Origin of the sequence: Hallella faecis (genome assembly GCF_018789675.1) — a bacterium.
In the GTDB taxonomy this organism is placed as follows: Bacteria; Bacteroidota; Bacteroidia; order Bacteroidales; family Bacteroidaceae; genus Prevotella; species Prevotella faecis.
Genome location: NZ_JAHKBE010000026.1, coordinates 1 through 40,812, shown reverse-complemented (window position 1 = coordinate 40,812; position 40,812 = coordinate 1). Strand labels below are relative to the sequence as shown.

Here is a 40,812-nt window from a genome sequence, read left to right as displayed (position 1 = left end):
GGAGGTATCGAGCCACCGTTAGCCATCTATCGCAATGCGAAAGATGCCTTTTCGTGGCGTGGAGTGGGGAGGGCGAGGTGAAGAATAAGGCCTTCGGGTTGTAACGGCTTTATTATTAGACGATTATAAAAAACCACGAGAATGGCGTATTTGCGTGCGAACCTCCACTCGCCGCCGAATAAATGTTAAAAACGGGAGATACCTGTAGCCTATTTTCAGCAGCATACTGTCTTGTTGTGGGATGCACCATAGCCAAGCTCATTGACGGCCAACAATTGCTCTTCTTGCGACGCCCTGGGCTATGCGCTACTTGGGCTTTCAGCCCGCTTCGTTCAACTTTGGCACCCCTGAGGAGATCATTGGCTTTTTCAGCCCTCTTGGTTACCTTTGTCACACCGCTGTCATGTTTGAGACTAAATTATCTATTCGTTGTGAAAGCCGGATGAGGCTAATGTTATAAGAAGTGATACGCATTTCAAATCACTCCACATGCCGGATGAGCCAAATTTGTGTGGCGCAATGTCCCGAAGTCAAAAAAAATGGCCGATTCTTGAAATCAGAGCTTATGGCCCCCGTTGGATGCAAGCGGGGTTAAACCAAAATCGGTAGGAGGGGCTTTGCGAGCCGTTGAGCGAATGTTGTAACGCTATTTTTGTAATCGATTGATAGTTGATTTCTGCAAGTTTGTTTGTAACTTTGCATCCTGTAATCGAAGCATAGCCATGTCGCCGCAACATGCCTTTGCTCAAAACGAATTTGCGGTAACGAAAAAGGAAGTTATAGAAATAAGAATTTCATTATAATACATTGTTAAATAGCGTTTGCTGTTATTCGGAACGTCTTGAAACTTGGCCGTAACAAGATAGCTCAAATACACGAATAAGTTTGTGAACGCCTGCGCATAGCGTGGGCTAAACTTATCTGTATTTGAAGGGTCGAGGCCAAGTACCCAAGACGTGGATAGGTTTGTCCACGCTTCTTTTGTACTTGGTCGTAGCAAAAGCCCCTTCGTTCTTCCTGATGCAGTATCGCCCAATTATTGCGTTTTTATGGTTTTTAATTCTTTCCAGTTTATCTGGTTGTTCCCAATCATATTCATTGGGTACTATCTGTTGTCGTGCCTATTGGCAAGGAAAAGTCCTGAACGGCAACGAACAACAAGCAATGTCTTGTTGCTGCTGGTTTCCTATGGCTTGTATGCCCAAACCAACGCAGCCTACACGCTTATCTTGTTAGGCGTAACATTCGTTACTTATTATTTTGCCTTGCTCATTGAGCGAAGCCAGGCCGAGCGGCCTAAGCATCTGTTGATCGTCTGTGGAAGCGTGCTGGCGTTGCTCCCCTTGTTGGTGTTTAAGTATTACAACTTCATCATCAACACCAGCAACGCTTTCTTCGAATCCATCCATTGCGCCACGGTGTTGCCGGGTCTCAACTGGGCTGTACCTCTTGGTATATCGTTTTTTACGTTTCAGGCTGTGGGATATCTCATGGATGTGTATTATCGCCGCATCAAGGCCGAGCACAACTGGTTGGACTACATGCTTTTCGTTTCCTTTTTCCCACAAATCATGTCGGGTCCCATCAGCAAGGCGAAAGACCTGTTACCGCAGATCAAGACTTGCCGTCAGTTTGATGCGGCCATGGCTACCCAAGGTCTGAAATGGTTTGTTTGGGGATTGTTTCTCAAAGTGATGATGGCCGACCGACTGGGGATGTATGTCGATCAGGTGCTCGACAATTATATGTTCAATTCGGGCACGTCTTGTCTTTTGGCCACCATCTATTATTCGTTTCAGATATATGGTGACTTCGCTGGTTACTCATTCATGGCGATGGGCGTAGGAAAACTGATGGGGTTCAATCTTATCAATAACTTCCAAAGGCCGTATCTCTCCACCTCGATCACCGATTTTTGGCGCCGTTGGCACATCTCGCTTTCTACATGGTTGAAAGATTATGTTTACATTCCGTTGGGAGGAAGCCGTTGCTCGAAAGCGAGGAATTATTGGAACATTTTCGTCACCTTCTTGGTGAGTGGCATTTGGCATGGCGCCAATTGGACCTTCGTGTTTTGGGGTGTTCTTCATGGCTTGTTCCAAATCATTGAGAAGATGTTTGGTTGGCAAAAGGTTACCACAACAAACTTACCCATTCGTGTGGCGAGAATAGTCATTACGTTCACGCTCGTAACCATAGCATGGATATTTTTCCGACAGCCAACGATTGCCGACGCCTTTGGAGTGATTGAGAGAATTGTAACGGAACATGGCGCATTGTTTAAGCCGTCTAACACCGAAGTGGTGTTCTCTGCGCTGTCTATTGGCATTGTGGCGTGTGTTGACTTGCTGAGGGAGTTCCTGCCCAAGCGGTTCTATCAACTCGTCCAAGCCCCTGTGGTTGTTAGGTGGTGCGTCTATTATGCGTTGCTGCTGATTGTGTTGTTAAGCGGAGTGTTCGACTCCAGCCAGTTTATTTACGTTAGTTTTTAAGCCAAATGAAGAAGTTTGTTAGCAAGGTAATCTGGTTTTTGATAGGTCTTGTTGTGCTTGATGTGCTCGTGGGTTTGGGTGCGCGTTACTTGGTGGGACATGCCAAGGGTGGCGACACGGGCTTGAACAATTATATCTGCCATGAGATGAGGGACGAGTGCATTGTCTTCGGATCCTCGCGAGGCATGCACCATTACGACCCAAACATCATTGCGGATAGCTTGGGTATGAGCTGTTGGAACTGTTCGCTCGATGGCAACGGCATCATCCTGATGTATGGGCGATACAAGATGCTGAGCGCACGGTACACGCCCAAGATGCTCATCTACGATGTGCAGACATCGTTCGACCTTTTGGAGAACGACAATCATAAATATTTGCGAAACTTGAGGTATTATTACGACGACCCAGGTGTTGACTCCATCTTTTGGCGGGTCGATCCCCTGGAGCGGCTCAAGATGTTGTCAAACTGTTATCGCTACAATTACCAGTGGCTGCAACTCATATCTGACAACATTCACCCCTTGCGGAGCAACGACAAGGGGTATAAGCCCATGGACAAGACCATGACTTATAAGCCGAAAGCGTCTTATAAGCCGAAAGCGTCCGCGCATCAAAAGGAGGATTATAAGTACGATTCGCTTAAGTTGCATTACTTGGAACAGTTGGTTGTGGCATGTAAAGCCAATGGCACCCAATTGGTGTTTGCCGTTTCGCCACAATTCAACACGCATGACGACAAGGTGTATCAGCCGCTGAAAGATATTTGCCGCAAATACCACTTGCCCTTCCTCAATCATTATTGCGACAAGGACTTTGTGGATAGGACCGATTATTTCTACGACTCGGTACACATGAACCGTACAGGAGCAACCGCCTATACCAAGATGGTCGTAGGAGAGTTGAAAGGCTTGGCCATGCCTTAATGGGATGGCACCATCAAGCATCGTTTGAATGTACCAATAATCCCGCGCTAAATATGAAGGTGCGGGATTTTGGTTAAAGCGAGAAGTGTCCATAATCGTAATAAGGTGTGATGGGAAACACATTCCCACCACACCTTATTGTATATAAGGGGGCCCTTGCTAACTTATCAAGGTCCTCGAAGGCTGTCGTGCCATGGGTTCGACGGTATGTTCCCGAGGGGGACGGCGTCGGCGTGGCACGGCAGCGCCAGCGATTGCTGGTTAGCAAACCTTTTCGAGCTTCTTCATCATGGTCATCATGAAGAAGGCGCTCAACAGGCAGAGCACGATAAACACGCCCCATACCACCCAGAGCGGGAAGCCGCCCCAGAGGAAGCCGCCCACGCTGACGAGCAGGTTGCCTATGGCCGTTGCCACGAACCAGCCGCCCATCATGGCGCCTTTGTACTTGGGGGGAGCCACCTTGCTCACAAAGCTGATTCCCATCGGGCTGAGCAGCAGCTCACCAAAGGTGAGCACAAGATAGGTGCTCATCAACCAGTTGGGCGACACAAACGCTGCGGCGTCGCCCGCCACGCGCTGCTCATCGGGCGTGGGCAGGCCGAGCGAACCAAAGAGCATGATGGCATAGGCGGCAGCGGCCACCACCATGCCGTAGGCAATCTTACGGGGTGCCGAGGGCTCCTTGCCCTTGCGTGCCAGGTAGCCGAAGATGGCAAGGCTGACGGGTGTGAGCATCACCACGTAACTCGGGTTGAAGTGCTGGAAAATAGGAGCCGATACCGATACCACCTGGTTGCTCGTGGTGACATACATGTAGCCCAAGAAGCCCAACGACGCCAGGATGACCACGCCGGCAATGGCGCGCGCCTTGGTGGTCTTGCTCTGGAAGAGGGCGAAGGCGGCATACACAATGAGGATGATTGCCACAAGGTTGAGCACGTTGAAGGACATGCCCTGCCAACCCGTTGCGCTCTTGGCCGTAAACTCATCGGCGAAGAAGGTAAGGGTCAGTCCGTTTTGCTGGAAAGCCATCCAGAAGAAGATCACCACGGCGAACACCAGTACGAGGGCAATGATGCGCTCACGGGTCTCCTGGCGTGAGAGCTCCACCACCTCGCCCGTCTCGTTGACCTTGTCGGCCGATGTGCCTTCCACATGGCGGAAGGTGGAACGGAACGCGTAGTAGATCAGTATCGACACCACCAACGACAGGCACGCCACGGAGAAGGCAAAGTGGTAGGCGTCGTTGCCGCTATAGCCGAGCGAGTTTTGCGCCCAGTCCATGATGCGCACGGCAGCCGTTGGGGCAAAGAGCGAACCGATGTTGATGGCCATGTAGAAGATGGAGAACGCCTCGTCGCGCTTGCCTTGCAGCTCGGGCGCGTCGTAGAGGTTGCCCACCATCACCTGCAGGTTGCCCTTGAACAGTCCGGTTCCGATACTCACGCATAGCAAGGCGCCGCACATGAAGATCAGGGCGAAGGTGTCGCCGCCCAGGGGGATGGCCAACAGGAGGTAGCCAATGAACATGATAAAGATACCTAAGGTTACCATCTTGCCGTAGCCGTACTTGTCGGCCACCATTCCGCCGAGGAAGGGGAAGAAGTAGACGGCACCCATGAACACACTATAAATCAGACCGGCGGTACCAGCGCTCAGTCCGAAGTTGGCTCTCAAGAACAGAGAAAAGACGGCTATCATCGTGTAATAGCCAAAGCGCTCGCCTGTGTTGGCCAATGCCAACGCATAGAGTCCTTTAGGTTGACCCTCAAACATAGTATTAAGATTTAGATGTTAAAGATTCATATATATAGCTCCGCCCGAAGGCGGAGCCATTTATCTGAAGGAATGAAGGGTTGGCGGTTAGGCGGTTACGCGCTCCAGCCACTTCACCATGGCGTACATCACGCCCATAGAGATGAAGCACACAATCATGAAGACCAACCAGCACTCCCACAACGGCCACTTGTTATACATCAGCGGGCCAATCCACAAAAGGCAGTTGCCCACGGCTGTGGCGCCCAGCCACAATCCCTGGCAGAGGCCCTGCAAGTGCTTGGGAGCCACCTTCGACACGAAGCTCAGTCCGAGTGGTGAGATGAAGAGCTCGGCCACCGTCAGGAAGAAATAGGTGAGGATGAGCACGAGGGGCGACGCCTTGTCTAAAGCGCGCACGGCGGGGGCCATCGAGGTGAACACCTCGGCCGAGGGCCAACCTTTCACCATGGAGAGAATCATGAGGAAGCCATAGGCCAGTCCGGCGATACCCATACCATACACAATCTTACGTGGTGTGGAGATGGGGTTGCCCTTCTTGGTGAAGTGGGCGAAAATCCACATGATGATGGGCGTGAGCGTGATGACGAAGAATGGGTTTACGGCCTGCCAAATCTCCGGAGCCAGGGCGTCGGTGCGCACGAAGTCGCGGGCGAAGAAGCTAAGGCTCTGACCGTTCTGGTGGAATGAGAACCAGAAGAACACCGAGATGCCGAGCACGGCGAACAGGGCGTACATACGCTGCTTGATCTCGGCGGCCATGGTGCGCTTCTCCTCCTCGGTGTATTGCTCCACAACCACCTCTTCTTTCTTACCAGGGGTGGGGAAGAGATGCTTGGAGAAGAAGAAGATGAGCAGCGACACGAGCATCATCAGCACCGATGCGATGAAGCTGTAGTGGATGCCGGTGTTGAACACGTCGAGATACTGCTGGCAGAAGGCGGCCATGTCGGTGAAATGATAGCCCGAGAGCTGCACCTGGCTGGCCAGCGTTTGCAGGTTGGCGGTATCCGTTTGGGTCAAGGTGCCGTTGATGAAGGCGTGGCAGAGGCGTGGCAGGTCGGCGTTGTAGGTCAACTGGTGCACGTTGAGCCACCAAGAGCGCAGCAATGGCGCGATGAACGGCGCTGCCAAGGCACCCACATTGATGAACACATAGAAGATTTGGAATCCAGCGTCGCGCTGTCCCTGTGCCCACTTCAGGCGCTCTGTTCCCTCGCGGGCGGCGTCGCGCTCAAAGTTGTCGTACATCTGTCCGACGATGGCTTGCAGGTTGCCCTTGAACAAACCGTTGCCCACCGAGATGAGGATGAGGGCGAAGATGGTGAACGAGAGCAGGGCGGTGTTGTTCTCGGGAGTGGCGAGGACGGGCACCGACAGGCACACATAACCCAACGCCATGACCAAGAGACCGCTCATGATGGTGCCCTTGTAGTTCTGGGTGCGGTCGGCGATGATACCGCCCACGAGGCTCATTACATAGATTGCGGCGAGGAAGAGGGCGGCAATCAGGCCGCTGGTCTCGTCGGACAATCCGAATTTGGAACAGAGGAAGAGTGCCAGCACGGCGTTCATGATGTAATAGCCGAAGCGCTCGCCCATGTTGCTGAGGGCTGCAAGGAGCAATCCTTTGGGATGGTTTTTGAACATAGATTATTGGATTTAGTTGTTAATGATCGTGGGTTAAGGTAGGTCGACGCCGTTGTCAACGGGTGATGTCGAAAAGATATGTTAGCTTGATGGTGATGGTTCCGAAGTTGGAACTGCCAAAATAGTCGCGTTTCGAGTCGCCGTAGATATTGCCCAATCCATAATAATATCGGCCTTCGAGGAGGAATCGGCCCACCTTGGGGTTGGTAAACTCGATGCCGGCGCCTGCCGCAATGCCGTAATCAAACTTGTTCTCCACGGCCATCGTGTCTTGCGCGCAAATTGAATTGGCGCGGTCGGCCATGTTACGCTTGTCCCAGTCGAAGTTGCTCTTGGTGCTCTCGCTGAGGTAAACGCCAAACTGCGGACCGGCATTCACGAAGAAGTTGACACCCCGGTTCTCCCTTCCCCACGCCAGATGGGCCATGATGGGCACCTGAATGTAGTTGATGGTGCGCTCGTACTGCTCGGCCACGCCTGTCACGGCGTTGATCACGGGTTGGTCGTTCAGGTCGCGTATGTCCTCTTTCCATCCCAACTGCCCGTAGTTCACCTCGGCAGCGATCGATGCGATGGTTGAGAAGTATTTCTCCACGGTGTAGCGCATGGCCAGTCCGCCGGTGAGGCCTCCCTTCATGCTTTGCACCACCTTGGGCGTGAATCGCACGGTGGTGAGGTTGTATCCGCCACTGACACCCACCGAGAGGGTGTTGCGGTGCTCGCCGATCTGCGCAACGACCCCTAAGGGGAGGATTAGGAACAAGAGTGTGATGATATGTCGGTTCATGTGGTTTCTTGGAACGTCAACGGTTAATAGGCCACCGCCTCGATGCGGTGGTCGCGTGTGTAGTGTATGAGTTGGAAGCTTTCGTTCTGCATGCCGGCGTCGCCCACCTGCCTAAAGCGGAGGGGCGTTTGCAGCGGTGTGTAGGTGCTCTGCCCTTTCGTGCCGCGGAACGCCTTGCCCTTGGACACCAGTCCGCGCAAGAAGAACTGGGCGTGGTCGTAGCCCGTGAGCCCGAAGCGGGGGTTGTAGTTCACCTGCAGGCCCTCGTGGAACCACCTGCGGTAGGTCTGCTCAAACTGGCGTGTGCGTGCGTTCTGTGGGTTGTAGTAGAACTGTGCGGGGATGTAGGTGTCGAAGCGGAAGAACTTATCGAGGTCGTAGTCGGCGTAAAGCAACCAGTCGGTGTAGCCGAAGAGGGTTATCTTGATGTTGGGATTGAGGTTTTGCAGGCTCGCCAACTTGGCCAAGGCCACCGTGAGCTCAGCCATGCGCCCCGTGTTGAGGATCACCACGTTCTGCTGGTTGGTGCGGAACGCCTTGGCAAACATGCCCTCGCTGCTGTTGAGGTTGGTAATGTTGTATGTGATGTTCTTGCTCTCCAGGCGGTTGCGCAAGCCAAAGGTGAACACGCCCTTGCGCGAGGTGGTGTCGTTGCAATCGATAAACACCGGGTGGGCCTGGGGGAACAGGCGGAGGTACGCCTCGATGGCGCTGTTGTTGAGCCTGTCGGGACTCTGCCACACCTGGAAGATCTGGCTATAGCGCGCCACGTCGTCACCATTGATGGAGAACGGTATGACCATCTTGATGTCGCGCGCCTTGCAAAACTCGGCAAGACCACGCACCTGATGGGTGTAGAGCGGACCGAAGATGATGTTGCACTTGGCGGCCTCGGGATCGCTCGTAAACTTCGTTATGTCGTCGTCGATGGTTACGTTCCAGGCGTGCACATCGATGTGGTATCCGGCACGCTTCAGGCTGTCGCAGCCCATGAGCAGGCCACGGTAATACTCCATCATGCGGCGGCCATCGCCGTTGATGTTGTGCAAGGGGAGCATCACGCCCACACGCATGGTGGCGGGCGCAGCCTTCTGCACGGGCTTGGCCACGGGGGCGGGCTTCACCGCTGGTGTGGCGGGCTCTTCGGAGGGGTAGGGAATGAGGATGCGGTCGCCCTTCTTCAACGTGTAGTCGGCCGCCTTCATCTCGGGATTGGCGGCGCGCAACTGGTCTTCGGTCAGGCCGAATTTCTTGGCAATGCCATACAACGTGTCTTTCTTCTTCACCTTATACAGGTCGCGCCATTGGGGCACCTGGGCCACCACCGTTGAGGCAAGCAAGCAGAGAACGACGACCACGAGGCATTTGTATATCTTTACCATAAATGCGTTCTTAAATCAAAATCAATTGCAAAAATACAAAAAAAAGAAATACATCCTCTTTTTTTTCAAAGGAAATTCACTAACTTTGCATAAGGCGGCAACAAAAAATGCCACCCAACCCAACACATTTCTCAAAATGAATGCGAAAATCATCATATCCTTCCTCTTTTCTCTTCTTGCCACAGGCGTTTGGGGACAGGATGTTTATCCCTCCATCAACCCCATGGCCAGTTACACCGACAAGGATGGCGAGACACACACGGAGACCAGCATCTCCGAGTCGGCGCCCCTCACGGTGACGTTCAACGCCAACGCGGAGAACACGGCGGGATGGACCGCCCACTACGAGTGGCGTTTTTATAAGGATGGCAAGCGCGAGGCGCCTTACCTCATCCGCTACGACGAGGACACGCAGATCACGTTCACCGAGTCGGGCGCCCACCACGTGGAGCTCTGGGCCACGTTTGTCCAGGGTACCGACACCGTGGCCTACACCGACGACTATTGGACGTCGGAGGCCTCGCCCCTCATCGTATCCATCTCCGAGAGCAAGCTGGAAATGCCCAACGCGTTCTCGCCCAACGGCGACGGCATCAACGACGTCTACAAGGCGAAGAGCGGCTACCAGAGCCTCGTGGAGTTCCACGCCTACATCTTCAACCGCTGGGGACAGAAGTTGTACGAGTGGTCGGACCCAGCCGACGGATGGGATGGCAAATACAAGGGCAAGGACGTGGCACAAGGCGTCTACTACGTCTTGGTGAAGGCCAAGGGCGCCGACGGCCGCACGTTCAACATCAAGCGCGACGTGAACCTGCTCAGGGGCTACACAGAGAGTTCCACCGCAAACCCCTAACGGGCTGTCGGCCTCCACACACACTACACCCCAGCGCGCCCTATCGACCCACTGAGCCGATGGGCGGGGCCTCCTGCCACACGCAGGAGCCACCTTTCTTAATAGGTAAAAAAAAGACCAATTAGCGAACACTCTTATGACACAGCCAAAGGCTATCGGGAAACAAACGGAATGGATCAACGTGTGGGGAGCGCGCGTCCACAACCTCAAGAACGTGGACGTGAAGATTCCCCGCAACGCGCTAACCGTCATCACCGGCCTGTCGGGGTCGGGCAAGTCGTCGCTCGCCTTCGACACCATCTACGCCGAAGGACAACGGCGATACATCGAGACGTTCTCGGCCTACGCACGCAACTTCCTCGGCAACCTGCAACGCCCCGACGTCGACAAGATCTCGGGACTGTCGCCCGTGATCAGCATTGAGCAGAAAACCACCAACAAAAATCCGAGGTCGACCGTGGGAACGTCCACCGAGATATACGATTACCTGCGCCTCCTCTACGCGCGGGCGGCCACGGCTTATAGCTATCTGAGCGGCGAGAAGATGGTGAAATACACCGAGGAGAAGGTCATCGACATGATCCTCTCCGACTATGCCGGACATGCCATCTACATCCTCGCCCCACTCGTGCGCCAACGCAAGGGCCATTACCGTGAGCTCTTCGAGAGCATGCGCAAGAAGGGCTACCTCTATATCCGTGTCGACGGCGAGATCAAGGAGATTACGCGCGGCATGAAGGTAGACCGATACAAGAACCACAACATCGAGGTGGTGATCGACAAGCTCAAGGTGCGCGACAAGGATGATGAGCGACTGAAGAACACCGTGCGCATTGCCATGCGCCAGGGCGACGGCGTGGTCATGGTGATGGACCGCGATACGGGCGAGGCGAAAAACTTCTCCAAGCGACTCATGGACCCCGTGACCGGACTGGCCTATAGCGACCCCGCGCCCAACATCTTCTCCTTCAACTCGCCCGAAGGGGCGTGCCCCCATTGCAAGGGATTGGGCTACGTCAACGAGATCGACCTCAAGAAGGTCATCCCCAACGACGCGCTCAGCATCCACGACGGCGCCATCGTGCCCTTGGGCAAATACAAGAGTCAGATGATCTTCTGGCAGATCGACGCCCTCCTGAAGAAATACGACTGCTCGCTGAAGACGCCCTTCAAGGACATTCCCGCCGACGCCGTCAGCGAGATCCTCTACGGGTCGCTCGAGAACATACGCATCGACAAGGACGTCATACATACATCAAGTGATTATTTCGTGGCTTTCGACGGGGTGATTAAGTACCTCAAGACGGTCATGGAGAACGACGATTCGGCCGCCTCGCAGAAGTGGGCGGCGCAGTTTCTTGCCGAGGCGGTATGCCCCGAGTGCCAGGGCAAGCGACTGAAGAAGGAGAGCCTGGCCTATAAGATATGGGACAAGAACATCGCCGAGGTGGCCTCGCTCGACATCAGCGACCTCGCTGAGTGGCTCGACCACGTGGAGCAGCACCTCGACAACAAGGAGGGGCGCATCGCCCACGAGATCATCAAGGAGCTGCGGTCGAGGGTCGGCTTCCTCTTGGAGGTGGGACTCGATTACCTCTCGCTCAACCGGCAGTCGGCCACACTCTCGGGTGGTGAGAGCCAACGCATCCGACTGGCCACGCAGATTGGTAGCCAACTGGTCAATGTGCTCTACATCCTCGACGAGCCGTCCATCGGATTGCACCAGCGCGACAACCAACGGCTCATCAACTCGCTGAAGGAGTTGCGCGACATGGGCAACACGGTCGTCGTGGTGGAGCACGATGAGGACATGATGCGCGCGGCCGACTGGATCGTTGACATCGGGCCGCGAGCTGGGCGAAAGGGCGGCCAAGTGGTGTTTGAAGGAACGCCGCAGCAGATGCTCCAACCCGCCAAGACGCTCACGGCACAATACCTCACGGGCGAAAGGCAGATAGCCATCCCCGCCGAGCGGCGTAAGGGCAACGGACTGTTCCTCAAGTTGCGGGGATGCCGGGGCAACAACCTCAAGAACGTCGACGTCGACTTCCCCCTGGGCGAGCTCATCGTCGTAACGGGTGTGTCGGGATCGGGCAAGTCGACGCTCATCAACGCCACGCTCCAACCCATCCTCTCGCAACATTTCTACCGCAGCCTGCGCAAGCCCATGCCCTACGACAGCATCGAGGGCATAGAACATATAGACAAGGTGGTCAACGTGGACCAAAGCCCCATTGGCCGCACGCCACGCTCCAATCCCGCCACCTACACGGGCGTGTTTGGCGACATAAGGTCGCTCTACGTCAACCTGCCGGAGGCGAAGATCAGGGGCTACAAGCCCGGACGGTTCTCGTTCAACGTCAGGGGAGGCCGATGCGAGGCGTGCAAGGGCAACGGATACAAGACCATCGAGATGAACTTCCTGCCCGACGTGATGGTGCCCTGCGAGGTGTGCCACGGCAAGCGCTACAACCGCGAGACGCTCGAGGTGAGGTTCAAGGGCAAGTCGATCGCCGACGTGCTCGACATGACCGTCAACATGGCGGTGGAGTTCTTCGAGAACGTGCCCGCCATCCTGCCTAAGATCAAGGCGTTGCAAGACGTGGGACTGGGATACCTCAAGCTCGGGCAGAGCGCCACAACGCTGTCGGGAGGTGAGAGCCAACGCGTGAAGCTCGCCACCGAACTGAGCAAGAAAGACACGGGAAAAACGCTATACATCCTCGACGAGCCCACCACCGGTCTCCATTTCGAAGACATCAACATGCTCATGAAAGTGCTGCAAAAACTCGTAGATAAGGGCAACACGGTCATCATCATCGAACACAACCTCGACGTTATCAAACTGGCCGACCACATCATCGACATGGGACCAGAGGGAGGACGAGGCGGCGGACAACTGCTCGTTGCCGGTACACCCGAGGAGGTGGCAAAGTGCCAACTGGGTTATTCGGCCAAGTATATCCGGGAGACGCTGGAGAAACAAAAGGAATGTGCTGGGCGGAAGGAAGGCCAAACGAGCCAAGAACCGTAAGTTGCACAATCTTGACGTCGCAAGAAAACCATCGCGTTGAGGCTTGGCATGTATCGAGTTGCTATACATGCCAAGCCGAGACACGCTAAACCCTGCGGCTTGCTTTTCGGCCTGGCGTTCCAATCCCCATCGGTCATAGGGTGGGGGCGCTCAATCGCTCATAAGGGGTTCCCCCAATCGGTAAAAGGATTTCCCCCAAGGGATCATAGGGCTTCGACCAAGGGGCGAACGGCGTTCCCGTGCCTTCCGGATTGACGGGATGGACCACCGAATGAAAAAAAGAGGAGCGGATACCCCTTGTTTCGATGAATATTACTACCTTTGCAATCAACAATAGTTGATGAACCCCTACCCCAAAACCAACTTATGACACACACCTTACCCCGACATATCCTCTTAACGTTGGCGCTCTCGTTGCTCACCATGGCAACCTACGCCCAGCATCGCACACGCACTACCACCCAATCGGCGTCGGCGTCCGCCAAGGTAAGTAGGCAGTTTTCCGACTCCCTCCGCCATTATGCCGACTCGATCTACGCCGATAGCGTGAGGGTTCGTCAGCGCCTCACCGCCACCGATGTGGCGCCCTTGTTCCTTCCCCCCACATTTTACAAAGACGTTCCGCACAAGGCGTTCTCGCTTACCGACAGCCTGACGACCGTCGACGAGCTGATGTTGCTGCTCTACCTCAACCGTCCCGATCTCGTGTTGGCCACCCAAAAGCAGTTGGAGAAGGCTGGCCCCGTGCTGGCGCCCACCACCGTTACCGACAAGCCCGCCGTGGAGGTGGCCGAAACCAAGCCTGCGGAGGCCATGCCCAACGATGTGGACCTCATCGTGTTGAAGCCCAACTTTTGGTCGTTTGGTGGCGACCACTACCTGCAGTTCTTCCAAAACTACGTGTCGAGCAACTGGTATAAGGGCGGACAAAGCAACTATTCGATGGTGGCGTCGCTCACGTTGAACGCCAATTACAACAACAAGCAGAAGGTGAGATGGGACAATAAGCTCGAGATGAAACTGGGCTTCCAAACCACCCGAGGCGACACGCTCCATAGTTTGAAGACCTCCGAGGACCTGTTGCGCTATACGGGCAAGTTGGGCTTGCAGGCCACCAAGAGCTGGTACTACACCTTCCAGTTGCTGGCCTCCACGCAGTTTGCGCGAAACTTTGGCACCAACAGCAATTATGTGTATTCCGATTTCCTCTCGCCGCTCAACGTGAACGTGTCAATCGGTATGGACTACAACATCAACTGGTTGAAGGGCCGCATGCGCGGAAGCGTTCACCTCGCTCCCTTGGCCTACAACTTTAAGTATGTGGGCCGCAAGGCTTTGGCCACACGCTACGGCGTGGATGCGGGCCACCACACCCTGAACGACTTCGGTTCGCAGATCACCGTTGATGTAACGTGGAGGATGTGCGACAACATCAGTTGGCGCTCACGTATCTATGGATACACCACGTACGAGCGTGTAGAGATGGAGTTTGAGAATACCTTCAGTTTCCAGTTTAACCGATACATCTCCGCCAATTTCTTCGTCTATCCCCGATTCGACGACTCACGCAAGCGCGACGACCACCACGGCTACTGGATGTTCAAGGAATACACGTCGCTCGGCTTCTCTTACAGTTTCTAAGCTGACGGCACGCCGCGATGCGCCACCCAACCAAGGACTGGGTGGCGCATCGTTTTCGGTTCTACAAATAAATGGGGTTTTGAATGTTGTTTCTTGTACCCTTGTTCTTGTGTAAGTCGGTCTTTTTTTCTAACTTTGCGATGAATTTAACGACAAACTTATAGGAAACAATCATTTAACGCCAATTATTCTAAATGGTATTACTAAACAAATATGGCTTGAGGCAGACCGCCTTGGCCCTTCTCGTTTGTGGCTTTGGCATGCCGGCGTGGGCCCAGGGCTACCGAGACGTTACGTCCGAGGCGCTTGTCAACCCCTCGTTCGAGTTGACCGCCGAGGCCACTCCCTTGACCGCTGCCACCGCCACCAACATCGCCGAGGCGTATGGCTGGACCTTGCCCACGGGCACCTCTAACATGGCCGTGGCTGATGCGTCGACCACCGCCATCGGTTTCACCAATGGCAAGGGCGGTGTGCAACCCTCCGAAGGCACCTATTTCTTATGGTATCGCAAAGGTTGGGGCCATCTCTCAACCCTCGTCTCCACCACCACCCGCACACTTTCGGCTGGCAAATACTATGTGGTGGTCGACTATAAGGCAGCCGATTATTCCAACAACAACAACCATTCGACCAACGGAACCAAGATGAACATCGTGGTGACGGGTTCCGATGGCCAATCGCTGGGCCAAACGGCCGAGGCACGTCGCGCCTATTCGTTTGCCAATGGCAGCAGCAATCCCGGTTCCGACACCTATTTGGCCAAGGCGCCCTGGACACCCATCGGAGCGTTCTTCACGCTCCATGACGAGGGCGTGGCCACCATCTCGGTGAAGGCGTCGCTGGTCAACAATGGCCGTTCCGACATCTGCCTCGACAACATGCGCGTCTACCGCGTCGACGATGAGACGCAAGCTGACGCCACGCCATTCCCACTCGACGTCACCGGTATGCTCGCCAACCCCAGCTTTGAGGCTGGAGCGGGTGGCACATCGTGGTCGTCCTACAGCTACAATGGATGGACTGTGGCCAGCAATGGTAGTGAGATCAAGGCCGACGGAGGGTCGTTCACCACCGTCTATGGCGACAAACTCGACGGCCTCCGAGTGTTCAACGCATGGGACAACTCCGCCACAACCGACAAGAGCCTATCCCAACAGGTCAACGGCTTGCCCGCCGGCCGCTACCGTCTGCAGGTCACTGTGACGGGATCGGCAGGCAAGCAATTCGCCCTTTTCGCAGGCGATAGCGTGCGTCAGGTGACGGTTGCCGACGCCAACGCTGTGCAAACAGAGACGCTCTACTTCTCGAAAGCCACCGATGAGCCCATCGCCTTGGGCTTGCGCTCCACCGTATTCTATAAGGCCGACAACTTCCGCCTCGCCTATCTCGGCAAGGATGCCTCGCAATCGCGCGACGAATACGAGCAAGCCTTGGCCTTGGCCCAGCAAGTGTATGGTCGTGCGGTCGACTTGGGCGATCTGACCTCCACAGAGAAACAAGCCTTGGCCGAGGCCATTGCCGCCACACCCGAGGCTACGCTGGCGGGCTATCAGGAGGCCGCCACCCGTCTGCTTCAGGCCGCACAGGCTCTCGTCCAGGCCGAGTATGTGCAGATTGGCAAGCAATATGGCGCCGAGATGGAACTCGGAGCGTGGACCAACAACAACGTAACCACCAACCAGGGACAGCATTGGGACGGCACGTCCTCGTCGACCTATTACGAGCAGAAGGAAGGCTGGAGCAACCAGTCGTGGAGCATGTCGATGCGTCAGACCATCACGTTGCCCGCCGGCAAATATGTGTTGCGTGCCACAGGTCGCCACGCCATGGGCGATATGGACATGGCGTTGACCGTTTCGGCCCAGGGCCAAACATTGGCTTCGGTGGCCGATTTCCCGTCTGGCGACACCGGCATGGGCGTCAACCTCGAGGGTAAGGCATCGTTCCTCGCCACCGATGGCGCAGGTTTTGCCAATAAGGGCAACGGCTATGGATGGCAATGGCGCTACCTTCCCTTCGAACTGAAGCAAGAAACGCCCGTGACGGTGGCCGTTGAAGGAGCGGGTCGCGAGCCCCATTTGTGGATGAGCGTCAGCAACTTCGCCTTGTTGCGCGAGGGCGCCTCACAGGGCAACTTTGCCGTGAACAGTCGCAAGACGGTCAGTCAGGTGACGACCAATGTCACCCTTGACAACCCCGTCGATTACGTTATTTCTTCCGCCACACCCTTTGCCGCATCGGGAAGTGTCGACATCGCCCATGAGGATGCCGTCATCATCCTCAGCGGCATGAAGCCCAGCGCGGCCGATGCGTGGCTTTCGTTTGTTAAAGTCAGGGGCAAGGCCGCCGAGGAAGGCATCAACTGCTCCATCCGCATCTATGGCAATGGGGCTATGATCGTGCCGTATGGCAGCTATGTCGTTCCCCTCACCATTTACGACGGCACCAACCTCACGGGTTCATCGAAGAGCGATTTCACCGTGGGAACGCGTCGATCGTTCAAGAATAACATCTTCAACAACAAGATGCGAAGCTTCAAGCTCAAGCGTGGATACATGGTTACGTTGGCCACCAAGGAAGATGGCAAGGGCTATAGCCGCGTGTTCATTGCCGACAAGAGCAACCGCCGCATCAACCTCCCCACCACATCGAAGATTCTCGACCGCCACGTGTCGTCCATCCGCGTGTCGAAGTGGAACGACGTAACGAAGAAAGGCTATGCCGGAAACAACAGTACCATCAACGCATTGCTCAACACCACTTGGTGCTACAACTGGGATGCGGGATGGCACGAGTGGGATGATCGCGAGTATGTAACCCAACACCACCACGAGGGATGGCCGAGCATTGAGAGCGTGGGCAACAACGGCCCGTCGTCGAACATCCTGGGCAATAACGAGCCCGACAACACCGCCGATGATCGCGAGACCGTCAGTTCGGTGTCTGAGGTGCTCGCCCATTGGGAGGAGATGATGGCCACGGGTAAGCGATTGGGCTCGCCCGCCATGGCCAGCAACCTCAATGGTTGGCTCTATCCGTTCATCGACTCCATCGACGCCCGCGGATGGCGCTGCGACTTCATCGCCGTTCACGCCTATTATTATGAGGATTGGGGCGCTTGGCAGAACACGCTCAAGGCCATTCACGAGCGTACCGGCCGTCCCATCTGGATTACCGAGATGAACTATGGAGCCAACTGGACCGGATGGCCCGGAAGCAACACCAAGGGCAACGCAGAGAACTACGCCATTGAGAAGCAGCATTTCGCACCCGTCATCGACGGCTTGGAGTCGACGGGATGGATTGAGCGCTATGCCGCATACAATGAGGTGCAAGATTGCAGAAAGTTCTACAACAAGGGCGACGCGTCGTTGGCGTCGAAGAATTACCTCACGCCGATGGGCGAATACTATGCCGCCAAGCGATCCAACATGGCCTACAATTCAAGCTACGGCTACACGCCGAAGGCTCTGCCGATGAAGAATCCCACCCTCACACAAGCCACATGGAACGCCGAGGGATTGCTCTTGGGATGGAAAGACCCCAACGAGGAGTTCTCGGATAGCGTCATCGTGGAGCGAAAGGACGCCAATGGCCAGTGGCAAACCATGACCCTTTGCACGCCGCAGGAGGACAATCCGCTCTTCAGCCTGACGCTGCAAGGCACGGAATCGGCCACGTATCGCATCCGCACGGTCGACTATCTCGGTCGCAACCATTACTCCGCTCCCGTATCGGTCGGCCCAATTGATGGTGTGGGTAGTGCCGTGGAGAAGGACGGTCGCACCCTGTATTTGGGTGGAAACATCGTAAGCAATGGCGACTTCCTTGAGGGATTGACAGGTTGGACGGCTGGCGACGGCACCGCGCTTACCTGGCCCGCCTTCGAGGTTTACCCCTTGGGAGGTGTCGATGGAGGCGCGTATCTGCAAGCGTTCAAGAATGAGGGCGCTGCGTCGAGCGCCAGTTTGAAGCGCTCCGTGGCGTTGACCGCATCCACACCTTATTATATCAGCGTGTTCCACAAGAACAATGGAGGCGAGTATCAAACCGCAGCCTTGTCGGCCGATGGCACCCAAGAGACCGCAACCGTCCTCTCGTTGCCTGCCGCTTCGGTGTGGAGCAAGGCGTCGGCCACCTTCAACAGTGGCGCCAACAGCCAACTCCTGCTCAGCTATCGATGGTTGGGCAAGTCGGCCCAGTTCGATAAGTTTGTCGTCGCCCCGCTCTTTGAGAGCCGCGAGGAGGCTTATGCCGATGGTGTGGAACGCATGAGGCAAGACATCAGCGATTTCAAGCAATGGAACAAGGCGCAACCCGTCGTCAATGAGTTGCTCACCGAAGCCGCATCGAAGGTTACCGCAACCGATGCCGACGCCTATGCATCGCTCTCGGCCTTGTTGGGCCAGGCACGCCGCGCCGTGGCCGACGCCACTTCGCTCGACTCGCTCCTCATGGTGGCCAACACCATTGCTGCCATAGGCTTGCCCGGTGTGTCGCAGGTTCGTCAGGCCGTTGCCGACGCACAGAACCCCACCTCTTTGGCGTTCTTCGCAGAGGCCAGCGCCCGCTTGCAGCAGGCTGTCGACGAGGCCTTGCCCGCCCAAGACCGAACCACATCCATCTCCAACGCCAACCTGGACGCATCGACCGGATGGAATGTTGAGGCTGGAACCTATAAGGGAGGCGACCAACGCCTCAACACGTTTGGTGGACGCAAGTGCTGGAACGCATGGTGGAACGTGTCGATGGCCAATGCGGCAGGTCGCACCCTGGCCCTGACGCAGGATCTGTCGGGCCTTCCCATGGGCTTCTATCGCCTGACGGCCGACGCCACCACACAACATTATTGCCTCTCCGACCAGCACTGTTGGATGCGCACGGAGACCGATAGCACGGCCTCGCCCACGCTCACCTTCGACCGTATGCAGATTCCCGGCATCAGCGATGAGGATCGTTGGCAGACGCTCTCCACCTTGCCGCTCTATGTGGGCGACGCAGGAACGGCCACCGTGGGATTCCAATCGTCAAAGAGTGGCGCCCTGGAGGGAGCCTATGAGGGCGACAACCGCGAAGGATGGTGGCTCGCCTCGAAGTTCCGTTTGTGGTACACGCCGGGTTATCAGCGCGCGGTCGACAGCACCCATGTGTGGACAACGGTCTGCCTTCCGTTTGCCGCCATCCCGTCGGATAGTGTGAAGGTCTATGCCGTAGCGGGTCGATCGGCCGACGGTTCGCAACTCTTCCTCACCCCGGTGAACGCCCTGGAGGCAGGCAAGGCTTACGTGTGCCGTTACGAGGGCAAGCATATCGCCTTCCTCGGAGGGAAGAGTCTGGTGTCGCGTCCTGTCACTGGCGGTCTCCTTACGGGTGTGTTCAAGAACGGACGCCTGCGCGAAGGTGCCTATGTGCTTGTGGATGACGAATGGCGTAAGGTGGAAAACCTGGCCGATGCGACCCTTGCCAATTACTCGGCCTACATCGCCTCGTTCAGCAATCTGCCCATCGTTGAGGGTGGTGCCGTGTCGATGCCGCTCCAAGGCGTTGTCGATGGCATTGACGGCGTCAGCCTGACCGACGCACGCGCGGAGCGCACTTACAACCTCAACGGTCAGCGCTCAACCTCACAGCATGGCGTTTTGGTGAAGAAAAACAAGAAGTTTATTCGCAAATAACCTTTCCAAAGGCGAAAGCGAACCGGGCGAGTGATCGTTCGTAATCCGCCTACCGGAGCAGCCGCAACAGACGAAGGGTTGGCCCCAATCCGTCTGGCGGCTGCGCCGAACAGGGCGTAAGAACGAACGACCTCCAAGAAACGAAGGCGCAACGTGATGCGCCTGACGGAGCGCGTTCTCACGAACGATGAAGCTACTCATGCCGTGTCATCGTGAGAAACCATCGTAAAAGTGTAGTAGTCAGAAGTAGAATAATCGATCATAATCCATTGAACCTATGCGTAAAATCCTTTTGGCCTTGATGGCCTTCCTGGCAATTCCCGCAATGGCCCAACGCCTTGGCGAGGTTGAGCCTACCGACCCCGCCTCATGGGCGACGGTTCCTGCCAACAAACCCTTTGTGTTGAGTTGGGCCTCACGCGATGTGCATTATGCCCAATCGTCGGTTCCCCGTATCATTCCCACCACCGAGATCAGCCTCACGGGCTGGCGTGGCGAGACCGTTTCGGCCTTGGCCTTGCTGAGCTCCCGTAGCGGTTCGCAACCCCTCCGATTGGAGATGTTGTCGGCCGATGCCACCACCCGCCAAGCCGATAGCGTGGCCACGGCCCGCTTTGTGCGCTATGTGCTGTGCGACGAGAAGCGTGGGTGTGGCGACAATTTGATGAACACGCCCACCTATCTGGTGCCCGACATCATCGACGTGGACACCGCGTGGGCCTTGGCTCCTATGACCACGCGACCCGTTTGGGTGTCGATCCAGGTGCCGCGCAATGCGCAGGCCGGAGCGAACAAACTGTATCTGGCCGTTCGCGATGCCCAATCGCATCAGGAGCTGGGCCGTTTGGCGCTGACGCTCAACGTGGTGGACCGCACCCTGCCTCGTCCCTGCGATTACCGTTTCCATGTAGACTTCTGGCAACAGCCTTATAGCGTGTCGCGCTATGATGGCCTGAAGCGTTGGAGCCCGCAGCATTTTGAGCGCCTCAAACCCTATCTGCAACTCTTGGCACGTGGTGGGCAGAAGGTGGTTACCGCCATCTTGTTCTATGAGCCGTGGGGCGTGCAGAGCAACGATAAGTTTGACGCGATGATCAAGACCACGCGCCGCAAGAACGGCAAGTGGCGTTACGACTATTCGGTGTTCGACCGTTATGTGGCGTTGTGCGATAGTTGCGGCATCAACCAGCAAATCAATTGCTACTCAATGATACCTTGGGACATGACGTTCACCTACTACGACGAGGCCCTGAAGCGCGACGTGGCGCTGAAGACAGGCACCTCCGATTCGGCCTATCGTGCCCTTTGGACGCCCTTCCTCAAGAGTTTTGCGCAGCACCTGAAGAAGAAAGGATGGTTCGACAAGACCCGTATCGCCATGGACGAGCGAGGGTTGGACGACATGATGCGCGCCTACAACCTGCTGCATGAGGTGGTTCCCGATTTTCGCATGGCGCTGGCTGGCGTGCCCCATAAGGAGTTGTTCGACGTGATTACCGACTATAGCTTGGGTTATCCCGAGCGTTTCACCAAGGAGCAACTGGCCTCTCGTCGCAGCAAAGGCATGCTCTCGACCACCTATACCTGCTGTCCCGACCTGACCCCCAATATCGAGACCTACAACGATCCCGCCGATGCCGCCTATCTGCCCCTGTACTGTCAGGCCAACGGCTTTGAGGGCTATTTGCACTGGTCGTGGATGAACTGGACCGACCAGCCCTTGCAAGACAGTAGGTTTAAGCTCTTCCCAGCTGGCGACACCTACCTTATCTACCCCGGTCCGCGCAGCTCCGTGCGTTGGGAACGCTTCATCGAGGGTGTGCAACAGGTGGAGAAATACCGCATCCTTCGTGAGGAATGTCAACGCGAAGGCAACGCCGACGGCGTGAAGAAGCTCGACGACGCCCTGCGATCCTTCCAGTCGGGCAAGCCCAATTATCACAACACCACCGCTCAATCGGTCAACTATTTCGAGTATCTGCTAAATGAAATGAGCGCGAAATAAGCTAATAATCCCAATCGGTCATGATCGGTCTAACGACCGTTTGGGATTTATGCAAAGGAGCCATGCCACGAGTCGAATCGGACCTCCGTTGGCATGGCTCCTTTTGCGTAGGCAGCGTTTCTTGTGTGCTGGCAACGCTCCTTTTGCTTTGGTTTTGTTCCTTTCGGTTATTTTCCTCCCTGGCTAATCTTCAGCAGCGTTCCCATGGGACAAACAAATCGGCAGTAGGGACGTGTGACGACCGTCGACAACAGCACGAATGTGGCGGCGATGACCACCACCACCCACGAGGCCGACTGGAAGATGAAGGCCGAGAACGGCTCGTAGTCGACCCATTCGCTCCACACGCCGCCCCATATCAGCAACATCAGCGCCACCCAGAGCACTTGGCGGAAACGGTTGAGGGCGCGCAGCACCGAAGGCTTGATCTTCATCTTATGCTTCACACACGTGGCCGCCACCTGCTGCAGCGACCCAAACGGACACACGTTGGTGCAATAGTACGACTTCTTGCCCAGCAACGGATAGATGAACGCCGTGATGAGCATAATGACGGGGATGACCACGGCCACCACATCCATGCCGTGGGCCGCATAGCCCATGAGCGAGGCGTAGGAGAGGAACGTGCCACACCAGAATCCCAGCACCACCACGTTGAGCGCCATTTGGCAGATGCGATATGTTCGGTTTTTGATGAATAGCGGCAGGATGGCAGCCATGAGCACCACGACGATGCCCGCGAGGTTTTTGGCCGAGGTGTCGAATGTGGGCGCCTTGGGCTCTGCTTGCGCCTGCTTGGCGTAGGCCAATCCGCGTTGCATGTTTCCGATGATGGCGCGCGAGGAGAATGTGGCGCCCGACACGGCGTCGACCTTCATGCCCGCGGCCTCGTCGACCGTCTTGCCCTTCCATTGGTTGAAGAGCGAGGCGGCATGGTTGAAGAAATCGGGTGTCTCATCGTTGGGAAGGGCCTCAATGTGGGTAACCACACCGTTGGCGATGGTTATCTTCAGCGGCACCTTACCGGCGTAGCCCGTGATGTCGGCGCCCAGCCCCGATGTGTTGACCACCATCGACCCGTCGGCCAAGGTCTGCAAGGTGTCGTTGTTCACGGCTTGCTGGGCTTCGTGCCTCTCTCGGAAGTCGTGCCCCATCCATGCGCCGTGCTTCGCCAAGGCCAGCGACGACAATATGATTAGGCCCAGCACGAGACCTACGAACGCCTTTATTTTGTTTTTTCTTTTCATGTTTTGATGGATGATGAGATGTGTTCTCGGTTGTGTGAGTCGGCGAGTGGCGACAAAACCGAATGGTTTTGATGTTGCAAAATTAAACAATTCCTTTCATATTATGGGTTGAACGACTGTTAGTATCCGTTAAAAACGTGCTTATGCGCCCCTTGTGGCCATCCTTCCACCTCCCTCCTACAATCTCGTTTTATTGCCAAAACGATGCCTTCGGCCGATTAGGTGTTGTTGTTCGCCATTGTGTGAGAGCCTTGTCGCCCATGTCTGTTTGGGTTCAAATTATTACGACAAACTACATTGGAATCTACACGTTTGTTTTTCATGACGGAAAAGTTGGGCACAAATACGCGATTCTCGACGTGTTTCTCTAACAGGCTTGTATTCAGCTACTTGTGTAATGAAAGACTCTTTTGACGCTTCGCGGCTGACAATGAACGCCATAAAACATGCCTAATCGCGGCGCGATACATGGTCTTTCGAGCCTCGGAACATGCCCGATCGAAGTGCAAAACATACCCGGACGCAACTCGAAACATGCCTAATGGTGCGCCCGATGTTTTTGGGGGGCGCTCCGATCTCGCAAAAAGAGCGTTTTCGCACTCTATTTCACGCAAAATCCCAACACAACTTTTTAACCAAAAAAACTGACACACCATGCCATTGCTCCGCCCTTTGCCGACCATGGGGTGGGGCATTTGCCGCTCGGAAGGGTGCGCGCTGATGGGACCTCCAGCATGATTCCCGCCCATCGCCTCGCCCCCGTTTGTTTGAAACAAAAATGCAAATAATGGCCGATAAGCCATCGTGGTTCGTGGGAATTTCGTAAATTTGCATATTCATGGATTTCAAACTGACATCAAAGTTCAAGCCCACGGGCGACCAGCCCCAAGCCATCAGGCAGCTCACCGACGGCATACGCCAAGGCGACCCGGCCCAGGTGTTGCTTGGTGTGACCGGTTCGGGTAAGACGTTCACGGTGGCCAATGTCATTGCCAACGTCAACAAGCCCACGCTGATATTGAGCCATAACAAGACGCTCGCCGCCCAGCTCTATGAGGAGATGCGCGGCTTCTTCCCCGATAACGCCGTCGACTATTACGTGTCGTATTACGACTACTATCAGCCCGAGGCTTATCTGCCCACCACCGACACCTATATCGAGAAAGACCTCGCCATCAACGAAGAGATCGACAAGCTCCGTCTGGCCGCCGTGAGCCACTTGCTGTCGGGCCGAAAGGACGTCGTCGTCGTGTCGTCGGTGTCGTGCATCTATGGTATGGGCGCACCCATGTCGATGCAGGAGAACGTGGTGACCATCCGGCGCGGCCAACAGCTCGACCGCAATGAGTTTCTCCGCAAGTTGGTCAACTCGCTCTATGTGCGCAACGACATCGACCTGCAACGAGGCAATTTCTCCGTCAAGGGCGATACGGTGCTGGTGGCCATGGCCTACAGCGACAACGTGCTGCGCATTAGTTGGTGGGACGACGAGGTCGACTCCATCGAGGAGTGCGACGCGCTCACCCTGCGCACGTTGCAGCGTTTCGACGAGTACCAGATTTATCCGGCCAACCTCTTTGTGACGAGCAAGGAGCAAACCGAGAGCGCCATCAGTAGGATACAGGACGACTTGGTGCGACAGGTCGACTACTTCAAGGAGTTGGGCGATGGCATCAAGGCCCAGCGCATCAAGGAGCGCGTGGAGTATGACATGGAGATGATCAAGGAGCTGGGCCACTGCTCAGGCATTGAGAACTACTCGCGCTATTTCGACGGGCGCGAACCCGGCCAGCGCCCCTATTGCTTGCTCGATTTCTTCCCCAAGGATTTCTTGTTGGTCATCGATGAGAGCCACGTCAGCGTGCCACAGATCAATGCCATGTATGGTGGCGATCGCGCCCGCAAGCAGAACCTTGTGGAGTATGGTTTCCGCTTGCCTGCGGCCTTCGACAACCGCCCATTGCGCTTCGAGGAGTTTCACGACATGATCCATCAGGTGATCTACGTGTCGGCCACGCCAGCCGACTACGAGTTGCAGGAGGCCGAGGGTGTTGTGGTGGAGCAGCTCATCCGCCCCACCGGACTGCTCGACCCCGAGATTGAGGTGCGCCCGTCGGAGAACCAGATCGACGACCTCTTGGACGAGATACTGACGCGTAGCCACCGTGGCGAGCGCGTGCTGGTCACCACGCTCACCAAGCGTATGGCCGAGGAGCTCACCGAGTTTTTGCTCGACCATGGCGTGAAGGCCAACTATATCCACAGCGATGTGGCCACGCTCGACCGTGTGAAGATCATGAACGACCTGCGCGCCGGCCTGTTCGATGTGTTGGTGGGTGTCAACCTGCTGCGCGAGGGACTCGACCTGCCCGAGGTGTCGCTCGTGGCCATTCTCGACGCCGACAAGGAAGGATTCTTGCGTAGCCACCGCAGCCTGACGCAGACGGCGGGGCGCGCCGCACGAAACGTGAACGGAAAGGTCATCATGTATGCCGACACCATCACCGACAGCATGCGGCGCACCATCGACGAGACCGCCCGCCGCCGCTCCATCCAGCTGAAATACAACGAGGATCACCACATCACGCCGAAGCAGATTGTGAAGGACATCAAGGGAGTGCTGCCCACCGCCAGCGGCGACGCTTACGAGGCGCCACGCGGTGCCCAGCCATACGCACCTGTCGACATGCAGCCAGGAACCTTCGCCGCCGACCCCATTGTGCTCCACATGACACGCGACGAGCTCCAAAAGAGCATCGACAACACTAAGGCCCTGATGGAACAAGCCGCCAAGAACCTCGACTTCCTGCAGGCTGCGCAATACCGCGACGAGATCGTAAGACTGGAAAAACAGTTGGAGTTAAAATAAACGTTAAAAGTAACGTGCCCTTTCCTGTTATGGCACATTATTTATTAACTTTGCTTTCTATAATAAATTAACAAAGGATCGAAATGAAGAAAATTATCTTTGCCATGATGCTGATCTTCCCCATGATGGGCATGGCTCAAAACACCTGGGAGGCCCCGCAGAACAAGGACAAGCAAACAAAGACTGAAACCACCGAGAGAACATCGCTCTTCGAGAAGACGACGAAGGTGATCGACGCCAAGTATCTTGCCGGAGCCGTGCCTGTGGTGAATGGCAATGTGGTGTTCACACTCGACAAGGACGTGCCGGGCATGACCGCCGACCAGATATACGATAAGGTGCGTGACGTGTTGGCCGAGGTGGTGGCTGAGCCCAACCAGGTGAAGGAGATGAGCAAGGTAGCCGTCGACGACAAGGCCTCGCACACTGTTGGCGCACGCCTGTCGGAGTGGTTGGTGTTCCGCAAGAGCGCCCTCTCGCTCGACCAGACGCTGTTCAACTATCAGCTCATCGCCAAGGTGAGCGACGGCCACTTGCACCTCACCATGGAGCGCATGGGCTATCTGTATGAGATGGACCGCACCGACACCAAGGGCATGGAGACAAAGGCCGAGGAGTGGATCACCGACGAGTGGGCGCTCAACAAGAAAGGCAACAAGTTGTCTAAGTACAGCGGTAAGTTCCGCTGCAAGACCATCGACCGTAAGGACAATATCTTCGGTCGCGTGTGCAAGGCTTTGGGTGTTAACTACTAATAACAGCGCTCCTGATATTCATGAATGTAGAGAACGAATCTTTGCAACATAGACGCCGGGGCGAGGACGCTCCCAAGAACAACCATTTGCGCCTGCGCAATGTGTTGAACGTCATTTTCATGCTCCTGGCAATTGTCGGTGGGGCTGTTTACTATTGGTCCGACCAGATAGTGGGCGCCATCATCATCATGGTTGCGGTGGTCTTCAAACTTGTGGAGAGCGCCATACGAATAATGTTTCGATGAAGAAATACCTTTGCTCCGTTTTGTTTTTGTGGCTGGCCGTGGTGCAGGCGTCCGCGCAGGTGCCGCGCATCCGGACGAACGATTACAACTCGATGGACCCCAATGGCAACGTAGCCACGGCCAACGACCGTCGCAACCGTGCCGACTCCACCTCGTCGCACAAGGAAATACCCAAGGGCATCTATGTGTGGACGGTCGACTCGCGCTTTGGCGATCGCAAGGCGGCACAGCTCGACACGCTGTCGCACATGTATATGAACACCATTTTTACCTCGGGTCTTCGTGGCGAATATAACACCACGGGCAACCTGGGGTCGCCCCGTCAGGCCCGTGTGTTCGTTGATCGGCAGGTCGGTTCACAGTTCTTGTTTACCGACCCCTACGATTATTTCATCACGCCAGTGAGCGATTTCCATTTCACCAACACCCTCTCGCCCTTCACCAACCTCACTTACAACAACTGTGGCGACCGCACCAATGGTGAGGACCATTTCACCGCGAAGTTTGGTGTGAATGCGGGCAAGCGCCTGGGCGTGGGCTTTAAGTTCGATTATCTCTATGGTCGTGGCTATTACGACAGCCAGTCGACCTCCCATTTCGACTATACCATGTATGGCTCCTACCTGGGCGACCGCTATCAGGCGCACCTGCTGATGTCGACCAACCATCAGAAGGTAACCGAGAATGGTGGTATCACCAATGATAACTACATCACCCATCCCGAGTCGTTCAACGAGTCGTTTAACACCTCGGAGATACCCACCATGCTCGCGCGCAACTGGAACCGCAACGACAACCAGCACATCTTCTTCACCCAGCGCTATAGCGTGGGCTTCAAGCACAAGGTGCCTATGACGGCCGAAGAGATTGCCGCGCGCAAGTTTGCCATGGCTTCGCAGCTCGAGGCCAAGCAGCGTCGCGCCAAGGCGGAGGCCGTCAGGAAGGCGCGTCAGGAAGGCGAAGATGTGGATGATGACGACGTGAAGGCGCCCGCAACGTTTGCTGGACGCCCCGACAACGCCAAGATCGGCGTGAGGGCAAAGCGCGACAGTCTGTCCAATGACAGTGTGGCGGGTGGCCTGCAGGCGCCCAACCGACTGGCGGTCAATGGCAAGGCGGCTGCCGACAGCCTGTTGGCGAAGACCCAAGAGGCCAAGGTGGATACCTCGTGGCTCAAGGATGAGTATGTGCCTGTCACCAGTTTCATCCACACGCTCGACTTCAACAACTATCGTCGCATCTATGAGGCGTATCAGACGCCGGCCGATTATTATCTACATCGCTATAACGTCGCAGAGAAGCTGACGGGCGATTCCATCTACGACAAGACCACCCATTGGAGTCTTCGCAACACGTTTGCCATCTCGATGTTGGAGGGATTCAACAAGTGGGCGAAGGCCGGACTGAAGCTCTTCGGAACCCATGAGTTGCGCCACTTCACCTTGCCCGACTCCTTGGCGATGCGCTCGTGGAACGAGAACGCCCTGAGCGTGGGCGCACAGCTCATCAAGGCGCAGGGCAGGACGCTGCATTACAACGTCACGGGCGAGTTGGGCGTGGCGGGTGTCAACGCCGGTGAGATTCATGTGGATGGTGGCATCGATGTCAATTTCCCGTTGTGGAAGGATACCATGACGCTTGCCGCGTCGGGTTTCTACCACCATGAGAAGCCTTCGTTCTACTATCGCCACTATCAAGGACGCCATTTCTGGTGGGACGACGACGACCTGTCGATGGTGGATCATTTCCGTGTGCAGGGTGTGTTGAGATACCAAAAGACCCGCACCACGCTCCGCGTGGCGTTTGACGAGATGAAAAACTACACGTATTTCGCCACGACCTACACCACGTCGGACGCCGGGCGCTTGGCCAACGCCGTGGAGGTGCGACAGGCGGGCGACCCCATCTCGGTGTTTACCGCTGAGCTGAAGCAGGACTTTACGCTCGGACCGCTCAACTGGGAGACGGTGGCCACGGTGCAGAAATCGACCAACGAGGATGCGCTGCCGTTGCCGCTGGTCAACGTTTACACCAACCTTTATCTGCGATTCAAGATTGCGCATGTGTTGAAATGCGATTTCGGAGCCGATGTGCGCTATTTCACCAAGTATAAGGCGCCCGACTATGTGCCGGCCATCGGACAGTATGCGGTGCAGGCCAACGATGTGAAGACGGAGATAGGCAACTATCCCCTGGTGAACGTTTACGCCAATTTCCACCTGAAGCACACGCGGTTCTTCGCCATGATGAGTCATGTAAACGCCAGCAGTGGTGGCTATTTCTTCGCTCCCCACTATCCGCTCAACGGACGTGTGTTCCGATTTGGCGTGAGTTGGAACTTCTTCAACTAACCTCAGGGCGGCCCGAAGGAAATATGCTTCTGGTTGCGCAACTTGGTGGGGTTAGCCGTTTGGCTGAGGCTGTTGGGCTTGAGGCGTAGGGCGACGGAGACATTCTAAGTGAATTGCCCTGTCACATTCCTGTTGCTTGAGGCCTTTGGGCGATTGGCGGTTGAGGCGATTGGCTGGCGCGATGCTGCCCTTTTAATAATTGGAAACTATGATTTCAGAAAACGATACCATTCAGACCAACAGCATGAAGGCTTGGCTGCTTGCCGCGAGGCCCAAGACTCTGTCGGCTGCTGCCGTGCCCGTCATCATCGGGTTTGCACTGGCCCTCAAGACGGTAGGGTGGCGGGAGTTTCAGGTTGTGCCAGCCCTCTTGTGCCTGTTGTTCGCTTGGCTGATGCAGATCGACTCCAATCTGATCAACGATTACTTCGACTTCGTGCGTGGAAACGACGATCGCGAGACCCGCTTGGGACCCAAACGGGCGTGTGCCGAGGGATGGATCACGCTGCCTGCCATGCGCTGGGCATTGGCCATCACATCGGTTTCGGCCTGCGTGGTGGGCTTGCCGCTCATCGCTTACGGGGGCTGGAACCTGGTGGGGGTGGGCGCCCTGTGTGTGGTGTTCGCCTTTCTCTACACCACGTTTTTTGCCTCCAAGGGCTTGGGCGATGTGCTCGTCGTGGTGTTCTTCGGTTTGGTGCCGGTCTATTTCACGTGGTTTGTCATTGTGCCTGCAGGGCATCAGGCGTTCAACCTCAGTGTCCTGTGCATTGCCATAGCCTGTGGAATGGTCATCGACACGCTGCTATTGGTCAACAATTACCGCGATCGCGACAACGATAAGGCTTGTGGAAAGATAACGTTGGCCGTTAGGTTGGGCGAACGAGCCACGGCTTTGGTTTATCGTTACATGCCGTATTGTGCGGAATTATGGATTTTCCAGACCCTCATCCTGGGCGAGGACGCACCCCTTTGGAAGGTGGTGGCCTTTGTGGCTCTTGCTGCTGTTTACCTCATCATGCATGATACGACGGCCCGTAAGATGGTGGCCATAGGCAAGGGCAGGGAGCTCAACGCCGTGCTGGGCATGACAGCCCGCAACCTGTTTGTTTTTGGCTTGGTCACAGCAGCGCAGATATTGCTTGTCGGACAAATACTTTAACTTATGCAACAACACGTCAACCTCGAGATCATGGGCTTTGTGGAGCGGGAGATTCTTCCGCGATACAATCAGTTTGGCCATAGCCACGGCATGGTGCATGTGCAGCGCGTCATCAAGAATGCGTTGGAACTTGTGGCGTCGACAGGCGCCGACATCAATATGGTTTATGTCATTGCTGCTTACCACGATTTGGGCATGGAGGGGCCGCGAGCCATCCATCACCTTACGGGAGGTAAGATGTTGGCTGCCGACATGCGCCTGCGCAGATGGTTTTCGGCCGAGCAAATAAGGATCATGAAGGAGGCGGTGGAGGATCATCGCGCATCGGCGTCGCACGCCCCACGCAGCATCTATGGAATGATTGTTGCCGAAGCCGACCGCGACTTGGATGCTGAGACGGTCTTTGCCAGGGCCATTGAGTATGGCCTGGAGAACTACCCCGAGCTCGACAAGATGGGGCAGTGGAAACGCTTTGACAGTCACATGGAGGAGAAATACAGCTCCAATGGTTACATCAAGCTGTGGATTCCAAACTCGCCCAATGAGAAACGCATTAAGAACTTGCGCGAGATCATTGTCGACAAGCCACGTCTCCAACAAGTGTTTGAGCGTATCTACACAGCCTTGATGGACAAGTAGGCAGAACGAACGGCACAAGCCCGATGGTGGGGAGATGTTCCCGGCATGGGCAAACGATACAGAGCAACTCGTAAAACTTTAACAATAAAAATATGATTATGATGATGAAACGATTCATGTTGGCAGTTTCCTGCCTGTCGTTGAGCGCCTGCATGATGGCCGACGACCTCCATGTGTCTGGCAATCTGAGTGATGTTGGAAACGACACCCTCATTGCCATGACCTACCTTAACAACAGTGTCGACCAAACGATGAAGGTTGTCGGCAAGGATGGAGCGTTCGATTTCCATATGGATGTGAAGGAACCCGCACCCCTTGTGTTGCAGGTTCGCCACCCGCTGAAGGACGGTCAGCAACCGATGGCTGCTTATGCGGTGCTGATGGCAGTGCCTGGTGAGAACCTGAAGGTTACGGGTTCGTTCAGCAACTACCAGGTTGATGGCAGCGCCTTCTACAAGGATTTTGAGCAGTGCCGCAAGGTTTCGGCTTCGTTTGAGGAGGGTGTGAAGAACCTCCAGCGCGATTATAGTGCCAAGATGGAGCAGGGCGCCAATCCCGACTCGCTCGAAAAGGTGATCAATAAGGCTTACGAGGAGTTGAAGGCCAACCTCTCCGACGCTACGCTGAAGTACATCAAGGCTCATCCCGACATGGAGGCTTGCGTGTCGATGCTGGATAATGTGGACGTGGAAAACTACAAAGAGGTGCTCGCCGCCTTGTCGCCCGCCGTTCGTGAGGGCCGTATGAAGGGTTTGGTTGATCATTTCGCCGATTACGCTCAGAAGGCGCTCGAGCGTGAGGCTGCCAAGAAGAACACTGTCGAGGGCAATGTGGCACCCGACTTTACGCTCAAGAGCATCGATGGAAAGAACATCAGCCTGAGCAGCCTGAAGGGCAAAGTGGTGGTGCTCGACTTCTGGGGCTCATGGTGCGGATGGTGCATCAAGGGCATGCCGAAGATGAAGGAGTACTACGCCAAGTATAAGGGCAAGCTCGAGATTCTGGGCATCGATTGCAACGACACGGAGCAGAAGTGGCGCGACGCTGTGAAGAAGCACGAGTTGCCTTGGCTCCATGTGCGCAACGAGGGTAACCCCGACGTGACCGTTCTCTATGGCATCAGTGGTTTCCCCACCAAGATTGTGGTCGACGCTGAGGGCAAAATCAGCAAGGTCGTCGTGGGTGAGAGTGAGGACTTCTACACCTATCTCGATCAGCTCTTAGGCAAATAACATAATGATGTGTGGCGACTCGTCGCCCTATAAGCATGAAAAAACCGCTTGCCATGATAGATGACAAGCGGTTTTTATATGCTTTCAACCGAAGTTTTGTGTGTTTCCATCAAACCATCGACCTGTTCTCAGAGGAGCCTTTTGCATCTCTCATCGAATTATCGACCTGTTCTTAGAGAAGCCTTTGGGAGCGCACTGCTGAGGGTTGGTCAGTCCTCGTCTGACGATCTGTTGACTCTCGTCGGACCATCTGGGATCATTCATTGGACAATGGCTATGAGCTTATCTGACTATCCGTTTGCGCCCTATGCTTATTTGCCGCTTTTCAGTTGTGAGAACTTCTTGCATCCTTTGGCATAATACTGCCAGAGAATGCTGAGGTTCATGCGTTCGGGCACAGGGTCGAGGACGCGTTTGGCTCGTATTTCCTCACGATCCTTGTCGAACTGGTGCTTCCATTGGTTGAAGGCGCGGCGCGCTTTGAAGATGGCTTTGAAGTCGCCCCAGTTGCGGTTGACCAGCAATGTTTCGAAGGCGGCTATGTAATCGAGCGCCCATCTCACCCGCATGACGTGCGCCAACTCGTCGTCAGGCAGGTTCTTATAGAGCATGGTCAGGTTGTTTCTGAAGTTGAGGAACGTCTTCATGGGGTTGCCCTTGGGCAGCGTTCCACCACCCACGTGGTAAACAACGCTCTCGGGAAGGCAGACGATGCGTCGGCCCTGTTGGCGCAATCGCCAGCATAGGTCGATCTCCTCGTTGTGTGCAAAGAAGCGACCGTCCAATCCGTTGACCTTCCAATAGTCCTTCGAGCGAATCATAAGGCACGCTCCTGTAGCCCAGAGCACATCGGTGGAGTAATCGTATTGGCCATCGTCGGCTTCCACGTCGTCGAAGATTCGTCCACGGCAGAAAGGGTAGCCGTAGCGGTCGATGAAGCCGCCCGAGGCGCCAGCGTACTCAAAGCGGTCCTTGTCGAATACCGAAAGCAACTTGGGTTGGCAGGCCGCCACGTCAGCGTGGGTGTCCATAAACTCGATGAGCGGCGTCAACCAGCCGTGGGTCACCTCCACGTCGGAGTTGAGCAACACGTAATAGTCGGTCTCGATCTGTCGCAAGGCGCGGTTGTATCCTTCCGCAAAACCGTAGTTCTTGTCGAGCTGCAATCGTTTCACCTGTGGGAAATCGCGTTCCAGCATCTGCATGGAGTCGTCGGAAGAGGCATTGTCGGCCACCCAAATTTCCGCGTCGCTGCGAGAGTATTTCATAACGGTGGGCAGGTATTGGCGCATCATCTTGCTGCCGTTCCAGTTCAATATGACGATTGCTACGTTCATCTTTTCAATGTTGTTTGTTGTGTATGTTTGCGTGAAACGCCTGTCGTTTAGCCGATGATCTCGGCTTTCAGAGCTGTCTTGTCGTGGTTGAAGTCGCCCAATTTCACCCGAATGATTTGGTTGTCGTATTCCTCTCGTGCTTGTGAGGCGGGCAACTCCACGCGTACATAGTTCTCCGTGAAGCCGTGCATGGCCTTTCCGCGTGCTGCCTTTTCGAAGAGCACGTCGGCCTCCTGGCCTATTTGCTCGGCGTAGAAGGCCTGCGTCTTCTCGTCGGACAGCACCAGCAGTTGGTGGGCTCGCCGCTTCTTCTCCTTGTCGTCCACCACGTAAGGAATGCGCAGGGCGGCGGTGCCGGGACGCTCGGAGTAGGGGAACACGTGCAGCTGGGTGACGGGAAGGCCCTTGAGAAACTCGTAGCAAGCCTCGAAACACTCGGGAAGTTCGCCACGGCAACCTACCATCACATCTACGCCTATGAACGCATGGGGCATCTTCTCTTTAATAAGGTGAATCTTATGTGCGAAAAGCTGGGTGTCGTACCTGCGGTGCATGAGCTTCAACACCTCGTCGCTGCCACTCTGAAGGGGCACATGGAAGTGGGGCATGAAGGCTCTGCTGTGGGCGCAATAGTCGATGAGCTCATCGCTCATGAGGTCGGGCTCCAGGCTGCTGATGCGGAAACGCTCAATGCCTTCCACCTGATCCAATGCTTTCACCAGGTCGATAAACTGCTCATTGGTGGTGCGCCCGAAGTCGCCGATGTTCACACCCGTGAGCACGATCTCCTTGCCGCCCTCTGCGGCGGCTTGTTGGGCTTGCTCCACGAGAGAGGCGATGGTTGGGTTGCGTGACTGACCGCGGGCAAAGGGAATGGTGCAATAGGTGCAGAAATAGTTGCAGCCGTCTTGCACCTTTAAGAAATAACGTGTGCGGTTGCCACGTGAGCACGAGGGTTGGAAGGTCTTGATGTCCTTGGTTTTCACCGTGTGGTGTTGGTGAAGATGGCCCTCGCGGGGCTGCGACCACGCGTCGGAGAGATATTGGATGAGGTTGGCTTTCTCGTTGGATCCCAGCACCAGGTCGACGCCAGGAATCTGGCTGACGGTCTCGCCCTCGAGCTGTGCGTAGCAACCGGTTACCACCACGAAAGCTCCAGGGTTCTGGCGCACCATGCGATGGATGGCCTGTCTGCATTTGTGGTCGGCCACCTCGGTCACCGAACAGGTGTTGATTAGGCAGATGTCGGCCTGCTCGCCCTTTGCGGCGGTTATCACACCCATGTCGGCCAACGTCTTGCCGAACGTGGAGGTCTCAGAGAAGTTCAGTTTGCAACCTAAGGTGTAGTAGGCTGCCTTCTTGCCTTGAAAAGCGCTTGTGTCTATCATGCGTGCTCGTCTTTCTTTCCTTATTTATAATAGGTATGCAAAGTTACGCTTTTCCATCGACATTTTTGCCTAAAAAGTACCATATTTTGGCTTCTGTTAAGGAGCACAAAATATTTAACCTCCGTTAACAGTCCGCAAAACGTTGAATATCAGTAGGTTATAAAAAAGTTACAGAAAGGGCCTAAAAAAAGTTGCTAAAAGTTTGTCGTGGTATTGAAAAAAGCCTTATCTTTGCAGCGTTTTAATAAACATAGATCGTTTTACAGATTTTAAAAAGCAAAGAAAATGAAGAAATTAGTTTTGATGTTCGTGGCTATGGCCGCTATCTCTTTCGCATCTTGTGGTAATAAGAATGAGTCAGCTGCTCCTGCTCAGGATTCAGCTACCGACAGCGCAGTGGTTGACAGCCTCGACAGCGCTGTTGTTGATAGCACTGTTGCTGACTCAGCTGCTGCTCAGCAGTAAGCTTTAGCACGAACTGAAAATTGAGAGACACCGCCTCGGGCTCAGCCCGGGGCGGTTTTTGTATGGTGCTGCAAGTATAGGTTGCCTGTGCGAGTCGCTTTGTTCGCTCGTACAGGCAATCATGGTTTTTGCAAGGAGCCTTTCGGGTGAGGACGGGCGGTTTGTGTTTGCACAACCGCGTTCTTGGGGTTTCAATCCAAGTGCTTCATTGGATGTTGACCTATATAGGTAATTGGATTTTAGTTCTTGATAGTGTTTGTTTCGGACGGGCTTCGATGGTTGCGTTCATGGCGTGTCTGACTATACGTGATACGCAAGCGGAAACGAGAAGCTGGATGAAACGTTGGTGAGGGATGAAAGGAACCGATCATTTCCTAACAATCTTCTTGTTCTCTTCTTGTCTCAAATTGGACTTGAGCGGCAAGCGGTCGTTGCTTCGGATTTGTGCTCCCTCCATACAAGTGCTTTGCTTCACATCTCGATGCCTTCGTGTTTTCGTCTTTGGGTCCCAGGCGTTTTTGTGGTCTTGTTGTTTCTTGTTGCCGCTATTTTTTGCCATATCGTATGCTTGTATGATGACATGGGTTACGGCAGGTTAAGCGTAGGTTGTAGGTTGAATTGATGCGTGGGATGCATATTATAATAATTTGTATAGAATACTGACATTCATCTACGTCTTTTGAGATAGATGATATGGAATGTGTGATTCTCGATTTTTGCCTTTGCGCGTGCCGTGTCTTCTGTCTTGGTCGATGAAAAATGGGCTGCCTCATTGTCGTTTGGTATGTGCCAGATTGCGAAACGACCATGTGTTGAGTCTCGAAAGGCCATGTGTCGAGTAGAGGTTGGGTATGTATCGCGTTGTGGTGATTCGTATTTTATAGAATGGAATGTTCGGTATCGAATTTTGAATGATCCGTGATTATTGTAAGTGATTGCATTTTAGGTTGTTATAAATGTATGATAAGGGTCTCTTGTTTGCAAGCAAGAGGTGCCTGGATTGATGGTGTCGTTGCTTTTCAGGAGGAGACTTGTTGAGATGAATCGCATGAATTTCAAGGGTGCTTATTCGGCTTGGTCTATGCGAAGTTTATTCGTTAGATGGGTGGATTCGCATTATTGGCATTCGCCTTGGTTCGCCGATAATTGTCTTGTGGTGTCTCGCAATTTCGAATGACGATAAAGTTGGTTGCTCAATGTTTTAGTTGTCCTATTTTTGCAATGCGTTTTTCGCATCTTCGGTGCTTTTTGTTAACATGGCGTTCGCAACCTCGCCGTGGTTTGCCATCACCCCTTAGCCGGGACGAGGAAAAATATGTTAATCATGTTTTTGATAGTTCATGGAATTTTAGTAATTTTGCATGGAATTATAAAGAATAGGTAAAAACAAACCATATAAACATGAATATTTCATATAAGTGGCTGAAAGAATACGTCGACTTCGACCTTACGCCGCAGGAAACCGCCGACGCACTGACGTCGACTGGACTTGAGGTGGACGCGCTCGAAGAGGTGCAGGCCATCAAAGGAGGACTGAAGGGTCTCTTCGTGGGTAAAGTTCTCACTTGTGAGGCCCATCCCAATAGCGATCATTTGCATATCACAACCGTAGACCTTGGCAAGGGCGAGCCCCAGCAGATCGTGTGTGGCGCACCCAATGTGGCTGCTGGCCAGAAGGTCATTGTGGCCGACCTGGGCTGCGTGCTCTATGATGGCGACAAGGAATTTGTCATCAAGAAATCGAAGCTCCGTGGCGTAGAAAGCCTTGGCATGATCTGCGCCGAGGATGAGATTGGCGTGGGCACCGATCACGCCGGTATCATGGTTCTCCCCGAGGAGGCCGTGGTGGGTACGCCTGCAGCGGAGTATTTCCATTTGGAGAGCGATTGGCTTATCGATATCGACATTACGGCCAACCGCGCCGATGCGCTGAGTCACTATGGTGTGGCGCGCGACCTCTATGCTTGGTTGGTGCAGCGTGGCTATCAAACCAGCCTCCATCGCCCTGACTGCTCAAAGTTTGTGGTCGACAATGAGGACCTGCCCATCGATGTGGAGATCGAGAACCACGAAGCTTGCAAGCGCTACGCTTGTGTGAGCATCACGGATTGCGAGGTGAAGGAAAGCCCGAAGTGGTTGCAGGAGAAGTTGACGACCGTCGGCCTGCGTCCCATCAACAATATTGTGGACATCACCAACTATATCCTGATGGCTTACGGTCAGCCCATGCACTGCTTCGATGCCGACATGGTTACCGGCCATAAGATCGTGGTGCGTACGCAGCCTGAGGGTACCAAGTTTGTTACTCTCGATGGCGAGGAGCATATCTTGGGCGAACACGACCTGAGCATCTGCAACGCTGAGGAGCCCATGTGCATTGCCGGAATCTTTGGCGGCAAGGGCTCGGGTACTTATGAGACAACCCGCAATGTGGTCCTTGAGAGCGCTTACTTCCATCCCACATGGATCCGCAAGAGCGCACGCCGCCATGGCCTGTCTACCGATTCCAGTTTCCGTTTTGAGCGTGGTGTCGACCCCAATGGTACCATTTACGCCTTAAAGCAGGCCGCTATCCTCTGCAAGGAACTGGCTGGCGGAAAAGTGTCGATGCAGATCAAGGATGTTTATCCTGAGCCGCTGCCCAACTTCCCTGTGCGACTCAACTACGAATATTGCGACCGCCTCATAGGCAAGCGCCTGGGCGTGGAAACCATCAAGAGCATCGCCACAAGCCTCGAGATGAAGATCGAGGGTGAGGATGCCAATGGTCTTGACCTTGTGGTTCCGGCTTATCGCGTCGACGTGCAGCGTCCTTGCGACGTAGTGGAGGACATCCTTCGCATCTACGGATATAATAATGTGGAGATTCCCACACAGCTGAAGTCGTCGCTCACTGTGCCCGATGAACACGACAAGGAGCATCGATTGATCAACATCGTCAGCGAGCAGCTTGTGGGATGTGGCTTCAACGAGATTTTGAACAACTCCATGTCGAAGTCGAGCTACTACGACCACGATGAGCTCAACGCCTATCGCTGGGCCAACACTGTGAAGGTGATGAACCCGCTGAGCGCCGACCTCGGCGTGATGCGCCAGTCGCTCGTGTTTGGCGGATTGGAGTCGTTGGCTCGCAATATCAACCGCAAGCGTTCGAACCTGAAGTTCTTCGAAGTGGGCAACGCTTATCACTACGATCCCGAGAAGGACGATCACGACAACTCTATTGTGGCTTACAGGCAGGAGAGTCACCTCGCCCTTTGGATCACGGGCAAGCGCGTGGAGGGCTCATGGGCCCATCCTGATGAGGACACCAGCTTCTATGAGTTGAAGGCTTACGTGGAGAACATCCTCCGTCGCGTGGGTGTGGCCGGTGGCATGGTTGTCAGCAGCCAGTCGGAGAACAATCTCTTCTCTGAGGCTCTCGTACTGAAGAATCGTGGTGGTAAGGTGCTGTGCGAATATGGTAAGTTGACCAAGAAGGTCTGCCACACGTGCGGCGTTGAGAAAGACGTGTATTACGCCGACATCAATTGGACAGCAGTGATGAAGGCCATCAAGAAGAATAAAGTGGAGTTTAAGGAACTCTCGAAGTATCCTGCCGTAAGCCGCGACCTCGCTTTGCTCATCGATAGCAACGTGGAGTTTGCCCAAATAGAGCAGATCGCACGCCAAAGCGAGAAGAAACTGTTGAAGGAGGTCGACCTCTTCGACGTTTATCAGGGCAAGAACCTGCCTGCTGGAAAGAAGAGCTACGCCGTTAACTTCATCCTTGAGGATGAGGAGCGCACGCTCAACGACAAGCAGATTGACGCCATCATGCAGAAAATCATTAAAAACTTAACAAATAAACTCGGAGCCGAACTCCGATAAACAACAATTCCAATGGGAAGAGCATTTGAATATCGCAAAGCGACAAAGTTGAAGAGATGGGGCCACATGGCCCGCACGTTTACTAAATTGGGTAAGGAGATTGCCATCGCTGTGAAGGCTGGTGGCGGTGAGCCTGAGAACAACCCGCGCCTGCGTGCCATCATTGCCACGTGTAAGCGCGAGAACATGCCGAAGGATAATATCCAGCGTGCCATCAAGAATGCACTGGGCAAGGACACCACCGATTATAAGGAGGTGCCTTACGAGGGATATGGTCCTCACGGTATCGCCATCTTCGTGGACACACTGACCGACAACACCACGCGTACCGTTGGTGACGTGAGATCAGTGTTCAACAAGTTCAATGGCAACCTTGGAACCCAGGGATCACTGAGCTTCCTCTTCGACCAGAAGTGTGTGTTCTCTTTTAAGATGAAGGAAGGCATTGAGATGGATGACCTTATCCTCGACTTCATCGACTACGGAGTGGACGATGAGTACGACACCGACGAGGAGACTGGCGAGATCACCATCTATGGAGAGCCTACCAGTTTTGGCGACATTCAGAAGCATCTTGAGGACAATGGCTTTGAGATTACAAGTGCTGAGTTCACTCGCATCCCCACCGATCTGAAGGATGTGACTCCCGAGGAGCGCGAGACCATTGATAAGATGGTGGAGAAGCTCGAGGACTTCGACGACGTGCAGAACGTGTATACCAACATGAAGCCTGAATAAGACTCTGTAGACGAATCGATCATAACCATAAACGCCGACTTTCCTTTGTGGAGAGTCGGCGTTTTTAGTTTATCCCCAATCGGTCATTAGACTGCAATAGGTGGATTGTAAGAATCTTAAGGGTACCTGTTGGCGGAATTAATTTAGTGCATACTTAATTCTGCCAATGGGCTTGTCGTTAATGAAGTTTACGTATTGCAGAATGGTAAGTGCACTAATTTTGCCAATGATTCTGGCAAACAAACCATTCGTTATTTTCGCGTAGTTCCTGATGACCAGGAACT

General features: G+C 54.8%; 24 protein-coding genes and 1 pseudogene. 17 read left to right on the top strand and 8 right to left on the bottom strand.

Annotated elements, in window-relative coordinates; all coding sequences use genetic code 11:
* Nucleotides 1-1,169: 1,169 nt before the first annotated feature.
* Both KM934_RS07460 and KM934_RS07455 read left to right on the top strand, forming a co-directional pair.
* On the top strand, nucleotides 1,170-2,492 hold the full coding sequence (locus tag KM934_RS07460) for an MBOAT family O-acyltransferase (protein WP_252344934.1): 1,323 nt from the start codon (nucleotides 1,170-1,172) through the stop codon (nucleotides 2,490-2,492).
* A gap of 5 nt (nucleotides 2,493-2,497) precedes the next feature.
* Nucleotides 2,498-3,418, top strand: a complete 921-nt coding sequence (locus KM934_RS07455) for a hypothetical protein (protein WP_215759996.1) — start codon at nucleotides 2,498-2,500, stop codon at nucleotides 3,416-3,418.
* Between the two features lie 261 nt (nucleotides 3,419-3,679).
* On the opposite strand, the gene KM934_RS07450 is transcribed toward KM934_RS07455, so the two are convergent.
* The 4 genes from KM934_RS07450 to KM934_RS07435 form a co-directional block, all read right to left on the bottom strand.
* The gene (locus KM934_RS07450) at nucleotides 3,680-5,197 is read right to left on the bottom strand and encodes a peptide MFS transporter (protein WP_215759995.1); all 1,518 of its coding nucleotides are present in this window, start codon (nucleotides 5,195-5,197) and stop codon (nucleotides 3,680-3,682) included.
* Nucleotides 5,198-5,284: 87 nt separating this feature from the next.
* On the bottom strand, nucleotides 5,285-6,847 hold the full coding sequence (locus KM934_RS07445) for a peptide MFS transporter (RefSeq protein ID WP_215759994.1): 1,563 nt from the start codon (nucleotides 6,845-6,847) through the stop codon (nucleotides 5,285-5,287).
* A 55-nt stretch (nucleotides 6,848-6,902) separates the two neighbouring features.
* Complete coding sequence (locus KM934_RS07440; protein ID WP_215759993.1) at nucleotides 6,903-7,634, bottom strand: porin family protein; 732 nt, start codon at nucleotides 7,632-7,634, stop codon at nucleotides 6,903-6,905.
* Nucleotides 7,635-7,657: 23 nt separating this feature from the next.
* Nucleotides 7,658-9,016, bottom strand: coding sequence for a LysM peptidoglycan-binding domain-containing protein (locus tag KM934_RS07435; protein ID WP_215759992.1), 1,359 nt, complete (start codon nucleotides 9,014-9,016; stop codon nucleotides 7,658-7,660).
* Nucleotides 9,017-9,152: 136 nt separating this feature from the next.
* On the opposite strand from KM934_RS07435, the gene KM934_RS07430 reads away from it, so the two are divergent.
* The 5 genes from KM934_RS07430 to KM934_RS07410 all read left to right on the top strand — a co-directional run bounded on the left by KM934_RS07430 (nucleotide 9,153) and on the right by KM934_RS07410 (nucleotide 22,230).
* A complete protein-coding gene (locus KM934_RS07430) occupies nucleotides 9,153-9,872 on the top strand; it encodes a gliding motility-associated C-terminal domain-containing protein (RefSeq protein WP_215759991.1) in 720 nt (239 codons plus the stop codon).
* 136 nt (nucleotides 9,873-10,008) lie between these two features.
* Nucleotides 10,009-12,906, top strand: a complete 2,898-nt coding sequence (uvrA, locus tag KM934_RS07425; RefSeq protein WP_215759990.1) for an excinuclease ABC subunit UvrA — start codon at nucleotides 10,009-10,011, stop codon at nucleotides 12,904-12,906.
* A gap of 366 nt (nucleotides 12,907-13,272) precedes the next feature.
* Nucleotides 13,273-14,547, top strand: a complete 1,275-nt coding sequence (locus tag KM934_RS07420) for a DUF3078 domain-containing protein (protein WP_215759989.1) — start codon at nucleotides 13,273-13,275, stop codon at nucleotides 14,545-14,547.
* 194 nt (nucleotides 14,548-14,741) lie between these two features.
* A complete protein-coding gene (locus KM934_RS07415; protein ID WP_215759988.1) occupies nucleotides 14,742-20,225 on the top strand; it encodes a glycosyl hydrolase in 5,484 nt (1,827 codons plus the stop codon).
* 277 nt (nucleotides 20,226-20,502) lie between these two features.
* Nucleotides 20,503-22,230, top strand: a complete 1,728-nt coding sequence (locus KM934_RS07410; protein ID WP_252344933.1) for a DUF4091 domain-containing protein — start codon at nucleotides 20,503-20,505, stop codon at nucleotides 22,228-22,230.
* Between the two features lie 167 nt (nucleotides 22,231-22,397).
* Here the strand turns inward: KM934_RS07410 and KM934_RS07405 are convergent, their stop codons facing one another.
* Complete coding sequence (locus tag KM934_RS07405; RefSeq protein ID WP_215759987.1) at nucleotides 22,398-23,477, bottom strand: FMN-binding protein; 1,080 nt, start codon at nucleotides 23,475-23,477, stop codon at nucleotides 22,398-22,400.
* Nucleotides 23,478-24,315: 838 nt separating this feature from the next.
* On the opposite strand from KM934_RS07405, the gene uvrB reads away from it, so the two are divergent.
* The 7 genes from uvrB to KM934_RS07370 all read left to right on the top strand — a co-directional run bounded on the left by uvrB (nucleotide 24,316) and on the right by KM934_RS07370 (nucleotide 32,730).
* On the top strand, nucleotides 24,316-26,346 hold the full coding sequence (gene uvrB, locus KM934_RS07400) for an excinuclease ABC subunit UvrB (protein ID WP_215759986.1): 2,031 nt from the start codon (nucleotides 24,316-24,318) through the stop codon (nucleotides 26,344-26,346).
* A gap of 83 nt (nucleotides 26,347-26,429) precedes the next feature.
* Entirely contained in the window at nucleotides 26,430-27,101 is a 672-nt protein-coding gene (locus tag KM934_RS07395; RefSeq protein WP_215759985.1) for a DUF4468 domain-containing protein, read from the top strand.
* Nucleotides 27,102-27,142: 41 nt separating this feature from the next.
* Nucleotides 27,143-27,346 (top strand): hypothetical protein, encoded by a 204-nt coding sequence (locus tag KM934_RS07390; RefSeq protein WP_252344932.1) that lies wholly within the window; start codon nucleotides 27,143-27,145, stop codon nucleotides 27,344-27,346.
* On the top strand, nucleotides 27,343-29,697 hold the full coding sequence (locus KM934_RS07385) for a putative porin (protein ID WP_215759983.1): 2,355 nt from the start codon (nucleotides 27,343-27,345) through the stop codon (nucleotides 29,695-29,697). Before KM934_RS07390 ends, KM934_RS07385 begins: the two co-directional genes overlap by 4 nt.
* A gap of 208 nt (nucleotides 29,698-29,905) precedes the next feature.
* Nucleotides 29,906-30,859, top strand: coding sequence for a 1,4-dihydroxy-2-naphthoate octaprenyltransferase (gene menA / locus KM934_RS07380; RefSeq protein ID WP_215759982.1), 954 nt, complete (start codon nucleotides 29,906-29,908; stop codon nucleotides 30,857-30,859).
* Between the two features lie 3 nt (nucleotides 30,860-30,862).
* On the top strand, nucleotides 30,863-31,498 hold the full coding sequence (locus tag KM934_RS07375; RefSeq protein ID WP_215759981.1) for an HD domain-containing protein: 636 nt from the start codon (nucleotides 30,863-30,865) through the stop codon (nucleotides 31,496-31,498).
* A gap of 98 nt (nucleotides 31,499-31,596) precedes the next feature.
* Entirely contained in the window at nucleotides 31,597-32,730 is a 1,134-nt protein-coding gene (locus tag KM934_RS07370) for a TlpA disulfide reductase family protein (protein WP_215759980.1), read from the top strand.
* A gap of 311 nt (nucleotides 32,731-33,041) precedes the next feature.
* On the opposite strand, the gene KM934_RS07365 is transcribed toward KM934_RS07370, so the two are convergent.
* Nucleotides 33,042-34,067: a glycosyltransferase family 2 protein gene (locus tag KM934_RS07365; protein WP_215759979.1), complete on the bottom strand. Its 1,026-nt coding sequence runs from the start codon at nucleotides 34,065-34,067 to the stop codon at nucleotides 33,042-33,044.
* Nucleotides 34,068-34,114: 47 nt separating this feature from the next.
* Nucleotides 34,115-35,455 carry a tRNA (N(6)-L-threonylcarbamoyladenosine(37)-C(2))-methylthiotransferase MtaB gene (gene mtaB, locus KM934_RS07360; protein ID WP_215759978.1) on the bottom strand — a complete coding sequence of 447 codons (1,341 nt, stop codon included), beginning with the start codon at nucleotides 35,453-35,455 and terminating at the stop codon, nucleotides 34,115-34,117.
* 285 nt (nucleotides 35,456-35,740) lie between these two features.
* Here mtaB and KM934_RS07355 point away from each other — a divergent pair, with 285 nt between their 5' ends.
* The 3 genes from KM934_RS07355 (at nucleotide 35,741) to KM934_RS07345 (ending at nucleotide 40,528) form a co-directional block, all read left to right on the top strand.
* On the top strand, nucleotides 35,741-35,920 hold the full coding sequence (locus KM934_RS07355; protein WP_215759977.1) for a PG1828 family lipoprotein: 180 nt from the start codon (nucleotides 35,741-35,743) through the stop codon (nucleotides 35,918-35,920).
* 1,401 nt (nucleotides 35,921-37,321) lie between these two features.
* On the top strand, nucleotides 37,322-39,790 hold the full coding sequence (gene pheT / locus KM934_RS07350; RefSeq protein ID WP_215759976.1) for a phenylalanine--tRNA ligase subunit beta: 2,469 nt from the start codon (nucleotides 37,322-37,324) through the stop codon (nucleotides 39,788-39,790).
* Nucleotides 39,791-39,802: 12 nt separating this feature from the next.
* Nucleotides 39,803-40,528 (top strand): YebC/PmpR family DNA-binding transcriptional regulator, encoded by a 726-nt coding sequence (locus tag KM934_RS07345; protein ID WP_215759975.1) that lies wholly within the window; start codon nucleotides 39,803-39,805, stop codon nucleotides 40,526-40,528.
* Between the two features lie 138 nt (nucleotides 40,529-40,666).
* Here KM934_RS07345 and KM934_RS07340 read toward each other — a convergent pair.
* Nucleotides 40,667-40,812 (bottom strand): annotated as a pseudogene (locus KM934_RS07340) (IS982 family transposase); the annotation flags it as partial.

Coding starts and splice junctions, on each gene's coding strand:
- uvrA (WP_215759990.1), top strand. CDS start 10,009: ATGACACAGCCAAAGGCTATCGGGAAACAAACGGAATGGATCAACGTG.
- KM934_RS07375 (WP_215759981.1), top strand. CDS start 30,863: ATGCAACAACACGTCAACCTCGAGATCATGGGCTTTGTGGAGCGGGAG.
- KM934_RS07420 (WP_215759989.1), top strand. CDS start 13,273: ATGACACACACCTTACCCCGACATATCCTCTTAACGTTGGCGCTCTCG.
- KM934_RS07410 (WP_252344933.1), top strand. CDS start 20,503: ATGCGTAAAATCCTTTTGGCCTTGATGGCCTTCCTGGCAATTCCCGCA.
- uvrB (WP_215759986.1), top strand. CDS start 24,316: ATGGATTTCAAACTGACATCAAAGTTCAAGCCCACGGGCGACCAGCCC.
- KM934_RS07450 (WP_215759995.1), bottom strand. CDS start 5,197: ATGTTTGAGGGTCAACCTAAAGGACTCTATGCGTTGGCATTGGCCAAC.
- KM934_RS07440 (WP_215759993.1), bottom strand. CDS start 7,634: ATGAACCGACATATCATCACACTCTTGTTCCTAATCCTCCCCTTAGGG.
- KM934_RS07345 (WP_215759975.1), top strand. CDS start 39,803: ATGGGAAGAGCATTTGAATATCGCAAAGCGACAAAGTTGAAGAGATGG.
- KM934_RS07355 (WP_215759977.1), top strand. CDS start 35,741: ATGAAGAAATTAGTTTTGATGTTCGTGGCTATGGCCGCTATCTCTTTC.
- KM934_RS07435 (WP_215759992.1), bottom strand. CDS start 9,016: ATGGTAAAGATATACAAATGCCTCGTGGTCGTCGTTCTCTGCTTGCTT.
- KM934_RS07430 (WP_215759991.1), top strand. CDS start 9,153: ATGAATGCGAAAATCATCATATCCTTCCTCTTTTCTCTTCTTGCCACA.
- pheT (WP_215759976.1), top strand. CDS start 37,322: ATGAATATTTCATATAAGTGGCTGAAAGAATACGTCGACTTCGACCTT.
- KM934_RS07455 (WP_215759996.1), top strand. CDS start 2,498: ATGAAGAAGTTTGTTAGCAAGGTAATCTGGTTTTTGATAGGTCTTGTT.
- KM934_RS07370 (WP_215759980.1), top strand. CDS start 31,597: ATGATGATGAAACGATTCATGTTGGCAGTTTCCTGCCTGTCGTTGAGC.
- KM934_RS07385 (WP_215759983.1), top strand. CDS start 27,343: ATGAAGAAATACCTTTGCTCCGTTTTGTTTTTGTGGCTGGCCGTGGTG.
- KM934_RS07415 (WP_215759988.1), top strand. CDS start 14,742: ATGGTATTACTAAACAAATATGGCTTGAGGCAGACCGCCTTGGCCCTT.
- KM934_RS07395 (WP_215759985.1), top strand. CDS start 26,430: ATGAAGAAAATTATCTTTGCCATGATGCTGATCTTCCCCATGATGGGC.
- KM934_RS07365 (WP_215759979.1), bottom strand. CDS start 34,067: ATGAACGTAGCAATCGTCATATTGAACTGGAACGGCAGCAAGATGATG.
- KM934_RS07445 (WP_215759994.1), bottom strand. CDS start 6,847: ATGTTCAAAAACCATCCCAAAGGATTGCTCCTTGCAGCCCTCAGCAAC.
- KM934_RS07405 (WP_215759987.1), bottom strand. CDS start 23,477: ATGAAAAGAAAAAACAAAATAAAGGCGTTCGTAGGTCTCGTGCTGGGC.
- mtaB (WP_215759978.1), bottom strand. CDS start 35,455: ATGATAGACACAAGCGCTTTTCAAGGCAAGAAGGCAGCCTACTACACC.
- menA (WP_215759982.1), top strand. CDS start 29,906: ATGATTTCAGAAAACGATACCATTCAGACCAACAGCATGAAGGCTTGG.